This is a genomic window from Pseudomonas sp. (genome assembly GCF_035554175.1).
GTDB lineage: Bacteria > Pseudomonadota > Gammaproteobacteria > Pseudomonadales > Pseudomonadaceae > Aquipseudomonas.
In genome coordinates, this window is sequence record NZ_DATMIV010000033.1 from 1 (window position 1) to 56,497 (window position 56,497).

A 56,497-nucleotide genomic window follows, 5' to 3' on the forward strand; every position below is an offset into this window, starting at 1 on the left:
GATCGTCCGATCGCGGCCCGAGCCTTCGGCAGCTCCTACATGAGAATGCATTCCTCTGTAGGAGCCGCCGAAGGCTCGGGCCGCGATCGGACGATCTTTTGCTTGAGGCGATATCAGGCCAACCGGCACCGATCAAAAAACCGCTCCCGCCCCAACATCATCAGCGCCGCACGCTTGTGCGGGAAATCGAACTCCTTCTCGCAGTGGAAACACTGATTCTGCATGTGGCCGATCATTTTCGCGTTATCGGCACGCGGCTCAGCAACCACGCGCTGAGTGCGCGGATCATCGAGAAACAGGTAATGCACCAGCGCCGATAACCAGCTCGCCACCCTGTGCGGGCCGCGATGACTTTCCTCGCCAACCAGCATGTGAATGCCACGGTCGTAATCGCCGGCATCGTAGAACGGCGCAATGCGATCTTCCTTGGCCCAGTAGGCTTCGAAATAGGCAAACGGCTGATCGTCGAAACAGCCGATGAGGGTCAGCGTGTGCGGATCGGCGCCGAGCCTGGTGAGGTATTCGCGATGCTGTTCAAGGCTGCCCTCCTCCTGCCAGAAACTGGCCACGCGCGGGCTGTTCTGCCAGCGATTGAAGCGCGCCAGGTCTGCTTCGATTTCCAGCGTGCGCAAGGAAATCCACGCGCCAAGGCGCGCATCGAAACGCCGATAGACTTCACCGCGCGGCTTCGGCGCTCGCAGCGGATGGCGCTTACCCTGGCTGATGACCATTTGCTGCGGATAACTGCCGCTTACGGACGCACCGAGCCACGGTTGCGGCAGTTGCCAGAACAACGTGCGCTCGCAACGGTATTCACCTGCGACCTCGGCATTTACCAGCAAACCGCTGAGCAAGGCCTCGGTCGGCGGCAGATCCAGTTGCCAGATCAATTGCTGGCACGCCGGATCACGGGCAAACAGCCAATAGCACGCCGCCCACAACGCTTGCCCAGTTGGCAAAGCAAAACGCTCGTCGAGTCGAATCGGGCCTCTGGCCTCCCGGTCCAGGCGCAGACGAATCAGCGGCTTCCCGTCCAGGCTCAGGCTCAGACGGCTTTCGGTAGCATCAGCGATCAATTGACTGCCGCAGGGCAAAGCGAGGGCAGTCAGGTCATTCAGATTGGACATGGGGCGGGCTCACGATAATCGTCGACAGTTCAACGAAGTGACGTGAGCCGAGAGGGGAAATTTAAGCGCAGGAGCAAAACAGCACCTCAGGGATGAGGCACCGGCAGCACCGCAATCCTGTACGGCTCGAAGATCTTCAGCAGCTCGCCACTGTCGCGCAGACCTTGCAGCAGCCTGCCGAATGCTTCACCGCTGATCGCAGCGCTCGGCCGCAGAATCGCGTAGTGGTGATAAACCTGATCGACACGCTCCGAGGCCAGCAGTGCATCGCGGACCTTTTCATTGCGCAACAGGTAATCGAACAGATAGGAACGCGTCACCAGCGCAATGTCGGCGCGCCCGCGCAGCACCATCAACAGGTTGCTGTCGTGGGAATAGGTCAGCGTGGCGTTGTAGTTGTGCACAAGGAATTTCGGGTCGGCGTTGAAATTGGCGAATTCGTAGTGATAGCCGCTGAACAGCGCCAGTCGCTTGCCCGACAGGCTGGAGAAATAGCTCTGCTGGCGACCGTCTTCGCGCTGGGCGACAAAGATCTCGGCGTCTTCCAGGCCCATGTCGACATCATCGTGGGGAATGTCTTTCCAGCCCCACTCGGGATTTTCAAAGATTGCCATGTCGATCCGGCCCTGTTTGAAATCACCGAAGCGCCGCGGAATCGAAGTCGGTACCAGCACAAACTGATAGTCGCTTTGCGAGCGGTTCAAGGCCTCGACAAGTTGCGGCAACAGCCCGGTGTCGGCGCCGTTTTCCGGGCGAATCGTATAGGGCGGGAAATGCGCAGCGCCCACCCGGACCAATTGCGCTGACTGAGCGGGCAATACCCATAACGCAGCCAGCGCAGCGAGCATCAGCCCGGCGGCTGTCCGAATTGGCGAAGACTTCAAAACACCCCACTCCCCGAAAAAAATAACGATCAATGCATTCAAGCTAGGCGGTTTCGCCCAGTTAGCCAGTTTCCCGGCCGGACAGACCGTCGCTCAACGCCCTTCGAGGACCAGAATCAGCGCTTCATCGGCGAGTTGATCGAGGCTCAAACTGCCGCCGGCACGGAACCAGGTGGTGGTCCAGGACAGTGCCCCGGTGAGGAAACGTCGGGTAATAAAAACGTCGCCGCGAATATAGCCGGCGTCCTTGGCCTCGCCCAGTACCTGCAACCAGATGTCCTCATAGACGTCACGCAGGGCGAGGACTTTAGCCTGGCCGTCTTCGGACAATGAGCGCCACTCGTAAACCAGCACCGCCATCGCCTCACCGCTGCCGCCCATGATCGATTGCAACTCGCAACGAATCAGCGCCAGCACTTTTTCTCGCACATCGCCGGCCTCGGCCAAGGCCGCCCGCATCAGGGCGGTGTTGTAACGGATGGTTTCCTCCATCACCGCGCGGAGGATTTCATCCTTGCTTTTGAAATGATGAAAAATGCTCCCCGACTGAATGCCCACGGCGCTGGCCAGATCGCGCACCGTGGTGCGCTCATAGCCTTTGTTGCGGAACAGGTGAGCGGCCACTTGCAGCAATTTGCCACGGGCGCTGTCCGGGTCGGTCAACTCGCCCTGGTCTACCAGTTGGCGCATGACCCGCAGGGCTTTTTGCTCGTCCACCCGTTCTCTCCTACAGTCGATCAGTGTGTTGCCCCCTGTAACCGCAGGGTTGCGCGCAATTTAAGCCGCGCGCGGGCACCAAGCAAGCGCTTGGGCAGAAGAATGTTTCGCCTGTTTACAAACCAAGCGCTTGCTTGGTAGCCTCGAGACTTCTGTCGCAGGCCCCGGAGTCGGAGAAAAATATGCCAACCACCGTCCGTATCGGCTGCGCCAGTGCCTTCTGGGGCGACACCTCCACCGCTGCCGCCCAACTCGTGTCGGGAGGAAACCTGGATTATCTGGTGTTCGATTATCTGGCCGAGATCACCCTGTCGATCATGGCTGGTGCGCGCCTGAAAGACCCGCAGGCCGGGTTCGCCAGCGACTTCATCGAAGTGCTGACGCCGCTGCTCAAGCAACTGGCGCAGCAGAATATCCGCGTCATCAGCAATGCTGGCGGCATCAATCCAAAGGCCTGCGCCGCCGCCCTGCAATCGGCCTGCGACGAGGCCGGGGTCAAACTGAAGATCGCCGTGCTGCTCGGCGATGACCTGCAAGGGCAGCTCGAACAACCTGCCGCTATCCGCGAAATGTTCAGCGGCGCCCCACTACCGCCAACGTGTGTATCGACCAACGCTTATCTCGGCGCACCAGGGATCGTCGAAGCCCTGCGGCTGGGCGCCGACGTCGTCATTACTGGCCGCGTGGTCGACAGCGCAGTGGTCAGCGCGGCGCTGGTGCATGAGTTCGGCTGGTCGTGGCACGACTACGACAAACTGGCCCAGGGCGCGCTCGCCGGGCACATCATCGAATGCGGCGCGCAATGCACTGGCGGCAACTTCACTGACTGGCGCGAGGTGCCGGATTACGAGCACATCGGTTTTCCGATCGTCGAGGTCAGTGCCGATGGCCAATTCATCGTCAGCAAACCCGAAGGCTCCGGCGGGCTGGTCACACCCCTGACCGTAGGCGAACAGATGCTTTATGAAATCGGCGATCCGCAGGCCTATCTGTTGCCCGACGTGATCTGCGATTTCACTCAGGTCAAACTCCAGCAGCAAGGCAAAAACATCGTCCACGTGCACGGCGCCAAAGGCCTGCCGCCGACCGCCAAGTACAAGGTCAGCGCGACGTACCCGGACGGCTTTCGCTGCACCGCCAGTTGCCTGATGGCCGGCATCGATGCGGTGGACAAGGCGCGCCGCGTCAGTCAGGCGATCATCGACAAGACCGCTGAGATGTTCAGCCTGCGCGGTTGGGCGCCCTACAGCGAAACCCACGTCGAACTGCTCGGCAGCGAAGCCACTTACGGCCCTCACGGTCAGCGCAGCGACAGCCGTGAAGTGGTGATCAAAATCGCCGTGCGCCATCCCGATAAACGAGCCCTGGTGCTGTTCTCCAGAGAGATCGCTCAGGCCGCCACGGGCATGGCGCCGGGCTTGACCGGCATCGTCGGCGGCCGCCCGACGGTGTACCCGGTGATCCGCCTGTTCTCCTTCCTGATCGATAAAAACGCCTGCACCCTGCAAATCAACATGACCGGCGAGCGCCACTCATGTGCCCTGCCCGCATTGCTGGCGCTCGACAGTGACGACTTGCCGGTTGCCCATCAGCCCCCCAAACCCCAAGGCCGCGCCGATGCCAGCGTGCCGCTGGTGAAACTCGCCGTGGCGCGTTCCGGCGACAAGGGCAATCACAGCAATATCGGCGTGATGCCGCGCCACCCCGACTACCTGCCATGGATCGCCGAAGCGCTCACCCCCTCGGTGGTGGTCGACTGGATGCGCCACGTTCTCGATCCGCTATCGGGTCGCGTCGAACGCTGGTATTTGCCCGGCACCCACAGCCTCAACTTTCTCCTGGAAAACGCCCTCGGCGGCGGCGGCGTCGCCAGTCTGCGCATCGACCCGCAGGGCAAAGCCTTCGCCCAGCAACTGCTGGAAATCCAGATTCCGGTGCCACAGAGCATCGCCGAACAGCTCGATTAGAGGAAAGTGAGCATGGCTTATGCGTCGATTTTTCGAACCGATCTGTTCAGCGGCCAGAACCTGATTGTCACCGGCGGCGGCAGCGGCATCGGTCGTTGCACTGCCCATGAACTGGCGGCGCTCGGCGCCAATGTGCTACTGGTCGGGCGCAAGCCGGAAAAGCTCGAAAAAGTCGCCGCCGAAATCACCGAGGACGGTGGGCGCGCGCACTGGAAGGCCTGCGACATCCGCGATGAAGAAGCGGTCAAGCAACGGGTCAAAGAACTCATTGCTGAACACGGGCCGATCCACGGTCTGGTCAACAACGCCGGCGGCCAGTACCCGTCGCCCCTGGCCTCGATCAATCAGAAAGGTTTTGAAACCGTGCTGCGAACCAATCTCGTCGGCGGCTTCCTGATGGCGCGCGAAGTGTTCAACCAGTCGATGAGCAAACACGGCGGCAGCATCGTCAACATGCTCGCCGACATGTGGGGCGGCATGCCCGGCATGGGCCACTCGGGCGCGGCGCGTTCGGGGATGGACAACTTCACCAAGACCGCTGCATTCGAGTGGGGTTATGCCGGGGTGCGCGTCAATGCCGTAGCGCCGGGATGGATCGCTTCCAGTGGCATGGACACTTACGAAGGCGCATTCAGAGCGGTGATTCCGACCCTGCGCGAGCATGTACCGCTCAAGCGCATCGGCACCGAATCGGAGGTCAGTGCGGCGATTGTGTTTCTGCTCAGTCCAGCGGCAGCGTTTATCAGCGGCACCACAGTAAAAATCGACGGCGCCGCCAGCCTTGGCAGTCGCGCCTGGCCGTTGCACAAGGCCAGCCACAGTGAGTCCTTCAACGGTTTTCATCGCGCACATCTACCTGATGTCCTCAAGGACAAGGAATAAGCCATGGCGCAGATTCAGTCACAACTCGACCCGCACAGTGAAACGTTTGCACGCAATCGCGCGGCCATGCTTGCCGCTGTCGAGCAGGTGCAGCAGCTCGAACAGAACCTGCTGAACAAGGCCGCCGAGGCCAAAGACAAATTCACTAAACGCGGGCAACTTTTGCCACGCGAACGTCTGAATCTGTTGCTCGACCCCGGCGCGCCTTTCCTCGAACTGGCCAGTCTCGCTGGCTACAAATTGCACGACGACAAGGACGGCAGCGCTGCCGGCGGCGGGCTGATTGCCGGTATCGGCTATGTCTGCGGCATCCGCGCGATGGTGGTGGCCAACAACAGCGCGATCAAGGGCGGCACGATCTCGCCCAGCGGTCTGAAAAAATCCCTGCGCCTGCAGCAGATCGCTCGGGAAAACAAACTGCCGATGATCACCCTTGCCGAAAGCGGTGGCGCCAACCTCAACTACGCGGCAGAGATTTTTGTCGAAGGCGCGCGCAGTTTCGCCAATCAGGCGCGCATGTCGGCGATGGGTTTGCCGCAGATCACCGTGGTGCACGGCTCGGCCACGGCGGGTGGCGCCTATCAACCGGGGCTTTCGGATTACGTGGTGGTGGTGCGCGGCAAGGCCAAACTGTTTCTCGCCGGCCCGCCGCTGCTCAAAGCGGCGACCGGCGAAGTCGCCACCGATGAAGAGCTGGGTGGCGCCGAAATGCACGCGCAGATTGCCGGCACCGCTGAATATCTGGCCGAGAACGATGCCGACGGTATCCGTCAGGTCCGCGACATCATGCGCATGCTGCCATGGAACGAACAGCTGCCGTGGCTGCCGGAGCCGCAATACAAAGAACCGCTCTACCCCATCGACGAACTGCTCGGGCTGATCCCGGACGATCCGAAAAAGCCCTACGACGTGCGCGAAATCATCGCGCGGATTGCCGATGAATCGGACTTTCTCGAATTCAAGGGCGAGTTCGATCAGCAAACCATTTGCGGCCAGCTGAAGATCCAGGGCCGGGCCTGCGGCTTCATTGGCAACAACGGACCGATCACGCCCAATGGCGCGAACAAGGCCGCGCAATTCATTCAGTTGTGCGACCAGAGCCAGACGCCGCTGCTGTTTTTCCACAACACCACGGGGTTCATGGTCGGCACCGAATCGGAGCAGCAAGGGGTGATCAAGCACGGTTCGAAACTGATTCAAGCGGTGGCCAATGCGCGGGTGGCGAAACTGACCATCGTCGTCGGCGGTTCCTACGGCGCCGGCAACTATGCAATGTGCGGACGCGGTCTCGATCCGCGCTTCATTTTCGCCTGGCCCAACAGCCGCACTGCGGTGATGGGCGGCGCCCAGGCCGGCAAGGTTCTGCGTATCGTCACCGAAGCCAAACATCTCAAGGACGGCATCGAACCCGATCCGAAAATGCTCGACATGCTCGAACAGATGACCGCGCAGAAACTCGACAGCCAATCCACCGCGCTCTACGGCAGCGCCAACCTGTGGGACGACGGGCTGATCGACCCGCGTGACACCCGCACCCTGCTCGGTTATTTGCTGGACATCTGCCACGAGGCCGACATCCGCACGCTGCAACCCAACAGCTTCGGCGTCAGCCGCTTCTGACCGCCACGGATCCTACGGAGAACAACAACAATGATCTTCACCCCGGAACACGAAGCCCTGCGCCGCACCGTCCGGCAGTTCGTTGCGCACGAGATCAACCCGCATGTCGATGAGTGGGAAAAGGCCGGGCGCTTTCCCATCCACGAGATTTTTCGCAAGGCTGGCGAGCTGGGCCTGCTGGGCATTTCCAAACCGGAGAAATTCGGCGGCATGGGCCTCGATTACAGCTACTCGATCGTCGCTGCCGAGGAATTCGGCACCATTGCCTGCGGCGGAATTCCGATGTCGATCGGCGTGCAGACCGACATGTGCACGCCGGCGCTGGCCCGTTTTGGCTCCGATGAACTGCGCGAAGAATTCCTCCGCCCGGCGATCACTGGCGAACAGGTCGGCTGCATCGGCGTCTCCGAAGTCGGCGCGGGCTCCGATGTCGCCGGGCTGAAAACCACGGCGCGCAAGGACGGCGACGATTACGTGATCAACGGCAGCAAAATGTGGATCACCAACTCGCCGAGCGCCGATTTCATCTGCCTGCTGGCCAACACTTCGGACGACAAGCCGCATATCAACAAGTCACTGATCATGGTGCCGATGAACGCGCCGGGAATCAGCCTCGGCTCGCACCTGGACAAACTCGGCATGCGCAGCTCGGAAACCGCACAGGTGTTTTTCGACAACGTGCGCGTGCCGCAGCGCAACCGCATCGGCCATGAAGGCGCCGGGTTCATGATGCAGATGCTGCAGTTTCAGGAAGAACGCCTGTTCGGCGCAGCGAACATGATCAAGGGCCTGGAATACTGCATCGACAGCACCATCGAGTACTGCAAGGAGCGCAAGACCTTCGGCAATGCGCTGATCGACAACCAGGTGATCCACTTCCGCCTCGCCGAATTGCAAACCGAAATCGAATGTCTGCGGGCACTGGTCTATCAGGCCACCGAGCAGTACATCAAAGGCCAGGACGTTACCCGACTGGCCTCGATGGCCAAGCTCAAGGCCGGACGGCTGGGTCGCGAAGTCAGTGACAGTTGCCTGCAATATTGGGGTGGCATGGGCTTCATGTGGGACAGCCCGGTGGCCCGCGCCTATCGCGATGTGCGGCTCGTCTCGATTGGCGGCGGCGCCGACGAAATCATGCTGGGGATCATCTGCAAACTGATGGGCATTCTGCCGGGGAAAAAGAAATGAGCGGTTTGCCCGATTGCCAGACGCTGTTGCTGGCACTGCACGGCGGCATGCTGCACATCACCCTCAACCGCCCCGACAGCCGCAATGCGATGAGCCTGCACATGGTCGCCGAATTGCGCGCAGTGCTGGCGGCGGTGCGCGCTGACCGCACGGTGCGGGCCTTGGTGCTGAGCGGCGCCGGTGGGCATTTTTGCGCCGGGGCCGACATCAAGGACATGACCAACGCCCGGGCGCAGGGCACGGACGCTTATCGCGATTTGAACCGGGCCTTCGGCGCGTTGCTGGAAGAAGCCCAGCAGACGCCGCAAGTGCTGATTTGCGTGCTGCAAGGCGCCGTGCTCGGCGGCGGCTTCGGTCTGGCCTGCGTCAGTGATATCGCGCTGGCCGATCACCAGGCGCAGTTCGGTTTGCCGGAAACCAGCCTCGGCCTGATTCCGGCGCAAATTGCGCCGTTCGTGGTGCAACGGATAGGTCTGACCGAAACCCGGCGTTTGGCACTGACGGCGGCGCGTTTCGATGGCGCCGAGGCGCAGCGTTTGGGGTTGGTGCATTTCGTTGAGCAGGATGCCCAGACGCTGGCCGAGCGACTGGATGAGGCGTTGCAACAGGTGCTGCGCTGCGCGCCCGAAGCGAATGCGATGACCAAGAAATTGCTGTTGGCGAGTGCCGGGCAGCCGTCGAGCGAGTTGCTTGACGACGCGGCGCAGTGCTTCAGCGAAGCGGTGACGGGCGAAGAAGGGATCGAAGGCACCCTGGCTTTTGTGCAGAAACGCAAACCTCGGTGGGCCTCTTGAAAGCATCGCGAGCAGGCTCGCTCCCACAGGGTGAAATGCCTTCCAAATGTGGGAGCGAGCCTGCTCGCGATGAGGCCATCACATTCACCGCCATCATTTCAGGAAACTCATCATGCCAGCCCTCCACAAAATCCTGATCGCCAACCGCGGTGAAATCGCCTGCCGCATCCAGCGCACCGCTCAGGCGCTGGGCTATCGCACCGTCGCCGTGTTCAGCGAGGTCGACGCCGATGCACTGCACGTGCAAATGGCCGATCAGGCCGTACACATCGGCCCTGCGCCGGTGCAGCAGTCCTACCTGAACATCCCGGCGATTCTCGATGCCGCCCGCCGTAGCGGCGCCGATGCGATTCATCCCGGCTACGGCTTCCTTTCGGAAAACGCCGATTTCGCCCGCGCCTGCGCCGAGGCCGGGCTGATCTTCATCGGCCCCGGCGTTGAAGCGATCGAACTGATGGGCAGCAAACGCCTGTCGAAAATCGCCATGCTCGACGCCGGCGTGCCGTGCATCGCCGGCTATCAAGGCGCGGCGCAGGACGACGTCACTTTGCTGCGCGAAGCCGAGCGCATCGGCTATCCGCTGATGATCAAGGCCAGCGCCGGTGGCGGCGGTCGCGGCATGCGTCTGGTGCACGACGCCAGCGATCTGCCGGCGCAACTGCGCACCGCCCGTTCGGAGGCGCTGAACGGTTTCGGCAGTGATGAACTGATCCTCGAACAAGCCCTGATCGAACCACGGCATGTCGAGGTGCAGTTGTTCGGTGATCAGCACGGCAATCTTGTCTACCTCGGCGAACGCGACTGCTCGATCCAGCGGCGCCATCAGAAAGTCATCGAAGAAGCGCCCTGCCCGGTGATGACTGCCGAACTGCGTCAGGCCATGGGCGAAGCGGCGCTCAAGGCCGGGCGCGCGGTGAATTACGTTGGTGCTGGCACGGTGGAGTTTCTGCTCGACGCGCGCGGGCAGTTCTACTTTTTAGAGATGAACACCCGCCTGCAGGTGGAACACCCGGTAACGGAGATGATCACTGGACTGGATCTGGTTACATGGCAATTGCGGGTCGCCGAAGGCCAGCAGCTACCGCTGACGCAGGAGCAGATCCGCCTTGACGGTCACGCCATGGAAGTGCGCCTGTATGCCGAAGATCCGGCTGCAGAGTTTCTTCCGCAAACCGGGCGCGTTGCGGCATGGACACCTGCCTCGCAGCAAGGCGTGCGGATCGATCACGGCCTGCTTGAAGGCCAGTCGATCAGTCCGTTCTACGACCCGATGCTGGGCAAACTGATCGCCCACGGCGCCACCCGCGAGGAGGCGCGACGCAAGCTGTTGCGTGCGGTGCAGGACACAGTGCTGCTCGGCGTGCAAAGCAATCAACGTCTGCTCGAGGGCCTGCTGCAGCATCCGCAATTCATCAGCGGCCAATTCAGCACGGCGTTCATCCAGCAACATTTTTCCAGCCACCCTTGCCTTAGCGTCCATGTACCGACGGCGGAGCACCTGGCGATTGCCGTGATCCTGTTCTATCAGGCCAGCGCCCTGCCCCATCGCGCCCCCCTGAGCGGCTGGCGCAACAACGCCAGCGTGCCGCTGCACTATCGGCTGGGCCATGACCAGCAGGACTGGACGCTGTCGGTGTTGACGCCAAAATCCGGCGGGTTTGTCGTGCAGGTTGGCGAACGCGCGCTGGAGGTAAAGGTCCTCGATCACAGCGCGCAGTCGGTGAATCTGCAAATCGACGGTCTGCGCCAGCGCCATGCCTATCGTCTGGAAGCCGGGCAGCTCTGGCTGTTCACCCATCCGGGCAGCCTGCGCCTGGAGGATCGAACTCATGCGCTGATCGGCAGTCAGACCAGCGTTGCCTCCGGCACCCTGAAAGCACCGATGGACGGTGCCATTGTCGACGTGCTGGTCAGCGAAGGCAGTACGGTCAGCAAAGGTCAATTGCTGGTGGTTCTGGAGGCGATGAAAATGGAGCATCCGCTGAAGGCCGGCATCGACGGCGTGCTCAAACGGGTGCAAGTGAAGGTCGGCGATCAGGTAAAAAATCGTCAGGTTCTGCTGCAGGTCGAGTAGTCGCCCACACACAAGCGCTGGGTTTGACTACGCTCTGATAAATCAGAACGCGCAAATCAGGAACCCTGCGATGCCCCATTGGCTGGTCATAGATCTGGAAGCCACCACCGACGAGGGTGGCTGGCCGGTCACGGAAATGGAAATTATCGAGATCGGTGCGACGCTGGTCGATCGTGCCGGGCGCGAGCAGGATCACTTCCAGCGTTTCGTCCGACCGACGCGGCGGCCGCTGCTGACGCCGTTCTGCCGCGAGCTGACGCACATCACCCAGGCCAATATCGATTCGGCGCAGCCGCTGACGGAAGTCTGGCCGGCCTTCGAGCGCTGGCTCGCGCAGCATCAGGCCCGACTCGAAGGCTGGGCCAGCTGGGGCGATTACGACCACAAACAGCTGGTTCAGGAGTGGCAGCGTCTGCACATCGACAGCGGACTGAGTAAAGTCCCGCACATGAACCTCAAGCAGCGCTTCGCCAAGGCCCGACGCCTGGAGCGGCCGCTGGGGCTCAATGGCGCGTTGCAACTGGCCGGCATGCAGTTCAGCGGGCAACAACATCGTGCCCTGGAAGACGCACGCAATACGGCGCGATTGTTACCACTGGTGCTGCCGCTTTAGGGGCGTGACGAGGCTGCAAGCCTTGTGCATACTGGCCGCCCCCCTTTTAAGCCCTTTTCGAGGAATCGCCCATGTTTAAAGTCAACGAGTACTTCGACGGCACCGTCAAGTCGATCGCCTTTGGCACCGCTGAAGGTCCGGCGACCATTGGCGTCATGGCCCCGGGCGAATACGAATTCGGTACCAGCCAGCGTGAAATCATGCACGTGGTTTCCGGTGCGCTGAGCGTGAAACTGCCAGACAGCAGCGACTGGGAAACCTTCGCCGCCGGCAGCCAGTTCAACGTCCCGGCCAACAGCAAGTTCCAGCTGAAAGTCGCCGTCGATACCGCCTACCTGTGCGAATACCGCGGCTGATCCTGCAAGTTTCACCGCGCAAAAAAATGCCCGTGTCCAGCGACACGGGCATTTTTGTTTCAGCGCCAGCCTATTCGAGAATTTCCACTGGCATGCCGACCTCAAGGCGTCCATTGCCATCGTTGACCAGATTCTGTCCGAACATCGCGCCATCGGCGGTGCTGCGCTGTTTCTGCAACGTCGCGAACGGCTCGCGATCGGCACTGCGTTCACCGGTTTGCGGGTCGACGGTGGTCATGATGCAACGCGCACAGGGCTTGACCACGCGAAACTCGATATCGCCGATGCGAATGCGCTTCCAGTTGTCTTCGGCGTAAGCCGCGCTGCCTTCGATGACCATGTTCGGACGGAACCGCAGCATCTCCAGCGGTCGCCCTACTTTCTCCGAAAGGTCGAACCGAGAGGCTTCGCCGATCAACAGCAACGGGTAACCATCAGCAAACGCCACTTGATCGTCGTCCTTGCCGAAACCCGATTGCGTGGTTCGCGCCCGCTCAACTGGCATTTGCACCAGCCGCGTGGGCTTGCCAAGAAAGTCACTGACGAAGCGCGCGGCTGCATCACCGGCGTCGGGCACGCGCAAGGTGTCGCGCCAGATCGTCACCCCGCGCAGGTCGGCGTCTGCAGCGGGTAAGGGAATCTCGATCGAGCCCTGCCCGGGAGTGCTCAGGGTCAAACCACCGCTGGCACTCCAAAGCGCCGACAGTTGGCTCAGCTTCGCTTCGGCCCGCTGAGTCAGAAAGCGCCCGCTGGCCTCATCCACCAGCATCCAGCGTCGGTCACCCACCAGTCCGAGCTTGTCCAGCTCGATGCTTTGCAGCACTTCGCCTTTGCCGGATTTCAACGGGTAACGATAAAGCGCGCTCAGACGCAGCATGGCCAGCTTCCTGATGAAAAAACGCCACCCTATACGAGCTTCAACGCTGAATCAAAGCCGTCGGGGTGTAAACACATCGACTGTGGGAGCGAGCCTGCTCGCGAAAGAGCAGGCTCGGATACATTGATGGTGAATGTGCCGGCCTCTTCGCGAGCAGGCTCGCTCCCACAGGAAGCAAGACGTGCGTGTTTCAGGCTGGCACGGCGTCAAGCATCAGCCGCTGGCGCACCACGTCAACCAGTTTGTCGGGCTGGAACTTGGAAAGGAAGTTATCGCAGCCTACCTTCTTCACCATCGAATCGTTGAAACTGCCCGACAACGAGGTGTGCAACACGACGTACAGGCCGCGCAGGCGCGGGTCATTGCGAATCTCGGTGGTCAGGCGATAGCCATCCATTTCCGGCATTTCCGCGTCGGTGAAGATCATCAGCAGTTTGTCGGTCATGTTGACGCCGGTATCGGCCCAGGCCTTGAGCATGTTCAAGGCTTTCAGGCCGTCGCTGGCGATGTGCATCTTCACCCCGAGCTGGCCAAGGGTATCGCGCAACTGCGAAAGCGCGACGTTGGAGTCGTCCACCAGCAACACTTCGCGGCCCCGGGCGCGCTCGAGCACCGGGTCGTCGAGTTTTTCCCGCGAAACCTTGGCGTTGTACGGGACGATTTCAGCGAGGACTTTCTCGACGTCGATGATTTCTACCAATTGCTCGTCGACCTTGCTGATCGCCGTCAGGTAATGCTGACGGCCTGCGCTGGTCGGCGGCGGCAGAATGGCTTCCCAGTTCATGTTGACGATGCGGTCGACACCACCGACGAGGAAGGCCTGCACCGACCGGTTGTATTCGGTGACGATAATCGTACTGTTCGGGCCCGGCACCAGTGGACGCATGCCAATCGCCTGGGACAGGTCGATCACCGGCAGCGTCTGCCCACGCAGATTGACCACACCACAGACAAACGGGTGGCGCTGAGGCATCAGGGTCAGCTTCGGCAATTGCAGCACTTCCTGAACCTTGAACACGTTGATCGCAAACAGCTGGCGTCCGGCCAGACGAAACATGAGAATTTCCAGGCGATTCTCACCCACCAGTTGCGTGCGTTGGTCTACCGTGTCGAGAATGCCGGCCATCAATGACTCCTGGGCTTGTACTGATGAATTCACTATGGGGGTTTTATCGGCCGCATCCCGCCAATCTTGATCGCTGCAGAATGCGCAGTAAAAATGCCACAAACGCCCATTGATGTCACATTAACATCATGCTTTACTGGCGTTCGTGATTTCATCTGCTAGATTCAATGCGGCGCGACCTCGGTTTGCACGTTAGGTTCCCGCGCCTAAGGGATTCCCCTAGCCACAATCAGGCCCAACCTGATATTCGCAATTTCCAATAGCCATTACTGTGACGCCATTCTCATTGCATGAACGGAGTCAGGCTATTGTGTGCGATCGCAATTCGGTGGCAACCCACCCTCTGGAACCCCTCAGTCTGTGCACCTGCACGACCGGGCGCGATCTGCCGACGATTCACGATCGGCGCCACACACGGCCATCCGTCAACCAACACGACGTGGTGGAGATAAACATGCCAATCGACCGTAAAGACTGGGCGCAACGCTTCCCCGAATTTCTGGTCGAGGCCGAAACCCTCCTCGCGAAGTCCGAAGAATGCCTGAGCCATCTGCAACTGATCAGCAATGACAAGGATGCCATCGAATGCATGCTTGGCACGCTGCTCAAGCTGGCAGGCAGGGCCGAAGCGCTGGCACTTGAAGCGATTTCCGAGTTTTCTCTGCATATCTACGAACTGCTCAATCTGGCGCAGGATTCAGTCGATCTACACGAACAGGCTCTGGATGCCTTGCGAGACTGCTTCACCTTGATGGCGTGGCAGCTTGAGCTGGTCGATCATAAAACCGGGCAGCTGGGCCTTGATGACAGCGAACAGGTCGCGCTGCTCGAAGCATTCGCGGCACAAATGGGCCATAGCCCGGTTGAGCCGGTGATGCCAAGCAAACGTTTGCCCGCTCTCTCCTTTACCGCGCGCCAAGCCTGAGTTGAGAGGCGCGGTGCTGTCGTTATTGAATAGTTCGTACCTGCCAGCGACAAGCCAGCTCAAATAAGCAGCGCGACCAACGGTTAAATTTGCGGCGTCGTCATCAGGGTTTTCCCTGTGTGCCGCAGGCGACACTTCCAGGCATGCTAAACGTAAGCCAAACAACGAATTCAACTTTTTCCAATATGGAACTTGCGTCCACGATCCCGTATTTCCTGACTGAAGGGACTGCCCGGCAAGCGCGACCAGCGGTATGTTAAGTGGTATTATGCCGCCGGTTAGTTGCCTGCCAGTTAATGGCACAGTGATTTCAGTGTTTGATTCAGAAGTTGTTGCGATTGAGTGAACGCTTATCGAACCCGGTTTGAATCAATAACATAATTGACAGTATTTTTCAGACAGAGATCCGCCTGTCACCGGCCGGTCTGCCCGCAGCGAACCTTCATTGGCTCCATCCGTTATGTACGCCAGTCTCAAGTCACTCACCACATGGCCACCCTCCCGGGAAAATGCCCGGCGCTGCACGCTTGTACTGTGTGTTCTAGCGACCCTTGGCAGTCTGCTGGCCTATGTTTTTTCGACCCGGGTTCCGCTGGGCCTGCTGGTACTGGACATAGCCGCCACTGCCTGCGTATGGGTGCAATACCGGTTATCGCGCAAGTCGATCAAGTTTCAGCCGCAAGAACTGGCGGACCGACTGTTGCAGGTTCAGGAAAACGAACGTCACCGCCTCAGCCGTGAATTGCATGACGATATCGGCCAATTGCTCACTGCCGCCAAACTGCAGAGCGAATGGCTCAAGCGTCGCTTGCCGGAAGATTTGCAGGAACAATGCACGACGCTTTGCGACACGCTGGAGGAAACCCTCACCAAAGTGCGTGACGTGTCGGCCATCCTCAATCCGCGTCAATTGACCAGTCTCGGCCTGGAAGCGAGCCTGCGTGCACACTTGCTCAAGACTCTGGCCAATACTGCGGTCAACTGGAGCCTTGACTGCCAGCAACGACTCAACGGCATCCCCGAGGAAATGGCAGTCGCGGCGTTTCGCATCGCGCAGGAAGCCGTGACCAACATCTTGCGCCACGCTCAGGCGAAAAACCTGTTGATTCGGGTACAGCGTCTGCCGCAAGGTTTGACCCTGCTGATCAGCGATGACGGTCGCGGTTTCGCCCCGGCCGCGGATCCGGCCAGAGAAGGCCAACGCGGCATGGCCGGGATGGCCGAGCGGATCGAACAACTGGGCGGCACACTGAGCGTGATCAGCGAGCCGGGCGCAGGCACCCGAATCGAAGCACTTTTCCCCTGGGCGCCTCGGGCACTCGAGCGGGCCAGTACGAATAAGGTTATGCGTTGACTTGTAACTTACTTCTGGTGGATGACCACTCGCTGATCAGAGCCGGCGTACGCGCTCTGGTACTGGATATCCCCGGCTACGCGGTCGTCGGCGAAGCCAGCGATGGCTCGCAGTTGCTCGAAATGGTCGAACAACTGAGCCCCGATATCGTGCTGCTGGATATCTCGATGAGAGAAACCGGTGGCTTAGAGGCTCTGCAACGTCTCAAGCGCATCCGTCCGCAAAGCAAAGTGTTGATTCTGTCAATGCACACCGACCCCGCGCTGATCATGCAGGCGCTGGAATCCGGCGCTCATGGCTACCTGCTCAAAGACACCACGGCCACTGAGCTCGAGCACGCGCTGGACGCGCTGCGCAACAACGAGCGCTACTTGAGCCCGGCCATCGCCCATACCGTGATCAACCAGGCGTTGACCCGTAACCAGAAAAACCAGCCGGAAGTGGCTGACCAGCACAACCTGACGGCGCGCCAGCTGGAAATCCTCAGGTTGATCGTGCGAGGCAAGTCCACCCGCGAAATTGCCAACGGCCTGGGCCTGAGCGTCAAGACCGTGGAAACCCATCGCGCGCAAATCATGAAACGCCTGCAAATCTACGACGTGGCAGGTCTGGTGCTGTTCGCCGTCCGTGAGCAGATCATCAGCCTTGATGACTGATCGGCGTTTGCGCTGCCAGTAACGGCGAGTCCTTCGGCAAATGCACCTGCAACGCTGCGGGGCGTGCAACGAAACGCAAACTGTCGCCTTCCAGCGGCTCGCCGTCGAGATTGATGCTCAAGCCTTCAGCCACCTTGATCTCGACCCACGGCAGCCGCGCCCGCACGAACATGTTGTCGAGACCGAAGCCCTCGCTCAACAGATTCTTCAGCGTACCGACCAGCTCCTGTGGTGCGGGCAAAATGCTGATGTCCAGCAAACCGTCGTCGACTCGCGCCTCGGGGCACAGGACATGTCCGCCACCGGCTTGCCGACCATTACCGATACCCAGTGCCAGCAGCTCACCCTGCCAATGGAAATCCGGCCCCTGCAACTCGCCATAGGCGGCATGCAGCTCACTGAACCGGGACAAGCCGGTGAACAGGTAGGCGGCTCCGCCCAGGACCTTCTTCAGGTCTTCCGAAGTATTGGCGGTAACCTGGCTGCCGAATCCCCCCGTGGCCATATTCAGAAAAATCTGCCCGCCCACTTCGCCCAGATCGATTTGCGCAGGCTCGACATCCAGCAACTCGAGTGCCTCTGCCGGCTCCAGGGAAATACCGGCAGCGCGGGAAAAATCGTTGGCAGTGCCCAGTGGCAACAGAACCAGGCTGGCTTTGTGCGGATGCCTGGCCAGCGCCTCGGCAATATCGCGCAAGGTACCGTCGCCGCCGCCGGCAATGATCTTCGTGTAGCCGGCGGCCAACGCCTCCTCGACCAGGCGCTGGGCATCTCCTGCCTCCCAGGTGAGCCGGACGGCCAGTTCCCAGCCTTGCTCGCGCCTGGCTTGGACGGCAGCGCGGACATCCTCGTTGAGTGCCTGTTTGCCATGCAAAATCAACAGTGCCCGGCGTTCACTCATAACATCACTCCAAGAATCGAATCGGTTGAGACATCTTGACCGCTGCACACCGTAAAAAAGCCGCGAGACTGGCAATTAATTCCTCTTGAGAGAAGATGGCGTCCTACACAGCGGTATTTTTTCTTACGAAACAAGAGGAATCGGCTTAATTGACCCCGCCTGACCATTGGGTCACCGTGTGCTGGCAGCATCAACCTTCAACCCAACAACACAAGGATGTGCCGGAAATGAACGGATACCCCCCGATTCTTCTTCATGAATCAAAAGATCTGAAAGCCTGCAAACTTATACTCAAGACGCTCGGCGAGTGCTTTCATGCAAAACCATGAAACCAAGGCACCGGTGAGCCCGGTCGCCGCTCTCGCCGAAAGTCGTGCGAATAAAAAATCAGATTTCTGTAACAGCGCCAAGTCCACTGGAGAGTTTGATATGGAACCCCGTGTCAGCGAGCTGGAAACCCACTTCAAATATATGCGCCGCGACATGGACGAAATGCTCAATGATGTCCGAACGATAAAACACCGCCTGGCATATTCGGCAGGCGCGACCGCGGTCGTGCTGGGCCTGCTGGGATGGGTGGCCAACAGCCGCTTCGATCAGTTGGTGACACTGATCAGCAACTGACCGAATGAATCGGTGCACGCGCCGCCTGTATCAGCCGCGCGTGCATAAGCGAGACGGTCTATCCCAGCAGGTCGCTGAGTGGAATGAAGCTCACTTCATCGCCCTCATTCAACGTACGACCCTCGCGAACTTCCACCAGTCCGTCTGCCCACGCCGCGCTGCGCAGCACACCCGAGCTCTGGTTGCGGTAAATGATCGCCCGCCCCTGCTCAAGACGGCCGCGCAGGTATTCGCGGCGATTTCCGGCCACTGGCCAGGCAAAAGCTGCGGGCAACGCGAATTTGAGCGGCTCGACATCCTGCACACCCAGGCGCCTTAACAGATAAGGCCGCGTCAGCAACGCGAACGTCACCAGCGTCGAGGCGGGATTGCCGGGCAAGCCAATAACCGGCACATTGCGGAAATGGCCGAACGTCAACGGTTTCCCCGGTTTGATGGCCAGCTTCCAGAGAGCCAGCTCGCCTTCTTCGCGCAATGCAATGCCGAGAAAGTCCGCTTCACCGACTGATACACCGCCGGTGGAAATAATCAGATCGACCTTGTGCAGCTCGCCCAGTCGGCTGCGTGTGGCGGGCAAATCGTCCGGCAGGATTCCGCCATCAACCACTTCGCAGCCCAGACGCTGCAGCCAACTGCACAGAAGCACGCGGTTGCTGTTGTAGATCTGCCCCGGCCCCAGAGCCTGACCGGGTTCGACGAGTTCATCTCCCGTGGACAATACCGCCACTCGAGGCTTGCGCACGACGTTCAGACCAGCACAGCCCAATGACGCGGCCAGGCCTTGTTCAATAGGTCCCAGCCGGGTCCCGGCTTGCAGAATCAATTCTCCGATTGTGGTTTCCTGGCCTTGCGGACGGATATTCTGACCCGCCTTCAGCGTCTCGATGAAGCGCACCTGGCCGTCGGGCTGAACCTCGGCGTTTTCCTGCATCTCGACACAATCGGCACCCGGCGGCAGCGGTGCGCCGGTGAAGATTCGCGCACAGGTGCCGGGCTGCAAGGGCTCCGGCGCTTGTCCTGCAAAGATTTTTTGACTGACCGGCAACGGCTCGCCCTGCCAGTCAGCCAGACTCAAGGCATAGCCGTCCATGGCACTGTTCGGCCAAGGTGGCAGATCCAGCGTCGAGATCAGATCCTCGGCCAACACCCGACCTTCGGTTTGCGCCAGCGGCAGATACTCATGCTCGGCGATACGCGACGCATCGGCCATGTCCAGCAGGCGCGCCAGTGCGGTTTCGACCGGCATCAGACTGCCGGTCTTGCCCGGCTTACCCACGGGATTCACAAGGCGCCGCCTGCTTCAGATGCGTGACGAAATTGCACGGGCGATGACGGGCATCCAGTTGTTCGGCGAGGATGCCGTCCCACCCGGTGCGCACAGCGTTGGTCGACCCCGGCAGGCAGCACACCAGCGTACCGTTGGCCAGACCGGCCAAAGCGCGGGATTGCACGGTCGAGGTGCCGATATCGGCCACGGAGATCTGGCGGAACAGTTCGCCGAACCCATCAACCTGCTTATCGAGCAGGCACGCCACTGCTTCCGGCGTGCTGTCGCGGCCAGTGAAGCCGGTGCCGCCAGTGATCAACACCACCTGCACCACATCGTCGGCAATCCAGTTAGCGACTTGCGCACGAATTTTATACAGATCATCTTTGAGCAGTACGCGCTCGGCCAGTGCGTGTCCCGCCGCGATCAAACGATCGACGAAGACCTGACCGGAGGTATCGGTTTCCAGCGTTCGAGTGTCGCTGACAGTCAGCACCGCTATATTGAGCGGCACGAAAGGTACATCAGCCTTGGCTTTCATAGGCTCTTCCAGTTGTAGGGGAAACAGCCCGGTGTTATATCACAGCGGCCCATTTTTCCGCCGCCCCTCTGGAGAGTAGTCATGCCCCTGCACAGCCAATTGCCGCCCTGTTCCGTTCTGCTTCTGGCAGGCGGGCGCGGGCAACGCATGGGCGGCCAGGACAAGGGACTGATCGAATGGCAAAGCGAGCCGTTGGTTGCGCATTTGCAGCGTAAGGTCCGGCCGCTGACCGACGATCTGATCATCTCGTGTAACCGCAATCGCGAACGTTATGCCGTGTATGCCGATCAGTTGGTCATGGACGATGAAGGCGATTTCCCGGGACCGTTGGCCGGTATTCGTGCAGGTCTGAAAGCGGCACGCTATTCACATCTGTTGGTGTTGCCTTGCGACGTGCCGCGAATCGACCAGGCGTTGCTGCAAGCCATGCTCGTCACTGCCTTTGAGCAACGTGAAAAACCTTTAATGCTGCGCCATGGCGATCACTGGGAACCGCTGCTGTGCGTGATTCCTGTGGCTCTGTCGCCAGCGTTCGAAACGGCCTGGTACGCTGGCGAACGCAGCCCGGGGCGGGTCATGCGCAATCTCGACGCCACGGCTTTGCAGTGCCCCGACAACGACCCGCGACTGGCCAACCTCAACACTCCCGAATTGTTACATCTGCACAACACTGTGTCAGACTGACACTATCCAAGGAACTCTCGCGCCTTGTTTACGTCTCAAGCTCAGTAACCAGAAGATTTCTCATTCGGAGACACACTCATGACTCAACGGACCCTCGCCACTTTCATGCTCGCACTGGGCCTGGCAACCCTCGCCGGTTGCTCCTCGCCAACAGTGATCACCTTGAATGACGGTCGCGAAATCCAGGCCGTCGACACCCCGAAATACGATGACGATTCGGGCTTCTACGAGTTCCAGCAGCTGGACGGCAAAGAAACCCGCATCAACAAGGATCAGGTTCGCACCGTTAAAGAGCTGTAAGCTCTGGGCCCAACCGGATACAGAAAAGCCCGCATTGATATGCGGGCTTTTTCATGGGCGCAGCAAAAGTTGATCAGGCTTCACCACTGCAAGGTGATCCGGCTCTCGAACTCTCGCGCTTGACCCGTTACCGGGTCAATGAATCGCAAACCTTGCGCCAGCAGCTTCAGCGGATTGGCGTAGTCGTCCTCAGCATCCTTCAATACGACGGGATAGAACGGATCGTTGCAGATGCTCGCTCCCAGTGCAGTCATGTGCACGCGCAGCTGATGCTTCTTGCCGGTCACCGGAAACAGACCGTAGCGCCACAGGTCGCCATTCTTTTCGCGCACCTCCACCGCTGTCTCGGTGTTGCTGACACCCGGCCCTTCCTGCATGCGGAAAAACGGTTCGCCATCGACCAGTCGGCTCTTGTGCACCAAAGGAAAAACCAGATCGGGCAGCGCCGGGGCGATCGCCTCATAGCGTTTGTCGATCTGCCGCGTCGGAAACAAAGACTGATAGGCCGAACGGGTCTGCGGATTGGCCGAGAAAATCACCAGCCCTGCCGTATGTCGGTCGATGCGGTGCAGCGGCACCAGATGCGGATTATCCAGCTGACGAATCAACCGGCGCAGCAGGGTCTGTTCGACGTATTCCCCGGCCGGCGTTACTGGCAGAAAGTGAGGTTTGTCGGCGACCACCAGATGCTCGTCGGCATACAGAATCGACTCGATCACCGGGATCGGTTTTTCGTCTGGTACTTCCCGGAAGTAATGAATCCGCAAGCCTTCCTTGTACGGCAAGTCCAGCGCTATCGGTTGACCCTGGGCATCCAGCACCCGGCCCCGGGCAATCCGGTCGAGCCACTGCTCGCGTCCGATGGCACTGAAGCGCTCGCATAGACAATCGAGGACCGTCAGCCACGGACCGGGTGGCAAATACAACGTGCTGGCCTGATTTTGCGCAGCAGAAAAAGCGGGAGTGGACATACGCACTACAAATCCTCAATGCAGGCCGGCATTATCCAGCACTGAGACCAAGCCACCTAGCATGAATTCTTCAGGCCGGAATCGACTTGAGCGCCGCCGCCTCCGTGAACTCCTTCAGCCAGCGCAACACATCGACCGCCTCCCAGCGACCCGGATCGTACAGGGCATACAGCAAGCCCTGATAACCGACGACATCGAGTTGCTTGTGATAGCCGGCGCGCTGAAACAATGCCTCGATCTCGGCAAAGCAGGTATTGAAATGCAGCTTGTTGAACGGCGTCTTGCCTTCCGTGACCAGCCCGTCAAGGCGCAATTCGAGGACCGCCTCGCGCACCACGTCGACCGACATCCGGTTAACGCTGCTCTTCAACTGTTCGACATTGACCACGGTTCATCCCTCTGACTCGATTGCTGTATGGGCATACAGTAACCGAAGAAGCCAGGGAGTGCCAACGCAAGGATGGGTTGCTGCGACCAGCGGAATGAAGAAGACAATCTGCGTCAGCGTAAAAACGCCACGATCTCATCGGCATTGAAAGGCCAATCCAGCTCAGCACCCGTGTCGACACGCCGCAGTACCGGAATGCGCAAGCTGTATTTTTCGAACCACGATTCATTATCGGCAATGTCCACCAGTTCAACCAGCAGACCATGCTCGACCAACGGCATCAGCTCGGCTTCGGCGACTTCACACAGATGACACCCGAGGGTGCCGAACAGCTGACATTCAGGAGGCATGACGGCGTTACCGGAAAACAAGTGAACTCATTTTAGGACGGCCCCGAATCCTCGTCGACCCACCGCCGCTCAAAGGGCGGAACGCTCCCGGCGCAAAATCCTGACGCAAATCATTCCGCGCACATTGCAATCGCGCCATCCTCGCGGACTTTTTGCCTCTACGCTTGAGAGGCCAACGCCCTGACAGCGGAGTGTCCCGTGTTTGCAAATCTGTTGATCATCCTCGCCTCCTCCCTGGTGGTGATTGCCCTGTTCCGGCGCCTGCGCTTGCCGCCGGTGCTGGGTTACCTGTGCGTAGGATTGCTGGTCGGGCCGAACGCATTCGACTGGGTCAACGAGAGCGAACACCTGCCGGATGTCGCTGAGCTGGGTGTGGTGTTTCTGCTGTTCTCGCTGGGGCTGGAGTTCTCCCTGTCGAAGATGATTGCCTTGCGTCAGGTGGTGTTTCGCCTCGGCAGTCAGCAGGTGCTGATCAGCACGGCACTGCTCGGGCTGCTGTTGATGGGACTGGGAATGTCGCTGATGCCCGCGCTGATGCTCGGTGCCGGTCTATCGTTGTCATCCACCGCGATTGTGACCAAGGAACTGGGGAGCCTCGGTGAAGTATTCAGCAGCCACGGGCAGAATGCGGTCGGTGTGCTGCTGTTTCAGGACGTGGTCGCAGTGTTGCTGCTGACACTGGTGCCAGTGTTCGCCGGCACCAGCGAGCAGCCCTGGTACTGGGCTTTGCCGCTGACCCTGGGCAAGACCCTGGTGTTGTTTTTCGGCCTGCTGCTCGCCAGTCGCTGGCTGCTGCCACGGTTGTTTCACGAAGTGGCGGCCTCGCGCTCGGCAGAGCTGTTCGTCCTGCTGGCATTGGTGATCGTACTGCTCACCGCCTGGCTTACGCACTTGCTGGGCCTGTCGCCTGCCCTCGGCGCGTTCCTCGCCGGCATGCTGCTGGGTGAAAGCCACTACCGACACCAGATCGAGGCCGACATCCGGCCGTTCCGCGACATCCTGCTAGGGGTGTTTTTCGTCAGCATCGGCATGCTGATCGACCTGCAACTGTTTGTCAGTCACAGCCTGTTGATCATCGCACTGACCCTTGGCCTGATGCTGATCAAGGGCATGGTGGTGGCGCTGCTGGTGAAGTGGCGCGGCAGTGACAGCGAAACGGCGTGGCGGAGCGGCCTGGCTCTGGCGCAGGGTGGCGAGTTCTGTTTTGCATTGATGGCGCAGATGCAACAAAACAGCCTGCTGCCTGCCGAGCCAGGAGCCCTGCTGCTCGCGGCGACGTTTTGTTCGATGCTGCTCACGCCGCTGCTGTTGCGTGCAGCGCCGCGCATTGCCGCCGCCCTGCACCGCAAGCCCAATCAGGCAGCGCAAATCGAACAGATCAGCGCACTCAACGCCGACCTCGACCAGCATGTGCTGATCTGCGGATACGGTCGTGTCGGGCAGTCAATCGGGCGCTTCATGGGCAATGTCGGGCAAGCGTATGTCGCGCTGGATAATGACCCGGTACGGGTGCAGGAAGCTGCATCCGGGCATAGCGACGTGCATTACGGCGACTCGGCACGCGGCGACCTGCTCACTGCAGTGGGCCTGTTGCGCGCCAGGCTATTGGTGATTGCCGTGGATCAAAGCGAAGTGGCGCTGCGCATTCTCAGGGAAGCCCGCCGGCTCAACCAACAGGTGCCCATCCTGGTGCGCACCCGCGACGACAGCCAATCGGCTGAGCTGAAAGCTGCCGGCGCCACCGAAGTGGTGCCGGAGTTACTGGAATCGAGCCTGATGCTCGCCTCCCACGCGCTGATCATGCTCGGCGTGCCTGCGCATCAGGTGCAGGAGAAAGTCGATCAGGTACGCGCCGATCGCTATCGCCTGCTCCACGGTTTTTATCCCGGAGCCAATGATGAGGAGATCTAGTCTTGGCTCACCGCGCCGATCTTGTGCAGCGACAGGTCGGCGCCGTAATACTCCTGCTCCTGACTCAGGCGAAGTCCATGCATTGCCTTGATCGCGCCATACACGACAAAGCCGCCAATCAGCGCCACCGCGACGCCGAGCACGGTGCCGATCAACTGGCTGATCAGGCTGACGCCGCCCAGACCACCCATTGCGGTCTGACCAAAGATGCCGCAGGCAATCCCGCCCCATACGCCACACAAACCGTGCAAAGGCCACACCCCCAGCACATCATCGATGCGCCATTTGACTTGAGCGGCGGTAAAGCACCAGACGAACAACGCGCCGGCAATGGCGCCCGTCGCCAGCGCACCGACCGGATGCATAAGATCGGATCCGGCACAAATCGCCACCAGCCCGGCCAACGGGCCGTTATGCAGAAAGCCCGGGTCATTGCGCCCGACGATCAACGCAGCGACGGTGCCGCCGACCATGGCCATCAGCGAGTTAACCGCGACCAGACCACTTACACCTTGCAGCGTCTGCGCGCTCATCACGTTGAAGCCGAACCAACCGACAATCAGGATCCACGAGCCCAGCGCCAGAAATGGAATGCTCGACGGCGCGAACGCAACCAGGCGCCCATCGCGATAACGACCATTGCGCGGGCCAAGCAACAACACCGCGGCCAGCGCCAGCCAACCGCCCATGGCATGCACCACCACCGAACCGGCAAAGTCGTGGAACGCAGCGCCGAACTGCGCCGCCAGCCAGGCTTGCAAGCCGAAATTGCCGTTCCAGATCAGGCCTTCGAAGAACGGGTAGATAAACGCCACGATCAACGCCGTCGCGCACAGTTGCGGCACGAACCGCGCGCGCTCGGCAATGCCGCCGGAAATGATCGCCGGGATCGCGGCCGCGAACGTCAGCAGGAAGAAAAACTTCACCAATCCATAGCCGTGGTCGGCACTGAGCACCGCCGCCGGTTGCATGAAGGTGACGCCATAGGAGATCCAATAGCCTATAAAGAAATAGGCCAGGGTCGAGACGGCGAAGTCGCTGAGAATTTTCGACAGCGCGTTGACTTGGTTCTTCTGCCGGACAGTGCCGACTTTCAGAAAGGCAAAACCGGCGTGCATCGCCAGCACCATCACCGCGCCGATCAGAATGAACAACGTGTTGGAGCTGTGAACCAGGGTGTCCACAGCGCTTTGCAGATTTTCCATAAGGAGGCAGACCTGAAGGCTAAAAAAGCACCAAAGCAGTTCGTATGGGCATTTCATGCACCAAGTTGCGACTTTGCAGTCATCGATTCGTATGTTCGATGACCCGCTTTGGCGCACAAGGTCGATGTCCTGTCACGAACCGCCAGCAAATGAATTACAGTTTTCCTGCTTCAACGCCCGGCAACAGCGCATACGCGCTGGGCGACGCACCAAGGTGCAGCAAAAGTTGTACCAGTCATTTGTACTGAACCTTCACGCAAGGCTCATACTCGAACGCTTCAAAGCCACCTACGGAGATCCACCAATGGCCAGCATCAAGGCAACGACTGCTCAAGAAATCCTGATGAACGACTTCCAGACCCTGGTCGCCGATACCGAACGCTTGCTCGAGCACACCAAGACCCTCGCTGGCGATCAGGCAGATGAGCTGCGCGCGCAGATCCACGACAGCCTGCTGCGCGCCCGGGAAACCCTGAAGCTGACTGAAGACACCCTGCGCGAGCGCGGCCAGGCTGCGGTCACCGCCACTGAAGATTACGTGTCGGCTAACCCGTGGCAGTCGGTCGGCATCGCTGCCGGCGTCGGTTTCCTGATCGGCCTGCTGGCCACTCGGCGCTGATCATGTCGATCGGTGAATCCGGCCCGACTGCGGGCACCGCCTCCTCCTCGCGCCGACTCGGCGCCGCCGTTCTGGGCCTGCTGCACAGCCATGTCGAGTTGTTCGGCATCGAATTGCAGGAGCAGAAGTCCCGCACCGTGAGCCTGCTGCTGTTTGCCGGTCTGGCGTTGGTCTTCGCCCTGCTGTTGCTGGTCGGGCTGTCGACGCTGGTGATGATCATTTTCTGGGACACATACCGTCTGCCGGCGATCATCGGCCTGTGCGTTTTCTACACGCTGGCGTCGATCTTCTGCGGCCTGCGTCTCAAGGCAGCGATTTTCGATGAGTCCTCGCCTTTCCACGGCACGCTCGAAGAGCTGGCCAACGACCGGGAGCGTCTGCTGCCATGAGCCTGCCTGAACTTCCGCATAACAGCTCGCGCCGGGAGATGCGCAAGGCGCTAATCCGTCTGCGCATGGAAATGCGCCGTCAGGAAATCCGTCATGAAACCGCACAAGTGCTGCTACCGTTGCAGCGCATGCGTGGCATGAAGCAGAACGTGCAGGACGGCTTCGGCATCAAGCACGCGCCGCTGTGGGGCGTGGCGGCGGTGACGCTGCTGGGCTTCCTCAGCGGTAAAGGCTCCAGGCGCACAGGCGCTGGCGGTTTGACCCGACTGCTGCGACTTGGCACGACCCTGGGGCCACTGATCAAACTGGTCATGCACAGTTCCAGCAAGCGCTGAATCGATCCTCTGGCTACATTTTCGTAATGACGCCGGGATGAAGCTCCTTTTTGGGAGATTCATCCCGCGCGCATGCTGGCGTCACCATCGACAGTTCTGCCGCCGGTTATCGCGCCCCCTGCTGCTGATCGCCATGAATGCGACGGGTCTGTAGTTCTGCTTGCAGGCACAGAGCCGAACCGGGAAGCTAGGGCGATCAGTCACCAGACGGAGAGAATCAGCCTTGGATTGGCATACCCTGCTCAACCGCGAACGCCTTGGAAAGCCGCTGCACAGCCCGCAAGAACTTGGCCGCAGCCCTTTTCACAAAGACCATGACCGCATCATCTTCTCCGGCGCATTCCGCCGCCTGGGACGCAAGACTCAAGTGCATCCGGTCACCAGCAACGATCACATTCACACAAGGCTGACCCACTCGCTGGAAGTCAGCTGTGTAGGACGTTCGCTGGGCATGCGCGTGGGCGAAACCCTGCGCAACGCATTACCCGAATGGTGCGACCCGGCCGACCTGGGCATGGTGGTGCAATCGGCCTGCCTGGCTCACGACATCGGTAACCCGCCGTTCGGCCATTCCGGCGAAGACGCCATTCGCCACTGGTTTCAACAAGCTGCCGGACGTGGCTGGCTGGACGGCATGACTGAAGCCGAGCGCGGTGACTTCCTCAATTTCGAGGGCAATGCTCAAGGCTTTCGCGTGTTGACCCAGCTCGAATATCACCAGTTCGATGGCGGCACGCGCCTGACCTACGCGACGCTGGGGACGTATCTGAAGTACCCGTGGACCGCGCGCCACGCCGATTCTCTTGGTTACAAGAAGCACAAGTTCGGTTGCTACCAGAGCGAACTGTCCTTGCTCGAACAGATCGCCCACAAGCTGGGCCTGCCGCAGCTCGAAGACCAGCGCTGGGCACGCCACCCCTTGGTGTACCTGATGGAGGCTGCCGATGACATCTGCTATGCGCTGATCGATCTGGAAGACGGTCTGGAAATGGAGCTGCTCGAATACGCCGAAGTCGAATCACTGCTGCTCGGGCTGGTCGGTGACGACCTGCCGGAAACCTATCGTCAGCTCGGCCCGCAGGATTCCCGCCGGCGCAAACTGGCGATCCTGCGGGGCAAGGCCATCGAACATCTGACCAACGCGGCGGCGCGCGCCTTTGTCGAACAGCAGGACGCACTGCTGGCCGGCACGCTGCACGGCGATCTGGTTGAACACATGCACGGGCCGGCGAAACGCTGCGTGCTGAACGCCAAGGACATCGCCCGCAAGAAGATCTTTCAGGACAAACGCAAAACCCTGCATGAAATTGGCGCGTATACAACGCTGGAGATCCTGCTCAACTCGTTCTGCGGCGCAGCGCTGGAGCAACACAACGGGCGTACACCGTCGTTCAAAAGCCGACGTATTCTCGACTTGCTCGGCAACAATGCGCCGGATCCACAGGGTTCGCTGCACAGTTCGTTTCTGCGCATGATCGATTTCATCGCCGGCATGACTGACAGTTACGCCAGTGACATGGCGCTGGAAATGACCGGGCGCTCAAGTCACTGATCGCTCGCCTTCGGCCGGCCGTCGCCCAGGCCGGCTGAAGGCGCTATGAGGTCTACCCATCGAACGCTCTTTCAACTCTGCGGCGGATATGATTTCGCTAAAAACATGTAAATAAATAAAACAACCAGAACTCGTTAAACACAACTTTAAACGCCGACAGAAGATTCGGACACCACTCATTGCCCACGGATATTTCCAACCACAAGCCAGCGGCAGCTCGGTACTTCCTTACGTCAAACCTAATTTTGACGTAGTCCCTTTCTTCATTGCACGTAGGATTAATCCGATAACGTAGTCGCGACACTACCAGTCCATGCGAGTGCTCGTGCATCTGAGCTAAGGTGCGCGCTTTATTCATGCTTGCATGGGACTCTATTTATGAACTCCGTTTTTATTGTCGACGATCATCCGGTGATCCGCCTCGCCGTGCGAATGCTCCTGGAACATGAAGGCTACAAGGTCGTCGGTGAGACCGATAACGGTGTCGATGCCATGCAGATGGTCCGTGAGTGCATGCCCGACCTGGTCATTCTCGATGTCAGCATTCCCAAACTGGACGGCCTCGAAGTGCTGGCTCGCTTCAACAGCATGGGCTCGAACTTCAAGATCCTGATTCTGACCGCACAGTGTCCTACGCTATTCGGAATCCGCTGCATGCAATCCGGCGCCTCGGGATATGTCTGTAAGCAGGAAGACTTGAGCGAACTGGTCAGCGCAATTAAAGCAGTGCTTTCCGGTTATAACTATTTCCCCAGCCAGGCACTCAATCCGGTTCGCAGTGATGACACTCGATATGCCGAACTTGAACTATTCAAATCGGTCAACGACCGCGAACTGATGGTACTGCAGTTATTTGCTCAGGGACGCACCAACAAGGAAATCGCCAAAGGCATGTTTCTAAGTAACAAGACCGTCAGTACTTACAAAAAACGCCTGATGCAAAAACTCAAAGCCAGATCCCTTGTAGAACTTATCGAGATGGCCAAACGCAACGCACTTGTGTGAGACCCCGCATGCCCAGCCGTCTGAAGGACTATTTAATTGCCTTGAGCGCAATCCTGTGCCTGGGTACCAACGCATCTGCCGTGCCAGGCGCGTCGCCGGACTACGCCTTGCTCAGCCGCTCGGCAACCGAAGCCGTTCAGGTTGTCTTGCAACCGTCTCAACGGCAATGGCTGCAGACTCGCAGCGAACTGATACTGGGCACTTCCGCACCTGACTATCCGCCCTTCGACATGACCGTCAGCGGCAAGGACTACGAAGGGCTCACCGCCGATTACACCGGGATCATAGGCCAGGCCACCGGATTACCGATCCGGGTGCAACGCTTTCCCTCCCGCGACGCCGCGATTCGCGCCTTGGTCGACGGCCAGATCGACCTGCTCGGCACGGCGAACGGTTATGAAGCAGGCAACGCCAATCTCGCGCTCTCCAGACCCTACGCGGTCGATCAACCGGTACTGGTGACCCGTGAGGATGAAACCCGCTCCCTGACCGAAGGTTTGGCCGGTCTGCGCCTGAGCATGGTGTATCACTATCTGCCGCTGTCCGAGATCAGAGCGATGTATCCCAAGGCGCTCATCACCTGTTATCCGTCCTACCAAAATGCAATCAACGCCGTTGCCTTCGACCAGGCCGACGTCTTTCTCGGCGACACCCTCTCCACCCATTACATGATCAACAAGGGTTATCTCAACAATGTGCGCATGGCCAATTTCGGCAAGCAGGAAGCCCAAGGCTTCAGCTTCGCCGTACGGCGCAGCAATCTACCCCTGCTGGGCATTATCGACACAGTGCTCGCAGCGATCCCGAGTAGCCAGCGCGACGACATTGCCAAACGCTGGAGCGCCGGCAGCGACCTGCTGCTCACCGACAAGAAACTGCAACTGACCGAACGCGAAGAGGCTTGGCTCAAGCGACATCCCATCGTCAGTGTGGTGGTCAATGAGGCCTATGCACCATTGACGTTCTTCGATAGCGCCGGCAACTTTCGCGGCATCAGTGCCGATCTGCTCGAATTGATCCGCTTGCGCACCGGGTTGCGTTTCGAGGTACAGCGCAGTCGCAATGACGCGGAAATGATCAGGCAAATCGACAATCACAAGGCCGACCTGATCGCCGCGCTGCTGCCCACCGCCGAACGCGAAAAAACCCTGAGCTTCAGCCGCCCCTATCTGGAAAATTCCTACGTGCTGCTGACGCGCAAAAGCGCCGACAGCCCGACCAATCTGGGTCAGCTCAAAGGCAAGCGGCTGGCGATCGCCCAGGGCAATCCGTTGGTCGAGTACCTGCAACGAGAGTTTCCCGGCATCGAGCTGATCGAAACACCCGATACCTTCAGCGCCGTGTCGTTGCTGGCCGACAACCATGTCGACGGAGCAGTGAATTCACTGGTGATCGCCAATTACTTCATTTCATCGCGCATCTTTGCCCGGCCGCTGCAAATCACCACCACCATCGGCACCGGCCAGGCCGCCTTCTCGCTGGCGACCGCCCGTGACAACACTGAACTGGCGTCGATCATCAACAAGGCACTGCTGAGCATCGCTCCGGAAGAACTCGGTGTGATCAACGGTCGCTGGCGCGGTTACTCCACCGCCTCGCAGAACATCTGGCAAAACTACCAGCGCCTGTTCTATCAGGTTATGGCCGGCGCGGGCCTGATCCTGCTGCTGTTATTGACCTGGAACGCCTACATGCGTCATCAGATCAAACAGCGCCAGGCAGCCGAGCGTGCGCTGAACGATCAACTGGAGTTCATGCGCTCGCTGGTCAACGGCACACCGCATCCCATCTACGTTCGCGATCGCCAGGGTCTGCTGCAAAGTTGCAACGACAGCTACCTCGAAGCGTTCAACGCCAGACGCGAGGACATCGTTGGCAAGGGCGTCATGCAGGGCACGCTGAGCAATGCCTTCGAAGCTCAAGCGTTCCAGGCCGATTACCAGAGAGTCATCGCCGAAGGCATTCCGTTGATACTCGATCGGCCCCTGCACATCGGCAGCCGCCGCTTGACGATCTACCACTGGATACTTCCCTATCGCGATTCGAGCGGCGAGGTCAAAGGGATCATTGGCGGCTGGATCGATATCAGCGAACGCCGCCAATTGTTCGAGGAACTGCGCGCGGCGAAAGAGCGGGCGGACGAGGCCAATCGGGCCAAGAGCACGTTCCTGGCGACCATGAGCCACGAAATCCGGACGCCGATGAACGCCGTGATCGGCATGCTCGAACTGACCCTGAAACGCATTGAGCCCCAGCATCCGGATCGCGCATCGATCGACACTGCCTACCATTCTGCCAAGGATCTGTTGGGGCTGATTGGCGATATTCTCGACATTGCCCGCATCGAATCCGGGCGTCTGAGCCTGTGTCCGGAATGGATCAATCTGGTCGACACAGTGACGTCCGTCGCGCGCATCTTCGATGGGCTCGCCCGGCAGAAAAACCTCGCCTTGCAAGTCGTCTTCAACCCGCCGAACCCGGCCGTGGACGTACATCTGGATCCGCTGCGCTTCAAGCAAGTGCTATCCAACTTGGTCAGTAACGCGATCAAATTCACTGAGCATGGGCATGTGCGCATTACGCTGGATCTGATGACGGCGGATGCACCTGGACGGGCCTTGATGCAACTGACCGTGCAGGACAGCGGTGTCGGTATCAGTGCCGAAGATCAACAGCGCTTGTTCGAACCGTTTGCCCAAGCGGAAAATGCCAGCCCTCAAGCCAGAAGCGGCGCAGGGCTGGGGCTGGTCATCAGCCGCAACCTCTGCGAAATGATGGGCGGACAAATGCAGTTGAGCAGCCAGCCCGGGATTGGTACTCAAGTCTGTGTGTCGCTGCCGCTGGACAGCCTGCCGGCACAGCTAAATCCGCCACGAAGCGAGGGCGTCATCAAGCCTTGCGCAACGCCTCTGCATGTACTAGTGGTCGACGACCATCCGGCCAACCGCTTGCTGATGTGTCAGCAACTGGAATTTCTCGGGCATCGCTTCAGCATAGCCGAGGACGGCTGCAACGGCCTGGAGCGGTGGAAGGCTGATCATTTCGACCTGGTGATCGTCGATTGCAACATGCCCCTGATGAACGGCTATGAGATGACCCGTGCGATTCGCCAGCTGGAACTGCAAAATCGCCGCCCGCCGTGCACAGTGCTGGGTTTCACGGCCAATGCCCAGCCCGAGGAAGTCCAGCGCTGCAAACTCGCCGGCATGAACGATTGCCTGTTCAAGCCACTGAGCCTGACCTTGCTCGGGCAATGGATCGACGGGATCACGCCGACTGCCCGTGCATCGGTGTTCGATCTGCAGAGCCTGAGCCTGCTGACCGGCAGCAATCCGGCGCAGACACGCCGCATGCTGGTGGAGCTGCTCAAAAGCAGCCGCCTCGACCGCCAGGAGTTGCTCACGCTGTCGCCCGAGGATGATCGCCAGGCCCTGGCGGTGGTCGCCCACAAGATCAAGGGCGCGGCACGTATTGCGCAGGCCACGCGGTTGATCGAATGTTGTGACGCCCTGGAAGAAGCTTGTGTGCAAGCACTCCCCACCCAGGAGATCGCCCGCCGCTGGGCGGCCACCAGCCAGGCGATGCTCGAACTGGAACAGGCTCTGCAGCAGCAATTGTCGCTGGCTGATCAAGGCACACTGAGCGAGTCTTAACTATGCTTGGACGCTGAGCAGTGAGTCGAACATTCATGGAGAGCCTGAAATGCCCAGCCCACTGCGCCCCGAGCACCGCCGGCTGCCGCTGCATGTACACATCAGCGTCATGTTCACCTTTCTGTTATTGCTCACGGGCGTGGTGCTGGGCCTGTTCAATTACCACCAGACCACGCAGATCATCCTGTCCAGCAGTGAAAAACTGTTCGATCGCATCGAACAGGATGTACGTCTGGACCTGCAGGCGACCTATCAGCCGATCCGGCATCTGCTGAGCCTGCTGGCAGACACCCCGGCAGCCCAGGCGGGCGATCTTGAGCAGCGCCTGCCGTTGCTCAAACCGTTCAGTCAGGCATTGACTGACAACCCGGCACTGGCGTCGCTGTATCTGGGGTACGCCAATGGCGATTTTTTCATGGTGCGTGCTTTGCGCACTGCCGCCCTCAAGGCCCAGATCCAGGCGCCGGAAGCGGCGGTGTATCAGGTCTGGAGCATCGAACATGGTTCGCAGGGTGAGGTGCGCTCGCAGTCGTTGTTCTTTGATCAGGCCCTGACACCGATCAGCCGCCGCGACCATCCCGAAGACCCGTACGATCCACGCAGCCGCACCTGGTTCAACGATGCCCGACAGCAGACCGGACAGATCACCACCGCGCCCTACGTGTTTTTTTCCACGCACAATGTCGGCACCACCCTCGCCCGACGCAGCGGCGAACATGCTGTCATCGGCGCTGACCTGACGCTGGCCTCGCTGTCGACCACTTTGAGCAAGCATCGGGTGACTCCTGCAACGCAAATCGCTTTGTACGATGCAGATGGCAATGCCGTGGCGTATCCCGAAAGCAATCGCCTGATCGTCGATGACCGTACGGCGCGCCTGGCCAGAGCGGCGGCCCTCAGCCCGGAGCTGAATGCGCTGCTCATCTCTGACAATATCGGCAAACGTCTAAAGGTCAGTGACCGGCAGTGGATTGTCGCGCGCACCAGCATTCAGGAAGGCGGGCCGCAAGGTTTACGGCTGGCGTTGTTGGTGCCGGAAGACGAATTGCTGGTCGATGCTTTTCGAATGCGCTGGCAAGGCGCGTTGATCACCTTGGCCATCCTGTTGCTGTGCCTGCCGTTGGGCTGGGTGATTTCGCGAGTTCTGGTCAAACCGCTGCTCGCACTGGTCAAGGAAGCCGATGCCATTCGCAGCTTCGATTTCAATTTCCCGTTCACCCGCCGCTCACCTGTGCTGGAAGTCGATCAATTGAGCCTGTCGATGGCGCGAATGAAAGAAACCCTGGGGAGTTTTTTCCGCATCACCGACAGCCTGTGCGCCGAGACGCGCTTCGCCCCGCTGCTTGAACGGGTGCTGTTCGAAACCGTGCAGATCGCCCAGGCGCAGGCCGGTCTGATCTATCTGCGTGAAGCGGATGGCGCCCGCATGGAGCCTTATGGACTGGTCATCGATGGCACACCCCAAGCGCTGGAAGCATTCGACATTCAGGGTCACGACTTGCACAACAACACCGGGCCGGCCTGGTTCGAGCAACTGGTCAGCGCCAACAATGTGGTCAGCCATCTGGGCTTCGATCAAGCCGCCGACTTGCAGAAAGTCCTGCTGGCCATGCAGGCACCACGGATCCACCTGATCGGTATCCGCCTGCACAACCAGCACGATGAAACGATCGGTTTGCTGATTTTGCTGATCACTGACAGCGGTTCACCGAGGGATCTGGAAAAGCTGCGGCCTGACCGTATCGCCTTCCTGCAGGCGGTTTCCGGCGCAGCCGCGGTGAGCATCGAAAGTCAGCGCCTGCAAGCCCGGCAAAAACAACTGCTTGATGCGTTCATTCAATTGCTCGCCAGTGCAATCGATGCCAAGAGTCCGTACACCGGCGGTCATTGCCAGCGGGTGCCGGAACTGACGCTGATGCTCGCCCAGGCCGCTGCGGCCAGCGAAGCGCCGGCGTTCAGCGCCTACCAGCCGAACGAGGATGAATGGGAGGCCCTGCACATCGCCGCATGGCTGCACGATTGCGGCAAGGTCACGACGCCGGAATACGTGGTCGACAAAGCCACCAAACTCGAGACCATCAATGACCGCATCCACGAAATCCGTACCCGCTTCGAAGTGCTCAAACGTGACGTGTGGATCAACTACTGGCAGACCCTGGCCACGGGCGCAGACGAGGCTGCGCTGGCCCACACGCGCGACAATGAGTTGATGAGGCTGGACGACGACTTTGCCTTCGTCGCGCGCTGCAATCTGGGGGGCGAGGCCATGGCCGAGGCCGATCTGCAACGCCTTGAGCAGATCGCCCAACGCACCTGGATGCGCACGCTCGATGATCGTCTGGGCGTGTCGTGGGAAGAAAACCGTCGCCAGGCGCAAACTTCACCGCCCACGCTGCCGGTCAGCGAAAAACTTCTGGCCGACAAACCCGAGCACCTGATCGAACGCGACAAAAATGAACTGATTCCGGAAGACAATCCCTGGGGCTTCAAACTCGATGTGCCCGAGTACAAATACAACCGCGGCGAACTGTACAACCTCAAAATCGCCCGCGGCACGCTGACCCGCGAGGAGCGCTACATCATCAATCACCACATGGTGCAGACCATCATGATGCTCAGCCACCTGCCCTTCCCCGGCCACCTCGACAGCATTGCCGAGATCGCTGGCGGCCATCACGAAAAAATGGACGGCACCGGTTACCCTAAACGGCTGAAACGCGAGGAAATGAGCCTGCCGGCACGGATGATGGCGATAGCCGATATCTTTGAGGCACTGACTGCCGCTGATCGCCCTTACAAGAAAGCCAAATCGCTGAGCGAGGCGCTGGGCATCATGGCCACCATGTGCCGCGACGCGCACATCGATGCGCAGCTGTTCGGCCTGTTCATCAGCGAGGGGGTGTACTTGCAGTACGCGACGCGGTTTCTCGATCCCGCGCAGATCGACAGCGTGGACACGGCCAGCCTGTTGCACAAGGCTGGCCTGAGCGGCTGATCAGCAGTCGGTAAGGCGCAGGAAAATTGCCGCCAGTTGCTCGATGCCGGCCTGATCTTCGGCACCGAAACGCGCCAGCTTCGGACTGTCGAGGTCAAGCACGCCGATCAGGCGACCGGCCTTGACCAAGGGCACGACCAGTTCGCTATTGGAGGCGCTGTCGCAGGCGATGTGGCCGGGGAAGGCATGCACATCCTCGACGCGCTGGGTTTGCAGACTGGCAGCGGCGGCGCCACACACACCGCGCCCGAACGGGATGCGCACGCAAGCGATCTGGCCCTGAAACGGCCCGAGCACCAGCTCTTCGTTGCGATTGAGGTAGAAACCGGCCCAGTTCAAATCGTCCAGCTGGTTGAACAGGAACGCGGAAAACTGCGCGGCATTGGCGATGAAATCGCGCTCTTCCGCCAGCAGCGACTCCAGTTGCGCAGCCAACATACCGTAGCCTTCGAGGCCCTGGCCGCTTTGTTGCAAATCAATCATGCCTTGTGCTCCAGCAATTTGAGTCCCACCCAGTAACGGGCGAATTGATACGCGCAACGTCCGTTGCGGTTACCGCGGCCGGTAGCCCAGCGCACGGCGAGGATGTCCAGTGCTTCGTCGCGCTGCCAGTTCAGGCCGGCCCTGGCGGCCAACTGGCCGATCCAGTGTTCGACGACATCGAGGAAGTGCTCTTGCGTGAACGGGTAGAACGACAGCCACAGACCGAATCGATCCGACAGCGCGATTTTGTCTTCCACCGCTTCGCTCGGATGCAGCTCGCCGTCGACGCGCTTCCAGTTTTCGTTGTCGCTTTCCTTTTCCGGCACCAGGTGGCGGCGGTTGGAGGTGGCGTACAGCAGGACGTTGTCGGGGGCCTGCTCGAGCGAACCGTCAAGCACGCTTTTCAGCACGCGGTAGTCGCCTTCGCCGGATTCGAACGACAAGTCGTCGCAGAACAGCACGAAACGCTGGGGCAATTTGGCAATCTGCTCGACCACCCTTGGCAAGTCGGCCAGGTGATCGCGCTCGATCTCGATCAAGCGCAGGCCGGCGCCGGCGTGCTCGGCCAGCAACGCACGCACCAGCGAGGACTTGCCGGTACCGCGCGAGCCCCAGAGCAAAGCGTGGTTGGCGGGCATGCCATCGAGAAACTGTTGAGTGTTGCGCCCCAGTTGCTCCAGCTGACGATCGACGCCGATCAGGTCGGACAGGCGCATGTCGAGGCTGACTTGCAGTGGCAGCAAATAGCCGCTGCGCCCGTCGCGCTGCCAGCGCGCCGCCAGACAAGTGTTCCAGTCAATGACAGGTCGCGGCGCCGGCAACAGTGGTTCGATCCGCGCCAGAACCGACTCGGCGCGCTCAAGAAAAGCATTCAATCGGGAATCCACGTCTTCTCCTCGGGCACTTTCACAGTGATGATGACGATCGAGCGACGACATACAGGTAAAATCGCCGCAGCAAGCCTTGTTACAAGGCGATTCGGGAACCTCGGTATCCCTGCATGATCGACTATGCTTGAGCAGCGAAGGGAAACGGAAGTGGTTCAACACCCCATGGATATCAAATTCACCCACCGGCTGTCGTACAAGCAAGCCAGGCTTACCGTGCTGGTCGGGTTCATTCTGGGCACCCTGCTCAGTCTGCTGCAAATCGGCATCGATTATGCCAGCGAAGACGCTTCCATCAACCGGGAAATCCTCGCACTGCTGGAAATCAGCCACAATCCGGCTTCACGCATCGCCTATAACATCGACGCCGAACTGGCTCAGGAACTCACCCTGGGGCTGCTGCGCTCGCCAGCAATCATCGCCGCGCAACTGACCGACAACAACGCTACCGTGCTGGCCAGCGTCAAACGCCCGGAGCTGCAGAGCAATTATCGGGTGATCAGCGATTTCCTGTTCGGTGCCAAGCGCCAGTTCGAAGATCGCCTGTACCTCGACCACCTGCCCAACGAATCCCTCGGCGTCCTTAGCCTGGAAGTCGACACCTACGCGTTCGGCAGTCGCTTCCTGCGGCGCGCGGAAGTCACCCTGCTCAACGGCTTCGCCCGCAGCCTGCTGCTGACCGGAATCCTGCTGGCGTTGTTCTATGTGATGTTGACCAAACCCTTGGTGCGGGTCATCCGTGAGCTCAGCGGCCGCGATCCGCGCAGCGCCGAACCGACCACCCTGGAGTGCCCCGCCGGTCACGGCAATGATGAAATCGGCGTACTGGTCAAGGTCGCCAATCAGCAGTTCGAGAACATCGCCACCGAAATCCAGCAGCGCCGTACAGCGGAAAACCGTCTGACCGAATACCTCGCGCAACTCGAGGACATCGTCTCGGCGCGTACGGCCGAACTCAAGGCAATCAACGCCCGCCTCAGCCAATCCAACGAAGAGCTCGAAGTGGCGCGCAGCACTGCGCTGGACATGGCCGAAGCGCGCTCGGCCTTTCTGGCCAACATGAGCCATGAAATCCGCACGCCGCTCAATGGTCTGCTGGGGATGATCGCGCTATCGCTGGACGGCCCGCTGAACGCCGAACAGCAGCAACAGCTGTCGATTGCCCACGACTCGGGCAAGGTGCTGGTGGAACTGCTCAACGATATCCTCGACCTGTCGAAATTCGATGCCGGGCAACTGGAGCTGGAAAACATTCCGTTCGACCTCGGTGCGTTGATCGAGGACACCGCCAATCTGCTGTCACAGAACGCCGCGCCTAGCGTGGAACTGACCTGCCTGATCGAGCCGCACTTCCCGGCACTGGTGCTGGGCGACCCGACGCGGGTGCGGCAGATCGTCAGCAACCTGCTGTCCAATGCGCTGAAATTCACTCGCTTCGGACGGGTCGATGTGCGTCTGTCGGCGCACAAGGATGGCGTGCGCATCGAAGTCTGCGATACCGGCATTGGCATCGCCCCGGAAGCACAAGTGAAAATCTTCCAGCCGTTCACTCAAGCGGGCGCCGGCATTACTCGTCAGTATGGCGGCACCGGGCTTGGGCTGGCGCTGACTTACAACCTGTGCGAAGCGATGCAGGGACGTTTGACCATCAGCTCCGAAAGCGGTTTTGGCAGCCAGTTCTGTGCCGAGCTGCCACTGCCCTGCCACACCCGCGCGCTGGCAACGACGCCGTTACGCGGCAAGGTTCTGGCGATTACCGCTGCCAGCAGTGGCCTGGCAGAGTTGCTGAAAAGCCTGCTGCCGGTCTGGGGTCTCGAGTACACGCAGCGCACCATCGACGATTCGCTGCTGGGCCTGAACCCCGACATATTGATTACCGATTGCCCGGAATGCCTGTTCGGTCTGCGCCCGAGCATCACCGCGCCGATCCTGCTGGTGACCGCCTACGGCAGTTTTTTGCCCAGCGAAGAAGCTGCCGCCCTTGCCCCCCTGCAGCAACAGGCCCGGCCGCTGGCGCGCAATGCGCTCTATCAGCACCTGCAGCGTATTCTGCAGCCGGATGTCGCCACTCTCAGCGAAGCGCAACTGGACACTTCGCCTTCCGCGCGACGCGGGCGGGTGCTGCTGGTCGAGGACAATCCGGTCAATCAACTGGTCGCCAAAGGCATGCTCGGCAAGCTTGGCTGCGATGTGGTCGTGGCTGGGCATGGCGCTGAAGCGCTGGATCAGTTGGAGCTTCAGGATTTCGATCTGGTGCTGATGGACTGCAACATGCCGGTGATGGATGGCTACGAAGCCAGCCGGCAGATTCGTCAGAGCGGGCGCTGGCCGGATCTGCCGATTGTCGCTCTGACCGCCAACGCGATGTCCGAAGAACGCGAACGCTGCCGCGCAGCGGGCATGAGCGACTACCTGGCCAAACCGTTTCGCCGTGAAGAACTCGCAGCGTTACTGGATCAGTGGATTCCGACTATGCCAGCGCTTTGATTTGCCCGAGCAGGTGATCGAGGCCAGCGCGCAAGTCGTTCAGGCGATCCAGATCCACCCCGCTGTCGCACAGCAGACGGGCTCTCAGCGGCCCGACCTGCTCGCGCAACGCCTGTCCGGCCGGCGTCAGGCTCAGGTGCACCTCGCGCTCATCGCGCGCCGAACGCCGGCGCTGGACCAGTTGCAACTGCTCCAGACGCTTGAGCAACGGCGTCAGCGTGCCCGAGTCGAGCGCCAGACGTTCGCCCAAGGCTTTGACCGTCGGTTGTTCCGGCGCGGTGCCCTGCCACTCCCACAGCACCAGCATCGCCAGGTATTGCGGGTAAGTCAGGCCCAACTGATCGAGCATCGGCTTGTAGGCACGGATCACCGCCCTGGAAGCTGCGTACAACTTGAAGCACAACTGACTGTCGAGCTTCAGCGAATCAATGGGCAGGCTGTTCATTTGAGCAAGGCTTCGATCTCGCCGCGCAGATCCTGCGGCTTGGTCGTCGGCGCAAAACGCTTGACCAATTGGCCGTTCTTGCCGATGAGAAATTTGGTGAAATTCCACTTGATGCCCTGCGAGCCGAGGACGCCCGGAGCGCGTTTCTTCAGTTGCACGAACAGTGGATGAGCATCGGCGCCGTTGACGTCGATCTTTTTGAACAACGGGAAGCTGACGCCGAAATTCAGCTCACAGAACTCGCTGATGGCGCCTTCATTGCCCGGCTCCTGCTTGCCGAACTGGTTGCAGGGAAAACCCAATACCACCAGTCCCTGATCCTTGTACGTCTGCCAGAGTTCTTCGAGGCCCTTGTATTGCGGCGTGAAGCCACACTTGCTGGCCGTGTTGACCACCAGCACGGCTTTGCCGGCGTAGTCGGCCAGGGTCTTTTGCTCGCCCTTGATGGTGGTGCACGGGATGTTCAGCAGGTTGTCGCTCATGAGTTGGCTCCGCAATGGTCAGGAAAGCGCAAACATAACGAGCAATTGAATTGCGTGCAATCTAATTGCCCTACAAAAAGGCGACGCATTGTCGCCTGATTTGGTTATTCACGGGGCTTGAGATCCAGGCACACCGAGTTGATGCAATAACGCAGTCCCGTCGGTGGCGGGCCATCCGGGAACACGTGCCCCAGATGCGCATCGCAGCACGCGCATTTCACTTCCGTGCGAATCATGCCGTGGCTGGTGTCGCGAATTTCAGTCATCGCGCTTTCGCCGATCGGCGCGTAGAAGCTCGGCCACCCGCAGCCGGAATCAAACTTGGTCCTGGAGTCGAACAGCGGCCCGTCGCAGCAGATGCAGTGGTAGACACCGTCAGTTTTGGTGTCGTTGTATTTGCCGGAAAACGGCCGCTCGGTGGCACTCAGACGGCAGACGTTGTACTGCTCCGGGTCGAGCATGGCTCGCCATTCTTCCAGGGTTTTTTGCAACTTTTCCATCATCACACCTCAGCGGCTGAAAAAGCCCGATCTGTACCTTTTCCACGGATCGGGCGGCACGTATGATTGCGCCTCGTCACGCGCCAGTCTGGCAGCCAGACCGGGCGCATTCAAACGGATTCTGAGCGACCAAAAGCCAGACCTCCGCCTGTGCGAAGACGCAGCAATCCCAGTACGGTTGTCCATTTGCCGCCTGGATCGTTCATTTTCGGGATCACATCGCCATGCAGTTCAGCAAATCGAACAAGCTCGCCAACGTCTGCTACGACATTCGCGGCCCGGTGCTCAAGCACGCCAAACGACTGGAAGAGGAAGGCCAGCGCATCCTCAAGCTGAACATCGGCAACCCGGCGCCGTTTGGTTTCGAAGCGCCGGACGAGATCCTTCAGGACGTGATCCGCAATCTGCCGACCGCGCAAGGCTACAGTGACTCCAAAGGCCTGTTCAGCGCGCGCAAGGCGGTGATGCAGTACTACCAGCAGAAGCAGGTCGAAGGGGTCGGCATCGAAGACATCTATCTGGGCAACGGCGTTTCCGAACTGATCGTGATGTCGCTGCAGGCGCTGCTCAACAACGGCGACGAAGTGCTGGTTCCAGCGCCGGACTACCCGCTGTGGACCGCTGCGGTCAGCCTCGCTGGTGGTAACGCCGTGCATTACCTGTGCGACGAAGGCGCCGACTGGTTCCCGGATCTGGCTGACATCAAGGCCAAAATCACCCCGAACACCAAAGCGATGGTGATCATCAACCCGAACAACCCCACCGGCGCGGTGTATTCGAAGGAAGTGTTGCTGGGCATGCTGGAAATCGCCCGTGCGCATAATCTGGTGGTCTTCTCCGACGAAATCTACGACAAGATTCTCTACGACGATGCCGTGCACGTTTGCACCGCTTCGCTGGCGCCGGATCTGCTGTGCCTGACCTTCAACGGCCTGTCGAAATCCTACCGGGTGGCCGGTTTCCGCTCCGGCTGGATCGCCATCTCGGGGCCGAAACACAACGCGCAGAGCTACATCGAAGGCATCGACATGCTGGCCAACATGCGTCTGTGTGCCAACGTGCCGAGCCAGCACGCGATCCAGACCGCGCTGGGTGGTTACCAGAGCATCAACGACCTGGTGTTGCCGCAGGGCCGTTTGCTGGAACAGCGCAACCGTACCTGGGAACTGCTCAACGACATTCCCGGTGTGAGCTGCGTCAAGCCGATGGGCGCCCTGTATGCGTTCCCGAAAATCGATCCGAAGGTCTGCCCGATCCATAACGACGAGAAATTCGTCCTCGACCTGTTGCTGTCCGAGAAGCTGCTGGTGGTGCAAGGCACGGCATTCAACTGGCCGTGGCCGGATCACTTCCGCGTGGTCACCCTGCCTCGCGTCGATGATCTGGAAATGGCCATCGGCCGCATCGGCAACTTCCTCAAGTCCTACCGCCAGTAATGGGCCAGCAGTGCGCAACGGATCGACCTTTGCGCACTGTCTGATTCAGCAACACATCTTTGATCCGCGCCTTTGCAGCCCCTCTACACTTGCGATGCGAGCTGTGCTGACGTGTCTGACCTAATGGCGGCGGGGCGCAAGGCTGTGTCATCCGTATCGGAATCGAAGGTGGGATTTTTCGTTTCTGCCAGAGAAACTGCTGTAGGACACAGTTTGAAATAGTCACTCGGTTGAATAGCCCGGTGCCGCACCTTATATACCCCGCAGTACGCTACATCTTTAGCTTGAGGAGAGTTCTACAACCATGATGCGCATCCTGCTGTTTTTGGCCACTAACCTGGCGGTCGTGCTGATAGCCAGCATCACCCTGAGCCTGTTCGGCTTCAACGGGTTCATGGCGGCCAACGGGGTCGACCTCGACCTCAGTCAGCTGCTGGTTTTCTGTGCGGTCTTTGGTTTCGCCGGTTCGCTGTTCTCACTGTTCATCTCCAAGTGGATGGCGAAGATGAGCACCGGTACGCAAATCATCAGCCAGCCTCGCACCCGTCATGAGCAATGGCTGCTGCAAACGGTCGAGCAACTGTCCCGCGAAGCCGGGATCAAGATGCCTGAAGTCGGTATCTTTCCGGCCTACGAGGCGAATGCCTTCGCCACCGGCTGGAACAAGAACGACGCGCTGGTCGCGGTGAGTCAGGGCCTGCTCGAGCGTTTTTCGCCCGATGAAGTGAAGGCCGTACTGGCCCACGAAATCGGTCACGTCGCCAATGGTGACATGGTCACGCTGGCGCTGATCCAGGGCGTGGTGAACACCTTCGTGATGTTCTTCGCACGAATCATCGGCAACTTCGTCGACAAGGTGATCTTCAAGAACGAAGAAGGTCAGGGCATCGCCTACTACGTGGCGACGATCTTCGCTGAACTGGTGCTGGGTATCCTCGCCAGTGCGATCGTCATGTGGTTCTCGCGCAAACGCGAATTCCGGGCCGACGAGGCCGGTGCACGCCTGGCCGGTACCAGCGCGATGATCGGCGCCCTGCAACGCCTGCGCGCCGAACAGGGCCTGCCGGTGCACATGCCGGACACGCTGAACGCTTTCGGCATCAACGGTGGCATCAAGCAGGGCTTCGCCCGTATGTTCATGAGCCACCCCCCGCTGGAAGAGCGTATCGACGCACTGCGTCGTCGCGGTTGATTAAACCGGCGACAATGAAAAGGCCCGCAGTGATGCGGGCCTTTTTTGTATCAGGCGGTTATGCGTTGGCAGTGCCGGCCATTTCGCGAGCAGGCTCGCTCCCACAGGAAAATGCATTTCCAATGTGGGAGCGAGCCTGCTCGCGAAATGGCCGGAACTGCATAAAAACTATCTGGAAAAGACCCGATAAACCCGCTCCCCCAACCACTCGACCCCGGCCTGCAAGAACTTCGGGCTGTCAGCCAGCACGTCCCGCTCTTGCAGCCTATCCACTAGCCAAGCCTCACCCAGCAAGCGCTGCACCTCATCATCATTCACTGCAAACGGCGGCCCCGGGATCTGGGCCTGATCGTAATCCAGCGTAATCAGCAGCCCCTGCATTCCGTGCCCCAGCAACTGCTGCAGGTGCGCCGTGTAGCGCTCACGCATCGCTTCCGGCAAGGCAATCAGCGCGGCGCGGTCATACAAAGCTGTGCACCCGGCGACATCTTCCGCCGTCAGCGCAAAGAAATCCCCGCACCAGAGTTCGATGACATCACTGCGATAAACCTTGAAAGCGCCCTGCTCGCTGATCTGCGGCTCAATGCGATGCTCGCTGAAAAAGTCCTCAATGGCTTTCTCCGACAGCTCTACCCCAAGCACCTGATGCCCCTGCCCGGCGAGCCAGAGCAAATCCAGACTCTTTCCACACAACGGCACCAGCACACGCGCCGACGGCGCAATCGCCAGTTCTGGCCAATAGCGCTGCAAATACGGGTTGGCCTCGGGCTGATGAAAGCCGATCTGGTTCGAATCCCATTTCTTGTACCAAAACTCAGGCTGCATGGATTACTCCTGAAAAATCGATGAAAAACCGCAGAAACTTATATTGGATTCAGATCGATGACCTGATTGATGATGGCTCATCTTAACGCTCAGGAACCCTTCCATGTTGCCCAGCCTGTTCATTTCCCACGGTTCACCGATGCTGGCCCTGGAGCCCGGTGCCAGTGGCCCGGCGCTGGCGCGACTGGCCGCCGAACTGCCGCGCCCCAAAGCCATCGTCATCGTCTCGGCGCACTGGGAAAGCCAGGAACTGCTGGTCAGTAGCCAGCCGCACCCGGACACCTGGCACGACTTCGGCGGTTTTCCGCGTGCGCTGTTTGAAGTGCAGTATCCGGCACCGGGCGAACCGCAGCTGGCAGCCGAAGTGGCCGAGTTGCTGAAGGCCAACGACCTGCCTGCGCGTCTCGACCCGCAGCGCCCGTTCGATCATGGCGTTTGGGTGCCGCTATCGTTGATGTATCCGCGGGCCGATATTCCAGTGGTGCAAGTCTCACTGCCGAGTCGCGGCGGGCCGGCGTTGCAGACGCGGGTTGGCCGTGCCCTGACGAGGCTGCGCGAACAGGACATCCTATTGATCGGCTCCGGCAGCATCACCCATAACCTACGCGAGCTGGATTGGCATGCCGGCCCGGACAGCATCGAACCGTGGGCGCGGGATTTCCGTGACTGGATGATAGCCAGGCTTGCCGCCGACGATGAGACGGCGCTGCATGACTATCGCCAGCAGGCACCGAATGCGGTGCGTAGTCATCCGAGTGATGAGCATTTGTTGCCGTTGTACTTTGCTCGCGGTGCCGGCGGGGTTTTCAGCGTGGCGCATCAGGGTTTTACAATGGGCGCTTTGGGCATGGATATTTATCGCTTCGGTTGAAGCATTCGCGAGCAGGCTCGCTCCCACAGAAGCCAAAATCAGGCAAAAAAAATCCCCGAACCAGTCGGGGATTTTTTATCTGCGATCAATCAGCCCAGAGGCGGATCAATCTTCGCGGTAGCGACGCAGTTTCAGCTGCTTACCGGCAACGCGAGTGTCCTTCAGCTTGGTCAGGAGTTTCTCCAGACCTTCTTCCGGCAGCTCGACGAGGCTGAAGCTGTCACGCACCTGGATGCGACCGATCGCTTCACGGGCCAGACCGCCTTCGTTGAGGATGGCGCCCAGCAGGTTTTTCGCCGCGATACCATCACGCGCACCCAGCGCAGTACGGCAACGAGCACGGCCTTCGCCCAACGGCATTGGCGCACGACGCTCACGATCACCACGGTCCGGACGGTCGCCGGAACGCTCAGGACGGTCGCCACGCGGTGCGTTGTTCGGCACCAGTGGACGTTCCTTCTCGATCGCTGCCAGATTCAGCGCTTGACCGTTGGTAGCCTTGCGCAGCAGCGCAGCGGCCAGTGCACGCGGGGTGCAACCGATGTCAGCGGTCAGGCGGTCGAGCAGATCACCGTGGGTCGATTCGGCATCAGCGACCAGCGGCGACAGGCTGTTGGTCAGTTTCTTGATGCGTGCATCAAGCACAGCCTGAGCGTCCGGCAGACGCACTTCGGCCACCTTCTGACCGGTCACACGCTCGATCACTTGCAGCATGCGGCGCTCACGCGGAGTCACCAGCAACAGCGCACGACCCTCGCGACCGGCACGGCCAGTACGGCCGATACGGTGCACGTAGGATTCCGGGTCGTACGGCATGTCAACGTTGAACACGTGAGTAATGCGTGGAACGTCCAGACCACGAGCAGCAACGTCAGTCGCCACAACGATGTCCAGACGGCCATCCTTGAGCGAGTCGATGACGCGCTCACGCTGGTTCTGGGCAATGTCACCGTTCAACGCGGCGGCTTTGTAACCTTTGGCGTCGAGGGCGCTGGCCAGGTCCAGGGTCGCTTGCTTGGTGCGTACGAACATGATCAGTGCGTCGAAGTCTTCGACTTCCAGCAGGCTGAGCACGGCCGAGGTTTTCTGGTCAGCGTGAACCAACAGGTGAGCCTGTTCGATCGCGGTAACGGTCTGGGTCTTGCTCTGGATCTTTACGTGCTTCGGATCGCGCAGGTGGCGCTCGGCGATGGCACGGATCGATTGCGGCAGGGTTGCCGAGAACAGGACGGTCTGACGGGTTTCCGGCATGGCCTTGAAGATGACTTCGAGGTCGTCCATGAAACCGAGTTTGAGCATTTCGTCCGCCTCGTCCAGAACCAGGTGGTTCACGGTGGCGAGGACTTTTTCGTCGCGACGCAGGTGGTCGCACAGACGGCCCGGGGTGGCGACAACGATCTGTGCGCCATTACGGATTGCTTTCAGTTGTGGGCCCATCGGCGCGCCGCCGTAGACAGCCACAACAGTCACGCCCGGCATTTGCTTGGCGTAGGTTTCGAAAGCGGTTGCAACTTGTAGCGCCAACTCACGAGTTGGGGCCAGGATCAGAGCTTGCGGCTCGCGCTTGGACGGATCAATGCGGTGCAGGATCGGCAGGGCAAAGGCAGCGGTTTTACCGGTACCGGTTTGCGCCTGACCAATCATATCGTGACCGGCGAGAATGATCGGGATCGACTGCTGCTGAATGGCCGAAGGCTCTTCATAGCCGGTAGCGACTACTGCAGCGACAATATTGGGATGAAGTTCAAGAGCGGCGAAGCCGCCGATTTCCTGGGTCATGGGTCTGCCTCTAAGTGCATCCGCAAAGACCCATGCTTCAAAGCTGCGCATGCCGTGTTGAGACTCAAGAGTCGCCCTGGCAGCTTTGTCGGCGGGGATTTGCGAAAACGAATGAATGAAAAAGAATCGTCAAGGAAGAGCCCGCAGTGCGGACGTGCAGCCGAAGCTGACTTCGGGGAATTGCGCTACCTAAACGCGGCCCGGTTAAAGGCCGGCGCGCACTATACCGGAATTTGCCCGAAAAGGGAGCTTTTTTTATCGCCGCAATCCATGCGTCACCGCCGTGTAATGGGGTTTTGCGGATAATCGCACAAGGGTCTATTTTGCAAAGGCCCGACCCTGCGGGCGATGCCGCTAAAACGATTCACCGACCTGTGGCAAAGCGCCGCGCCCCCGCCCTTCCCGTCCGAGGATGTCACCATGAACCAGCCCTGTGCCGGGCGCGTCAGCCGAGAACGTCGCGGTCACGTGCACCTGATCGGCCTCGATCGGGCAGCCAAGCGCAACGCCTTCGATCTTGATCTGCTCAACGACCTGAGCATCGCTTACGGAGAATTCGAAGCTGACCGCGAAGCGCGGGTGGCGGTAGTGTTCGGGCATGGCGAGCACTTCACCGCCGGGCTCGATCTGGTCAATGCCAGCGCGGCGCTGGCCGAAGGCTGGCAGGTTCCGACCGGCGGTTGCGATCCTTGGGGCGTTTTCGTCGGGCCACGGGTGAGCAAACCGGTGATTGTCGCTGCGCAGGGTTACTGCCTGACCATCGGCATCGAGCTGATGCTGGCGGCGGACATCAATCTGTGCGCAAGCAACACCCGCTTCGCGCAAATGGAAGTGCAGCGTGGGATCTTTCCTTTTGGTGGCGCGACTTTACGTTTTCAGCAGCTCGCCGGCTGGGGCAATGCGATGCGCTGGTTACTCACCGGCGATGAGTTCGATGCGCACGATGCGTTGCGTTTGGGCCTGGTGCAGGAAGTGATGGCCAGTGAAGACCTGATGCCTCGGGCGCTTGAGCTGGCCGAAAGAATTGCCCGGCAGGCACCGCTGGGGGTGCAGGCGACCTTGATGTCGGCGCGACAGGCGCGCTATGAAGGTGAGACGGCGGCGGCGCAGGCGCTACCGACATTGGTGAAGAAGTTGCTCGCCACTGAAGATGCCAGGGAAGGGGTTCGCTCGTTGGTGGAGCGGCGGCCTGGGATCTTCAAAGGGGTCTGATGAATTGCACACCCCCTTGTAGGAGCTGCCGAAGGCTGCGATCTTTTGATCTTGTTTTTGAAAATCAAAATCAAAAGATCGCAGCCTTCGGCAGCTCCTACAGGACCGAGTCGCCACTCAGGTCGCCGGGCGAATCGCGTTGATCAACGACAGCAACGAATACCCCAACCGCGGCGCCAGCGCTTGCGCCCGTTGAGTCAACGCCTGCATGTCCAGCACCTGATCCAGATCCGCCGGAACAATCAGAATCACATTGCCCTCCTTCACCGGCAATTCCCAGTAATGCCGGTGATAGAGGCCGCGCAGCAGCGCCGCACCCAGCGGTTTGCCGTCGTCTGTAGCCCACTGGTTGATCACCAGCCAGCCGCCGGGATTCAGACGCTTCTGACAATCGCCGAGAAAACTCCAGGCCAGATGCCCGACACCGGGGCCGACGTCGGTGTACAGGTCAACAAAAATCAGATCCGCCGGCTCGGCGCTCGGCAGCAGTTCGAGCGCATCGCCAACGCGGATGTACAAACGCGGATCGTCATCCAGGCCGAGATATTCGATGGCCAGGCGCGGCACGTCGGGGCGCAGTTCGATGGCTTCGACGTCTTCCAGCGGCAGGAACTTGAGGCAGGCCTGGGTCAGCGTGCCCGCGCCCAGTCCAAGGAACAGCGCGCTTTCCGGCTGCTCGTGGCACAGCGCGCCGATCAGCATCGCCCGCGTGTAGTCGTACTCCAGCCAGCTCGGGTCGGCGGTGAACACGCAGCTCTGCTCGATCGCATCGCCGAACTCGAGAAAGCGGTAATCGGCCACTTCCAGCACGCGAATCACACCGAACTCATCCTGTACTTCGGCGAGCAGATGCTCGACGCGCTCCTCAGTCATTTCGTCTCCTGATGGTCACCGGGCGCGGTGACGCGATGGCACCGCTGTGGTGCCGTGGCAAAGCGGCGATTGTCGGCGATGGGGCGGGAACAGGTCACGCACTAATTGCTGATACCATGGCGTTCCCCTGCGTATGAAACTTCGAGACCGTGATGAGCCAACCGTGGAGCCCTGACAGCTGGCGCGCCCTGCCGATCCAGCAACAACCGCAATACCCCGACGCCGCGCACCTGCGCCAGGTCGAGCAAACCCTGGCCAGCTATCCGCCGCTGGTGTTCGCTGGCGAGGCACGCGAGCTGCGCCGCCAGTTCGCCGAGGTCACCCAGGGCCGGGCGTTTCTGCTGCAGGGCGGCGATTGCGCGGAAAGCTTCGCCGAATTCTCTGCAGCGAAAATCCGCGACACGTTCAAAGTGTTGCTGCAGATGGCAATCGTCATGACGTTCGCTGCCGGCTGTCCGGTGGTCAAGGTCGGGCGCATGGCCGGCCAGTTCGCCAAGCCGCGTTCGGCCAATGACGAAACCATCGGCGGCGTGACCCTGCCGGCCTACCGTGGCGACATCGTCAACGGCATCGGTTTCGACGAAAAAAGCCGCGTGCCGGATCCGGAGCGTCTGCTGCAGTCCTATCATCAGTCCACCGCAACGCTGAACCTGCTGCGCGCCTTCGCTCAGGGCGGATTTGCCGACCTGCATCAGGTGCACAAGTGGAACCTGGATTTCATCGCCAACTCGGCGCTGGCGGAAAAATACAGCCACCTCGCCGACCGCATTGATGAAACCCTGGCATTCATGCGCGCCTGCGGCATGGACAGCTCGCCGCAACTGCGCGAAACCAGTTTTTTCACCGCCCACGAAGCCCTGTTGCTGAACTACGAAGAAGCCTTCGTGCGCCGCGACAGCCTGACCAACGATTACTACGATTGCTCGGCGCACATGCTGTGGATCGGCGACCGCACCCGCCAGCTCGATGGCGCGCATGTCGAGTTCCTGCGCGGGGTGAACAACCCGATCGGCGTCAAGGTCGGCCCGAGCATGAACCCCGACGACCTGATCCGCCTGATCGACGTGCTCAACCCGGATAACGATCCGGGTCGGCTGAACCTGATCGCGCGGATGGGCGCGAACAAGGTCGGCGACCATCTGCCGGCGCTGATTCGCGCGGTGCAGCGCGAAGGCAAGCAAGTGCTGTGGAGCTCCGACCCGATGCACGGCAACACCATCAAGGCCAGCAGCGGCTACAAGACCCGCGACTTCGCGCAGATTCTTGGCGAAGTGAAACAGTTCTTCCAGGTGCACGAGGCGGAAGGCAGTTACGCCGGCGGCATCCATATCGAAATGACCGGGCAGAACGTCACCGAGTGCATTGGCGGTGCGCGGCCGATTACCGAGGATGGCTTGTCCGACCGTTATCACACCCACTGTGATCCACGGATGAATGCCGACCAGTCGCTGGAATTGGCGTTTCTGATTGCCGAGACCCTGAAGCAGGTCCGGCGCTAGACCGCATCCAGTGCAGGAGCTGCCGAAGGCTGCGATCTTTTGACCTTGATCTTCAAAAACAAGATCAAAAGATCGCAGCCTTCGGCAGCTCCTACAGGAAGCCGTTCAATTGGGCTAATGCCACCCGCAAACGAGCCGCACTCTCGCGCTGACAATTCAACTGCACCCGCTCAAGCCCTAACCAACCCGTCATCCGCCGCAGATTCAGTGCCAGCGCCAGCATGCCCTCCTCATCCAGTCCCGGTTCCTCCTCGTGAACTGCATGCACCGCCAACTGCCCCGCCGCACGCTCGGCACGCAGATCAACCCGCGCGGCGATCCGCTCATTGTGTAAAAACGGCAGCACGTAATAGCCATAGATCCGCTTGGGCTGCGGCGTGTAAATCTCCAGGCGATAGCGGAAATCGAACAGGCGCTCGGTGCGGCTGCGCTCCCAGATCAACGAGTCGAATGGCGACAGCAACGCGCTCGCTGTCACCTTGCGCGGGATTTTCGTCTGCGGCAGGGAATAGGCGATCTGCCGCCAATCGGCGACTTCACACATCTGCAATTGCCCCGCTTCCACCAACTCAGCCAGCCGCGGCCGCGCATCGGCCGGATTCAGGCGAAAATAATCGCGCAGGTCTTTCTCGGTGCCGACGCCCAACGCTTGCGCCGCGTGCAACAGCAAGCCGCGTTGCGCCTCGGCCTCGTCAGGCATCGGCTGCTGCAGGATCGCTGCAGGAATCACCCGCTCGGGCAGATCGTACAAGCGCTCGAAACCGCGGCGCCCCGCGACAGTCACCTCTCCAGCGGCGAACAACCATTCCAGTGCGTGTTTCTCAGCGCTCCAGTCCCACCAGGGTCCGGCCTTGTCCTGGCGGGTCGACAAGCTGCCAGCGCCCAGCGCGCCCAGCTTTTCAACCGAAGCCAGCACGCGGCGAATCGTCTCCTGCTGTTCGCGGCCAAACCTGGCCAATTGCTGATAGATATCCTCGCCGCGCCTGGCTCGCTGCATCCGCCAGCCCAACAACGGATACATCGACAGCGGCAGCAACGATGCCTCATGGCCCCAGTATTCGAACAGCGTGCGCCGACGCCCCGAACCCCAGGCAGCCTGGTCGAGTAAATCAGAGGAATAGGAACCGAGACGGGAAAACAGCGGCAGGTAGTGCGAGCGCACCACGGCAGTGACGGAATCGATTTGCAGCAGGCCCAGCCGTTCGACTAGACGGTTGACATGAGTTGCTTTGACGGTTGGCGGCTGGCGCCCGTTGAACCCTTGGGCAGCCAGCGCCAGACGTCGCGCCTGTTTGAGGGAAAAGGACAATGTCGCGGGCATTCATTCCTCCATGTCTGCTCGCAACCTACCTCACCTGAAAGGGATTTGTGTAGCGATAGCCTCATCATTTATGCATCGGATCGTCCCAGAACGGCCGCACGGTTTCATGTTCGACATCGGCGCGGCTGATGCCGATGTCCTTCAACGCTTCGTCGCTCAGGCCGGCGAGCATTTCCCGTTCACGGTGCAGTTCGTACCAACGGCTGAACTTGTGCAGCAGATCGGAAACGAGATGGCCGTGGCCAGACAGCTGTTCTTCACCTGCATACTCTCTTTGACCTTTCATCGTCTTGCCTCCTTTTGTGGATGGCTCAAGTCTCGCGCCGGCGCTAAGATCAATCCAACGAATGTTTCTGATGGCATGCATCACGGAGATTCATCAATTGTCCGCGTACCCCAGTATCGATACCGATGTCCTGCGCACCTTCGTCGCGATTGCCGATCAGGGCGGTTTTACCCGTGCTGGCGAGATGGTCAATCGCACCCAGTCGGCGGTGAGCATGCAGATGAAACGTCTGGAAGAAGACGTGTTGCAGCGCCAGTTATTCGAACGCGATGGCCGCCAGGTGCGCTTGACCGCTGAAGGCCAGGTACTGCTCGGTTACGCGCGGCGCATCCTCAAATTGCACAGCGAAGTCTTTAACACCCTGCGTGAACCGCACATGGTCGGCACGGTGCGCATCGGTACGCCGGATGATTACGTGATGCGTTTTCTGCCGGGGATCCTGTCGCGGTTTGCGCAGTTCTATCCGCTGATTCAGATCGAGGTGCATTGCGAGTCGAGCAAGCAGTTGCTGCAACGCACCGACCTTGACCTGTCGATCGTCACCCGCGAGCCGGGCAACGAAATCGGGCAGTTGCTGCGCAAAGAGCGCTTTGTCTGGGCCGAGGCACAGAACTTCAGCGCCCACGAACAGACGCCATTGCCCCTGGCGATGTTCAACAGTGATTGTTTCTGTCGCTTGTGGGCGTGCAATGCGCTGGATGCGATGGGCCGTGATTACCGCATCGCCTACAACAGCAGCAGCCTGTCGGCGCTGATGGCCGTGGTCAGCGCGGGCCTGGCGATCACCGCGCAGCTGGAGAGCCTGATCACCCCGGACATGCGCATCCTCGGTGCCGCCGAAGACCTCCCGCTGTTGCCCGAGGCGAGCATCATGCTGATCCGCAACCTGAACAATCCTTCGCCGATCACCGAGTGCCTGGCCGAGCACATCGTCGAGGGTTTTAAACTTTAAACGCGAGCATCACCGCACACAGCACCAGGAAACCGCAGAACAGCCCGCGCAGGAGTTTTTCCGGCATGGCGTGGGCGACTTTCACCCCCCAACTGATGCTGGCTAGCCCGCCGATGGCCAACGGCAGGCCAATCATCCAGTCCACTTCGTGATGCACGGCGTAGGTCACCAGCGTCACGCCTGTGCTCGGCAAGGCCAGCGCCAGCGACAATCCTTGAGCGACCACTTGCGTGGTGCCGAACAGGCTGGTCAACACCGGCGTCGCTACCACCGCGCCGCCAACGCCGAACAAACCGCCCATGGTTCCCGACGCCGCGCCCAGTACGCCGAGCCACGGCCAGGAATAGCGCATTTGAGCGGTTGGCGCCGGGCGAGTGCCAAACATTTTCAACAGGTTGTAAGCCGACAACGCCACCAGAAATGCAACAAAACCGATACGCATGGTTTGCGCATCGATGCCCACCGCCCAAATCGACCCGAGCCAGGCAAAGCAGAAGCCCATGACCGCCAGCGGCAGTGCATGGCGCAATTCGATACGGTTGCGCTGGTGATAGCGCCACAGCGCCAGCATCACGTTCGGCACCACCATCACCAGCGCCGTACCTTGGGCGATCTGCTGATCGAGGCCAAACCACACGCCCAGCAGAGGAATGGCGATCAAACCACCGCCAATGCCAAAGATCCCGCCCAAAGTGCCAAGGGCAGCGCCGAACAGCAGGTACAACAAAAACTCCATCACAAGCGTCATCCTCTAGCGTCAGGCGCCCCATGCTACGCAGTCGCGCCTAGCGGGGAAACGCACAGCAACGCACAATGGCTATGCCGATTTTGCACAAGCGTGGTTTTCATGAATCCCAACCAACTGACCGATCAGCTCGGTTTGTTTCTCGATGTGCTGGAGAGCGGCAGCTTTTCAGCCGCCTCGCGTCGCCATCCACTGACGCCCTCCGCCGTCGCCCGACGCATCGACAGTCTGGAAAGCGCCGTCGGCAGCCAGTTGTTCGTGCGCAGCACCCATGCCGTACTGCCGACTTCGGCCGGTCTGGCTTTTGCCGAACGGGCACGGCGGATCATCGCCGAGTTGCAACAGGCTCGTGCCGAGGCCGTTTCTCTGAGCAGTGCGCCGGAAGGCCTGATCCGTATCGACGCACCCGCAGCGTTCGGGCGCCGGCATCTGGCGCCGGTGATTGCCGATTTTCTATTGCTGTACCCGGGGCTGGATGTGCAGATGCACCTAATCGACAGTTTTATCGACATGGCCGGCGCGAATCTGGGCAAGGTCGATCTGGTATTGCGCGCCGGGCAACTGGCCGACTCGCGTCTGGTCGCCACGCCATTGGCGAGCATGGTCCGCGTGGCCTGCGCCAGCCCCGACTATCTGAAGCGACGCGGCGTGCCCAATCATCCCGCGCAGTTGAGCGAACATGACGGTCTCGACTGGGAAGGCCTCGCCCCACCCTTTGCCTGGAAGTTCGAAGTGGACGGCCAGTTGCAATTGCACCGTCCGTCGCGCGTGCGCCTGAGCGCCAACAATGCCGAAGCGCTGGCGTGTGGCGCAGCGGCGGGACTGGGCGTCGCACACCTGCCGACCTGGCTGGCCAGCGAATACCTGCTGCGCGGCGAACTCCTGCCGCTGTTCTGCGAAAACGGTCTGCCGCCGGCGGAGTCCACTGGCATCTATGCACTGCGCATGGAACAGCAGATCCATTCGCGCAGTCGTCTATTGCTCGAATACCTGAAGACTCGCTTCAGTCCGGTGCCGCCATGGGATCTGGCACTGCAACGGCAATTCGCCCGGCACTGACGCCGGGCATATTTATCTGGCGCATTAAAGATTCGAGCGCTAGATTCAGAACGATCAACGATCAAGGCTTTGACATGACTTCCGAACGCGACAACTGCGACGACCTGCTGCTCGACAATCAGGCGTGCTTCGCCCTTCACTCGACCTCGCTGATGATGACCAAGGTCTACAAGCCGCTACTGCAAGCGCTAGGCCTGACCTATCCGCAGTATCTGGCGATGATGGTGTTGTGGGAGAAGGACGGTTTGACTGTCGGAGAAATCAGTGCACGCCTGTTGACTGATCCGGGATCGCTGACGCCGTTGCTCAAGCG

The 56,497-nt window shown here is 60.2% G+C and carries 54 protein-coding genes (1 of these 54 cut by a window edge); 31 read left to right on the forward strand and 23 right to left on the reverse strand.

The window, feature by feature from the left end:
* Nucleotides 1-113 precede the first annotated feature (113 nt).
* The 3 genes from VNV36_RS15805 to VNV36_RS15815 all read right to left on the reverse strand — a co-directional run bounded on the left by VNV36_RS15805 (nucleotide 114) and on the right by VNV36_RS15815 (nucleotide 2,728).
* Entirely contained in the window at nucleotides 114-1,127 is a 1,014-nt protein-coding gene (locus VNV36_RS15805; protein ID WP_325718574.1) for a GNAT family N-acetyltransferase, read from the reverse strand.
* An 86-nt stretch (nucleotides 1,128-1,213) separates the two neighbouring features.
* Complete coding sequence (locus VNV36_RS15810) at nucleotides 1,214-2,011, reverse strand: substrate-binding periplasmic protein (protein WP_325718575.1); 798 nt, start codon at nucleotides 2,009-2,011, stop codon at nucleotides 1,214-1,216.
* 93 nt (nucleotides 2,012-2,104) lie between these two features.
* A complete protein-coding gene (locus VNV36_RS15815; protein WP_325718576.1) occupies nucleotides 2,105-2,728 on the reverse strand; it encodes a TetR/AcrR family transcriptional regulator in 624 nt (207 codons plus the stop codon).
* A 182-nt stretch (nucleotides 2,729-2,910) separates the two neighbouring features.
* Between VNV36_RS15815 and VNV36_RS15820 the strand changes: the two genes are divergently transcribed.
* The 8 genes from VNV36_RS15820 to ppnP all read left to right on the forward strand — a co-directional run bounded on the left by VNV36_RS15820 (nucleotide 2,911) and on the right by ppnP (nucleotide 12,222).
* Nucleotides 2,911-4,695 carry an acyclic terpene utilization AtuA family protein gene (locus tag VNV36_RS15820; protein WP_325718577.1) on the forward strand — a complete coding sequence of 595 codons (1,785 nt, stop codon included), beginning with the start codon at nucleotides 2,911-2,913 and terminating at the stop codon, nucleotides 4,693-4,695.
* Nucleotides 4,696-4,707: 12 nt separating this feature from the next.
* Nucleotides 4,708-5,577: an SDR family oxidoreductase gene (locus VNV36_RS15825; RefSeq protein WP_325718578.1), complete on the forward strand. Its 870-nt coding sequence runs from the start codon at nucleotides 4,708-4,710 to the stop codon at nucleotides 5,575-5,577.
* A 3-nt stretch (nucleotides 5,578-5,580) separates the two neighbouring features.
* Nucleotides 5,581-7,197 (forward strand): geranyl-CoA carboxylase subunit beta, encoded by a 1,617-nt coding sequence (gene atuC / locus VNV36_RS15830; protein ID WP_325718579.1) that lies wholly within the window; start codon nucleotides 5,581-5,583, stop codon nucleotides 7,195-7,197.
* 30 nt (nucleotides 7,198-7,227) lie between these two features.
* On the forward strand, nucleotides 7,228-8,385 hold the full coding sequence (gene atuD, locus VNV36_RS15835) for a citronellyl-CoA dehydrogenase (RefSeq protein WP_325718580.1): 1,158 nt from the start codon (nucleotides 7,228-7,230) through the stop codon (nucleotides 8,383-8,385).
* Nucleotides 8,382-9,179 (forward strand): enoyl-CoA hydratase/isomerase family protein, encoded by a 798-nt coding sequence (locus VNV36_RS15840; protein ID WP_325718581.1) that lies wholly within the window; start codon nucleotides 8,382-8,384, stop codon nucleotides 9,177-9,179. Before atuD ends, VNV36_RS15840 begins: the two co-directional genes overlap by 4 nt.
* 112 nt (nucleotides 9,180-9,291) lie before the next feature.
* A complete protein-coding gene (locus tag VNV36_RS15845) occupies nucleotides 9,292-11,253 on the forward strand; it encodes an acetyl/propionyl/methylcrotonyl-CoA carboxylase subunit alpha (RefSeq protein ID WP_325718582.1) in 1,962 nt (653 codons plus the stop codon).
* Nucleotides 11,254-11,323: 70 nt separating this feature from the next.
* Entirely contained in the window at nucleotides 11,324-11,866 is a 543-nt protein-coding gene (locus tag VNV36_RS15850) for a 3'-5' exonuclease (protein ID WP_325718583.1), read from the forward strand.
* A 71-nt stretch (nucleotides 11,867-11,937) separates the two neighbouring features.
* Entirely contained in the window at nucleotides 11,938-12,222 is a 285-nt protein-coding gene (gene ppnP / locus VNV36_RS15855) for a pyrimidine/purine nucleoside phosphorylase (protein ID WP_039759849.1), read from the forward strand.
* Between the two features lie 70 nt (nucleotides 12,223-12,292).
* On the opposite strand, the gene VNV36_RS15860 is transcribed toward ppnP, so the two are convergent.
* Both VNV36_RS15860 and VNV36_RS15865 read right to left on the reverse strand, forming a co-directional pair.
* Nucleotides 12,293-13,099, reverse strand: a complete 807-nt coding sequence (locus tag VNV36_RS15860; RefSeq protein ID WP_325718584.1) for an MOSC domain-containing protein — start codon at nucleotides 13,097-13,099, stop codon at nucleotides 12,293-12,295.
* Nucleotides 13,100-13,289: 190 nt separating this feature from the next.
* On the reverse strand, nucleotides 13,290-14,225 hold the full coding sequence (locus VNV36_RS15865; protein ID WP_325718585.1) for a chemotaxis protein CheV: 936 nt from the start codon (nucleotides 14,223-14,225) through the stop codon (nucleotides 13,290-13,292).
* A 454-nt stretch (nucleotides 14,226-14,679) separates the two neighbouring features.
* On the opposite strand from VNV36_RS15865, the gene VNV36_RS15870 reads away from it, so the two are divergent.
* The 3 genes from VNV36_RS15870 to VNV36_RS15880 all read left to right on the forward strand — a co-directional run bounded on the left by VNV36_RS15870 (nucleotide 14,680) and on the right by VNV36_RS15880 (nucleotide 17,160).
* On the forward strand, nucleotides 14,680-15,150 hold the full coding sequence (locus tag VNV36_RS15870) for a chemotaxis protein CheA (protein ID WP_325718586.1): 471 nt from the start codon (nucleotides 14,680-14,682) through the stop codon (nucleotides 15,148-15,150).
* Nucleotides 15,151-15,610: 460 nt separating this feature from the next.
* Nucleotides 15,611-16,504: a sensor histidine kinase gene (locus VNV36_RS15875; protein ID WP_325718666.1), complete on the forward strand. Its 894-nt coding sequence runs from the start codon at nucleotides 15,611-15,613 to the stop codon at nucleotides 16,502-16,504.
* Entirely contained in the window at nucleotides 16,501-17,160 is a 660-nt protein-coding gene (locus VNV36_RS15880) for a response regulator (RefSeq protein WP_325718587.1), read from the forward strand. Before VNV36_RS15875 ends, VNV36_RS15880 begins: the two co-directional genes overlap by 4 nt.
* On the opposite strand, the gene yegS is transcribed toward VNV36_RS15880, so the two are convergent.
* Entirely contained in the window at nucleotides 17,144-18,061 is a 918-nt protein-coding gene (gene yegS, locus VNV36_RS15885; RefSeq protein WP_325718588.1) for a lipid kinase YegS, read from the reverse strand. The two genes, VNV36_RS15880 and yegS, sit on opposite strands and share 17 nt — an antisense overlap.
* Nucleotides 18,062-18,376: 315 nt before the next feature.
* Between yegS and VNV36_RS15890 the strand changes: the two genes are divergently transcribed.
* Nucleotides 18,377-18,685: a hypothetical protein gene (locus VNV36_RS15890; protein WP_325718589.1), complete on the forward strand. Its 309-nt coding sequence runs from the start codon at nucleotides 18,377-18,379 to the stop codon at nucleotides 18,683-18,685.
* A gap of 58 nt (nucleotides 18,686-18,743) precedes the next feature.
* On the opposite strand, the gene VNV36_RS15895 is transcribed toward VNV36_RS15890, so the two are convergent.
* Nucleotides 18,744-19,970 carry a molybdopterin molybdotransferase MoeA gene (locus VNV36_RS15895; protein ID WP_325718590.1) on the reverse strand — a complete coding sequence of 409 codons (1,227 nt, stop codon included), beginning with the start codon at nucleotides 19,968-19,970 and terminating at the stop codon, nucleotides 18,744-18,746.
* Complete coding sequence (gene moaB, locus VNV36_RS15900) at nucleotides 19,954-20,493, reverse strand: molybdenum cofactor biosynthesis protein B (protein WP_016770598.1); 540 nt, start codon at nucleotides 20,491-20,493, stop codon at nucleotides 19,954-19,956. The genes VNV36_RS15895 and moaB overlap by 17 nt, the downstream gene beginning before the upstream one ends.
* Before the next feature lie 81 nt (nucleotides 20,494-20,574).
* Between moaB and mobA the strand changes: the two genes are divergently transcribed.
* Together mobA and VNV36_RS15910 are read left to right on the forward strand one after the other, a co-directional pair.
* A complete protein-coding gene (mobA, locus tag VNV36_RS15905; protein ID WP_325718591.1) occupies nucleotides 20,575-21,177 on the forward strand; it encodes a molybdenum cofactor guanylyltransferase MobA in 603 nt (200 codons plus the stop codon).
* 78 nt (nucleotides 21,178-21,255) lie between these two features.
* The gene (locus tag VNV36_RS15910; RefSeq protein ID WP_016770600.1) at nucleotides 21,256-21,477 is read left to right on the forward strand and encodes a YgdI/YgdR family lipoprotein; all 222 of its coding nucleotides are present in this window, start codon (nucleotides 21,256-21,258) and stop codon (nucleotides 21,475-21,477) included.
* Between the two features lie 80 nt (nucleotides 21,478-21,557).
* Here VNV36_RS15910 and VNV36_RS15915 read toward each other — a convergent pair whose 3' ends face one another.
* From VNV36_RS15915 to VNV36_RS15925, 3 genes are all read right to left on the reverse strand, one after another.
* A complete protein-coding gene (locus VNV36_RS15915; protein WP_325718592.1) occupies nucleotides 21,558-22,448 on the reverse strand; it encodes a pseudouridine synthase in 891 nt (296 codons plus the stop codon).
* 70 nt (nucleotides 22,449-22,518) lie between these two features.
* A complete protein-coding gene (locus VNV36_RS15920) occupies nucleotides 22,519-22,836 on the reverse strand; it encodes a hypothetical protein (protein ID WP_016770837.1) in 318 nt (105 codons plus the stop codon).
* A 113-nt stretch (nucleotides 22,837-22,949) separates the two neighbouring features.
* On the reverse strand, nucleotides 22,950-23,186 hold the full coding sequence (locus VNV36_RS15925) for a glutaredoxin family protein (RefSeq protein WP_325718593.1): 237 nt from the start codon (nucleotides 23,184-23,186) through the stop codon (nucleotides 22,950-22,952).
* Between the two features lie 198 nt (nucleotides 23,187-23,384).
* Here VNV36_RS15925 and VNV36_RS15930 point away from each other — a divergent pair, with 198 nt between their 5' ends.
* Complete coding sequence (locus VNV36_RS15930; protein WP_325718594.1) at nucleotides 23,385-25,097, forward strand: cation:proton antiporter; 1,713 nt, start codon at nucleotides 23,385-23,387, stop codon at nucleotides 25,095-25,097.
* Here VNV36_RS15930 and VNV36_RS15935 read toward each other — a convergent pair.
* A complete protein-coding gene (locus VNV36_RS15935) occupies nucleotides 25,094-26,302 on the reverse strand; it encodes an ammonium transporter (RefSeq protein WP_325718595.1) in 1,209 nt (402 codons plus the stop codon). The two genes, VNV36_RS15930 and VNV36_RS15935, sit on opposite strands and share 4 nt — an antisense overlap.
* Before the next feature lie 304 nt (nucleotides 26,303-26,606).
* Here VNV36_RS15935 and VNV36_RS15940 point away from each other — a divergent pair, with 304 nt between their 5' ends.
* From VNV36_RS15940 to VNV36_RS15970, 7 genes are all read left to right on the forward strand, one after another.
* Nucleotides 26,607-26,921 carry an ElaB/YgaM/YqjD family protein gene (locus VNV36_RS15940; RefSeq protein ID WP_325718596.1) on the forward strand — a complete coding sequence of 105 codons (315 nt, stop codon included), beginning with the start codon at nucleotides 26,607-26,609 and terminating at the stop codon, nucleotides 26,919-26,921.
* 2 nt (nucleotides 26,922-26,923) lie between these two features.
* A complete protein-coding gene (locus VNV36_RS15945) occupies nucleotides 26,924-27,310 on the forward strand; it encodes a phage holin family protein (protein WP_325718597.1) in 387 nt (128 codons plus the stop codon).
* Nucleotides 27,307-27,645, forward strand: a complete 339-nt coding sequence (locus tag VNV36_RS15950) for a hypothetical protein (protein ID WP_325718598.1) — start codon at nucleotides 27,307-27,309, stop codon at nucleotides 27,643-27,645. Before VNV36_RS15945 ends, VNV36_RS15950 begins: the two co-directional genes overlap by 4 nt.
* A 223-nt stretch (nucleotides 27,646-27,868) precedes the next feature.
* Complete coding sequence (locus VNV36_RS15955; RefSeq protein ID WP_325718599.1) at nucleotides 27,869-29,197, forward strand: deoxyguanosinetriphosphate triphosphohydrolase; 1,329 nt, start codon at nucleotides 27,869-27,871, stop codon at nucleotides 29,195-29,197.
* Between the two features lie 378 nt (nucleotides 29,198-29,575).
* The gene (locus VNV36_RS15960; protein ID WP_325718600.1) at nucleotides 29,576-30,202 is read left to right on the forward strand and encodes a response regulator; all 627 of its coding nucleotides are present in this window, start codon (nucleotides 29,576-29,578) and stop codon (nucleotides 30,200-30,202) included.
* A gap of 8 nt (nucleotides 30,203-30,210) precedes the next feature.
* Entirely contained in the window at nucleotides 30,211-33,855 is a 3,645-nt protein-coding gene (locus VNV36_RS15965; RefSeq protein ID WP_325718601.1) for a transporter substrate-binding domain-containing protein, read from the forward strand.
* A gap of 49 nt (nucleotides 33,856-33,904) precedes the next feature.
* Nucleotides 33,905-36,850, forward strand: a complete 2,946-nt coding sequence (locus tag VNV36_RS15970; protein ID WP_325718602.1) for an HD domain-containing phosphohydrolase — start codon at nucleotides 33,905-33,907, stop codon at nucleotides 36,848-36,850.
* Here VNV36_RS15970 and msrC read toward each other — a convergent pair whose 3' ends face one another.
* Together msrC and VNV36_RS15980 are read right to left on the reverse strand one after the other, a co-directional pair.
* A complete protein-coding gene (msrC, locus tag VNV36_RS15975) occupies nucleotides 36,851-37,333 on the reverse strand; it encodes a free L-methionine (R)-S-oxide reductase MsrC (protein ID WP_325718603.1) in 483 nt (160 codons plus the stop codon). It abuts the gene before it with no gap.
* Complete coding sequence (locus VNV36_RS15980) at nucleotides 37,330-38,220, reverse strand: ATP-binding protein (RefSeq protein ID WP_325718604.1); 891 nt, start codon at nucleotides 38,218-38,220, stop codon at nucleotides 37,330-37,332. The genes msrC and VNV36_RS15980 overlap by 4 nt, the downstream gene beginning before the upstream one ends.
* A 165-nt stretch (nucleotides 38,221-38,385) precedes the next feature.
* Here VNV36_RS15980 and VNV36_RS15985 point away from each other — a divergent pair, with 165 nt between their 5' ends.
* The gene (locus VNV36_RS15985) at nucleotides 38,386-40,707 is read left to right on the forward strand and encodes a hybrid sensor histidine kinase/response regulator (RefSeq protein WP_325718605.1); all 2,322 of its coding nucleotides are present in this window, start codon (nucleotides 38,386-38,388) and stop codon (nucleotides 40,705-40,707) included.
* Here the strand turns inward: VNV36_RS15985 and VNV36_RS15990 are convergent.
* The 3 genes from VNV36_RS15990 to msrB form a co-directional block, all read right to left on the reverse strand.
* Nucleotides 40,691-41,152, reverse strand: a complete 462-nt coding sequence (locus VNV36_RS15990) for a MarR family winged helix-turn-helix transcriptional regulator (protein ID WP_325718606.1) — start codon at nucleotides 41,150-41,152, stop codon at nucleotides 40,691-40,693. The two genes, VNV36_RS15985 and VNV36_RS15990, sit on opposite strands and share 17 nt — an antisense overlap.
* Nucleotides 41,149-41,634, reverse strand: a complete 486-nt coding sequence (locus VNV36_RS15995) for a glutathione peroxidase (protein ID WP_325718607.1) — start codon at nucleotides 41,632-41,634, stop codon at nucleotides 41,149-41,151. Before VNV36_RS15995 ends, VNV36_RS15990 begins: the two co-directional genes overlap by 4 nt.
* A 104-nt stretch (nucleotides 41,635-41,738) precedes the next feature.
* Nucleotides 41,739-42,134, reverse strand: coding sequence for a peptide-methionine (R)-S-oxide reductase MsrB (gene msrB, locus VNV36_RS16000; RefSeq protein WP_325718608.1), 396 nt, complete (start codon nucleotides 42,132-42,134; stop codon nucleotides 41,739-41,741).
* A gap of 224 nt (nucleotides 42,135-42,358) precedes the next feature.
* Here msrB and VNV36_RS16005 point away from each other — a divergent pair, with 224 nt between their 5' ends.
* Nucleotides 42,359-43,570 carry a pyridoxal phosphate-dependent aminotransferase gene (locus tag VNV36_RS16005; RefSeq protein ID WP_325718609.1) on the forward strand — a complete coding sequence of 404 codons (1,212 nt, stop codon included), beginning with the start codon at nucleotides 42,359-42,361 and terminating at the stop codon, nucleotides 43,568-43,570.
* Between the two features lie 304 nt (nucleotides 43,571-43,874).
* On the forward strand, nucleotides 43,875-44,762 hold the full coding sequence (gene htpX, locus VNV36_RS16010; RefSeq protein WP_007908619.1) for a protease HtpX: 888 nt from the start codon (nucleotides 43,875-43,877) through the stop codon (nucleotides 44,760-44,762).
* A gap of 168 nt (nucleotides 44,763-44,930) precedes the next feature.
* Here the strand turns inward: htpX and VNV36_RS16015 are convergent, their stop codons facing one another.
* A complete protein-coding gene (locus VNV36_RS16015; RefSeq protein ID WP_325718610.1) occupies nucleotides 44,931-45,587 on the reverse strand; it encodes a thiopurine S-methyltransferase in 657 nt (218 codons plus the stop codon).
* Nucleotides 45,588-45,690: 103 nt separating this feature from the next.
* On the opposite strand from VNV36_RS16015, the gene VNV36_RS16020 reads away from it, so the two are divergent.
* The gene (locus VNV36_RS16020; protein ID WP_325718611.1) at nucleotides 45,691-46,458 is read left to right on the forward strand and encodes a DODA-type extradiol aromatic ring-opening family dioxygenase; all 768 of its coding nucleotides are present in this window, start codon (nucleotides 45,691-45,693) and stop codon (nucleotides 46,456-46,458) included.
* A 105-nt stretch (nucleotides 46,459-46,563) separates the two neighbouring features.
* Here the strand turns inward: VNV36_RS16020 and VNV36_RS16025 are convergent, their stop codons facing one another.
* A complete protein-coding gene (locus VNV36_RS16025) occupies nucleotides 46,564-48,237 on the reverse strand; it encodes a DEAD/DEAH box helicase (protein WP_325718612.1) in 1,674 nt (557 codons plus the stop codon).
* A gap of 420 nt (nucleotides 48,238-48,657) precedes the next feature.
* Between VNV36_RS16025 and VNV36_RS16030 the strand changes: the two genes are divergently transcribed.
* Nucleotides 48,658-49,449 (forward strand): crotonase/enoyl-CoA hydratase family protein, encoded by a 792-nt coding sequence (locus VNV36_RS16030; RefSeq protein ID WP_325718613.1) that lies wholly within the window; start codon nucleotides 48,658-48,660, stop codon nucleotides 49,447-49,449.
* Nucleotides 49,450-49,566: 117 nt separating this feature from the next.
* Here the strand turns inward: VNV36_RS16030 and VNV36_RS16035 are convergent, their stop codons facing one another.
* Nucleotides 49,567-50,322: a spermidine synthase gene (locus tag VNV36_RS16035; RefSeq protein ID WP_325718614.1), complete on the reverse strand. Its 756-nt coding sequence runs from the start codon at nucleotides 50,320-50,322 to the stop codon at nucleotides 49,567-49,569.
* Nucleotides 50,323-50,474: 152 nt separating this feature from the next.
* Here VNV36_RS16035 and VNV36_RS16040 point away from each other — a divergent pair, with 152 nt between their 5' ends.
* Entirely contained in the window at nucleotides 50,475-51,821 is a 1,347-nt protein-coding gene (locus VNV36_RS16040; protein ID WP_038861070.1) for a class II 3-deoxy-7-phosphoheptulonate synthase, read from the forward strand.
* Nucleotides 51,822-51,912: 91 nt separating this feature from the next.
* Here VNV36_RS16040 and VNV36_RS16045 read toward each other — a convergent pair whose 3' ends face one another.
* Nucleotides 51,913-53,142, reverse strand: coding sequence for a winged helix-turn-helix domain-containing protein (locus VNV36_RS16045; protein WP_325718615.1), 1,230 nt, complete (start codon nucleotides 53,140-53,142; stop codon nucleotides 51,913-51,915).
* Nucleotides 53,143-53,206: 64 nt separating this feature from the next.
* On the reverse strand, nucleotides 53,207-53,428 hold the full coding sequence (locus tag VNV36_RS16050) for a DUF1127 domain-containing protein (RefSeq protein ID WP_325718616.1): 222 nt from the start codon (nucleotides 53,426-53,428) through the stop codon (nucleotides 53,207-53,209).
* A 97-nt stretch (nucleotides 53,429-53,525) separates the two neighbouring features.
* Between VNV36_RS16050 and VNV36_RS16055 the strand changes: the two genes are divergently transcribed.
* Nucleotides 53,526-54,380 carry a LysR substrate-binding domain-containing protein gene (locus tag VNV36_RS16055; RefSeq protein ID WP_172667885.1) on the forward strand — a complete coding sequence of 285 codons (855 nt, stop codon included), beginning with the start codon at nucleotides 53,526-53,528 and terminating at the stop codon, nucleotides 54,378-54,380.
* Here the strand turns inward: VNV36_RS16055 and VNV36_RS16060 are convergent.
* Complete coding sequence (locus VNV36_RS16060; RefSeq protein ID WP_414705524.1) at nucleotides 54,370-55,116, reverse strand: sulfite exporter TauE/SafE family protein; 747 nt, start codon at nucleotides 55,114-55,116, stop codon at nucleotides 54,370-54,372. The genes VNV36_RS16055 and VNV36_RS16060 overlap by 11 nt on opposite strands.
* A gap of 111 nt (nucleotides 55,117-55,227) precedes the next feature.
* Between VNV36_RS16060 and VNV36_RS16065 the strand changes: the two genes are divergently transcribed.
* Together VNV36_RS16065 and VNV36_RS16070 are read left to right on the forward strand one after the other, a co-directional pair.
* The gene (locus VNV36_RS16065; RefSeq protein ID WP_325718618.1) at nucleotides 55,228-56,184 is read left to right on the forward strand and encodes a LysR family transcriptional regulator; all 957 of its coding nucleotides are present in this window, start codon (nucleotides 55,228-55,230) and stop codon (nucleotides 56,182-56,184) included.
* Between the two features lie 74 nt (nucleotides 56,185-56,258).
* On the forward strand, nucleotides 56,259-56,497 hold the 5' portion of the coding sequence (locus VNV36_RS16070) for a MarR family winged helix-turn-helix transcriptional regulator (protein WP_325718619.1). 217 nt of this gene lie beyond the right edge of the window; 239 of the gene's 456 nt are visible here — the first part of the coding sequence; it begins with the start codon at nucleotides 56,259-56,261; its stop codon lies beyond the right edge, outside the window.

Bases quoted from the DNA above. Each gene is read 5' to 3' on its own strand.
- VNV36_RS15805 (WP_325718574.1), bottom strand. From the start codon at position 1,127: ATGTCCAATCTGAATGACCTGACTGCCCTCGCTTTGCCCTGCGGCAGT.
- VNV36_RS15820 (WP_325718577.1), top strand. From the start codon at position 2,911: ATGCCAACCACCGTCCGTATCGGCTGCGCCAGTGCCTTCTGGGGCGAC.
- VNV36_RS15825 (WP_325718578.1), top strand. From the start codon at position 4,708: ATGGCTTATGCGTCGATTTTTCGAACCGATCTGTTCAGCGGCCAGAAC.
- atuC (WP_325718579.1), top strand. From the start codon at position 5,581: ATGGCGCAGATTCAGTCACAACTCGACCCGCACAGTGAAACGTTTGCA.
- atuD (WP_325718580.1), top strand. From the start codon at position 7,228: ATGATCTTCACCCCGGAACACGAAGCCCTGCGCCGCACCGTCCGGCAG.
- VNV36_RS15840 (WP_325718581.1), top strand. From the start codon at position 8,382: ATGAGCGGTTTGCCCGATTGCCAGACGCTGTTGCTGGCACTGCACGGC.
- VNV36_RS15845 (WP_325718582.1), top strand. From the start codon at position 9,292: ATGCCAGCCCTCCACAAAATCCTGATCGCCAACCGCGGTGAAATCGCC.
- VNV36_RS15850 (WP_325718583.1), top strand. From the start codon at position 11,324: ATGCCCCATTGGCTGGTCATAGATCTGGAAGCCACCACCGACGAGGGT.
- ppnP (WP_039759849.1), top strand. From the start codon at position 11,938: ATGTTTAAAGTCAACGAGTACTTCGACGGCACCGTCAAGTCGATCGCC.
- VNV36_RS15860 (WP_325718584.1), bottom strand. From the start codon at position 13,099: ATGCTGCGTCTGAGCGCGCTTTATCGTTACCCGTTGAAATCCGGCAAA.
- VNV36_RS15865 (WP_325718585.1), bottom strand. From the start codon at position 14,225: ATGGCCGGCATTCTCGACACGGTAGACCAACGCACGCAACTGGTGGGT.
- VNV36_RS15870 (WP_325718586.1), top strand. From the start codon at position 14,680: ATGCCAATCGACCGTAAAGACTGGGCGCAACGCTTCCCCGAATTTCTG.
- VNV36_RS15875 (WP_325718666.1), top strand. From the start codon at position 15,611: ATGTACGCCAGTCTCAAGTCACTCACCACATGGCCACCCTCCCGGGAA.
- yegS (WP_325718588.1), bottom strand. From the start codon at position 18,061: ATGAGTGAACGCCGGGCACTGTTGATTTTGCATGGCAAACAGGCACTC.
- VNV36_RS15890 (WP_325718589.1), top strand. From the start codon at position 18,377: ATGCAAAACCATGAAACCAAGGCACCGGTGAGCCCGGTCGCCGCTCTC.
- moaB (WP_016770598.1), bottom strand. From the start codon at position 20,493: ATGAAAGCCAAGGCTGATGTACCTTTCGTGCCGCTCAATATAGCGGTG.
- mobA (WP_325718591.1), top strand. From the start codon at position 20,575: ATGCCCCTGCACAGCCAATTGCCGCCCTGTTCCGTTCTGCTTCTGGCA.
- VNV36_RS15910 (WP_016770600.1), top strand. From the start codon at position 21,256: ATGACTCAACGGACCCTCGCCACTTTCATGCTCGCACTGGGCCTGGCA.
- VNV36_RS15915 (WP_325718592.1), bottom strand. From the start codon at position 22,448: ATGTCCACTCCCGCTTTTTCTGCTGCGCAAAATCAGGCCAGCACGTTG.
- VNV36_RS15925 (WP_325718593.1), bottom strand. From the start codon at position 23,186: ATGCCTCCTGAATGTCAGCTGTTCGGCACCCTCGGGTGTCATCTGTGT.
- VNV36_RS15935 (WP_325718595.1), bottom strand. From the start codon at position 26,302: ATGGAAAATCTGCAAAGCGCTGTGGACACCCTGGTTCACAGCTCCAAC.
- VNV36_RS15940 (WP_325718596.1), top strand. From the start codon at position 26,607: ATGGCCAGCATCAAGGCAACGACTGCTCAAGAAATCCTGATGAACGAC.
- VNV36_RS15945 (WP_325718597.1), top strand. From the start codon at position 26,924: ATGTCGATCGGTGAATCCGGCCCGACTGCGGGCACCGCCTCCTCCTCG.
- VNV36_RS15950 (WP_325718598.1), top strand. From the start codon at position 27,307: ATGAGCCTGCCTGAACTTCCGCATAACAGCTCGCGCCGGGAGATGCGC.
- VNV36_RS15960 (WP_325718600.1), top strand. From the start codon at position 29,576: ATGAACTCCGTTTTTATTGTCGACGATCATCCGGTGATCCGCCTCGCC.
- VNV36_RS15965 (WP_325718601.1), top strand. From the start codon at position 30,211: ATGCCCAGCCGTCTGAAGGACTATTTAATTGCCTTGAGCGCAATCCTG.
- VNV36_RS15970 (WP_325718602.1), top strand. From the start codon at position 33,905: ATGCCCAGCCCACTGCGCCCCGAGCACCGCCGGCTGCCGCTGCATGTA.
- msrC (WP_325718603.1), bottom strand. From the start codon at position 37,333: ATGATTGATTTGCAACAAAGCGGCCAGGGCCTCGAAGGCTACGGTATG.
- VNV36_RS15985 (WP_325718605.1), top strand. From the start codon at position 38,386: ATGGATATCAAATTCACCCACCGGCTGTCGTACAAGCAAGCCAGGCTT.
- VNV36_RS15990 (WP_325718606.1), bottom strand. From the start codon at position 41,152: ATGAACAGCCTGCCCATTGATTCGCTGAAGCTCGACAGTCAGTTGTGC.
- VNV36_RS15995 (WP_325718607.1), bottom strand. From the start codon at position 41,634: ATGAGCGACAACCTGCTGAACATCCCGTGCACCACCATCAAGGGCGAG.
- msrB (WP_325718608.1), bottom strand. From the start codon at position 42,134: ATGGAAAAGTTGCAAAAAACCCTGGAAGAATGGCGAGCCATGCTCGAC.
- VNV36_RS16005 (WP_325718609.1), top strand. From the start codon at position 42,359: ATGCAGTTCAGCAAATCGAACAAGCTCGCCAACGTCTGCTACGACATT.
- htpX (WP_007908619.1), top strand. From the start codon at position 43,875: ATGATGCGCATCCTGCTGTTTTTGGCCACTAACCTGGCGGTCGTGCTG.
- VNV36_RS16015 (WP_325718610.1), bottom strand. From the start codon at position 45,587: ATGCAGCCTGAGTTTTGGTACAAGAAATGGGATTCGAACCAGATCGGC.
- VNV36_RS16020 (WP_325718611.1), top strand. From the start codon at position 45,691: ATGTTGCCCAGCCTGTTCATTTCCCACGGTTCACCGATGCTGGCCCTG.
- VNV36_RS16025 (WP_325718612.1), bottom strand. From the start codon at position 48,237: ATGACCCAGGAAATCGGCGGCTTCGCCGCTCTTGAACTTCATCCCAAT.
- VNV36_RS16030 (WP_325718613.1), top strand. From the start codon at position 48,658: ATGAACCAGCCCTGTGCCGGGCGCGTCAGCCGAGAACGTCGCGGTCAC.
- VNV36_RS16035 (WP_325718614.1), bottom strand. From the start codon at position 50,322: ATGACTGAGGAGCGCGTCGAGCATCTGCTCGCCGAAGTACAGGATGAG.
- VNV36_RS16040 (WP_038861070.1), top strand. From the start codon at position 50,475: ATGAGCCAACCGTGGAGCCCTGACAGCTGGCGCGCCCTGCCGATCCAG.
- VNV36_RS16045 (WP_325718615.1), bottom strand. From the start codon at position 53,142: ATGCCCGCGACATTGTCCTTTTCCCTCAAACAGGCGCGACGTCTGGCG.
- VNV36_RS16050 (WP_325718616.1), bottom strand. From the start codon at position 53,428: ATGAAAGGTCAAAGAGAGTATGCAGGTGAAGAACAGCTGTCTGGCCAC.
- VNV36_RS16060 (WP_414705524.1), bottom strand. From the start codon at position 55,116: ATGGAGTTTTTGTTGTACCTGCTGTTCGGCGCTGCCCTTGGCACTTTG.
- VNV36_RS16065 (WP_325718618.1), top strand. From the start codon at position 55,228: ATGAATCCCAACCAACTGACCGATCAGCTCGGTTTGTTTCTCGATGTG.